55 protein-coding genes (2 of these 55 only partly in view) are annotated in these 55,812 nt (G+C 61.6%); 31 read left to right on the forward strand and 24 right to left on the reverse strand.

Annotated features, from left to right (window positions below; genetic code table 11):
• Both OEZ71_RS18700 and OEZ71_RS18705 read left to right on the forward strand, forming a co-directional pair.
• Positions 1-564 carry the 3' portion of a FadR/GntR family transcriptional regulator gene (locus OEZ71_RS18700; RefSeq protein ID WP_263741601.1) on the forward strand. 207 nt of this gene lie to the left of the window's left edge, so only the last 564 of its 771 coding nucleotides appear in the window; the start codon falls outside the window, past its left edge; its stop codon occupies positions 562-564.
• Positions 565-567: 3 nt separating this feature from the next.
• Positions 568-1,083: a protein-tyrosine phosphatase family protein gene (locus OEZ71_RS18705; RefSeq protein WP_263741602.1), complete on the forward strand. Its 516-nt coding sequence runs from the start codon at positions 568-570 to the stop codon at positions 1,081-1,083.
• Here OEZ71_RS18705 and OEZ71_RS18710 read toward each other — a convergent pair.
• On the reverse strand, positions 1,080-1,829 hold the full coding sequence (locus OEZ71_RS18710; protein WP_263741603.1) for a GNAT family N-acetyltransferase: 750 nt from the start codon (positions 1,827-1,829) through the stop codon (positions 1,080-1,082). The genes OEZ71_RS18705 and OEZ71_RS18710 overlap by 4 nt on opposite strands.
• 105 nt (positions 1,830-1,934) lie before the next feature.
• Between OEZ71_RS18710 and msrB the strand changes: the two genes are divergently transcribed.
• The gene (msrB, locus tag OEZ71_RS18715; protein WP_263741604.1) at positions 1,935-2,330 is read left to right on the forward strand and encodes a peptide-methionine (R)-S-oxide reductase MsrB; all 396 of its coding nucleotides are present in this window, start codon (positions 1,935-1,937) and stop codon (positions 2,328-2,330) included.
• Positions 2,331-2,387: 57 nt separating this feature from the next.
• On the opposite strand, the gene OEZ71_RS18720 is transcribed toward msrB, so the two are convergent.
• A complete protein-coding gene (locus OEZ71_RS18720; RefSeq protein ID WP_263741605.1) occupies positions 2,388-4,067 on the reverse strand; it encodes a BTAD domain-containing putative transcriptional regulator in 1,680 nt (559 codons plus the stop codon).
• A 195-nt stretch (positions 4,068-4,262) separates the two neighbouring features.
• On the opposite strand from OEZ71_RS18720, the gene OEZ71_RS18725 reads away from it, so the two are divergent.
• The gene (locus OEZ71_RS18725) at positions 4,263-4,538 is read left to right on the forward strand and encodes a DUF4242 domain-containing protein (RefSeq protein ID WP_263741606.1); all 276 of its coding nucleotides are present in this window, start codon (positions 4,263-4,265) and stop codon (positions 4,536-4,538) included.
• A 562-nt stretch (positions 4,539-5,100) separates the two neighbouring features.
• Here OEZ71_RS18725 and OEZ71_RS18730 read toward each other — a convergent pair.
• Both OEZ71_RS18730 and OEZ71_RS18735 read right to left on the reverse strand, forming a co-directional pair.
• The gene (locus tag OEZ71_RS18730) at positions 5,101-5,511 is read right to left on the reverse strand and encodes a DUF3052 domain-containing protein (RefSeq protein ID WP_263741607.1); all 411 of its coding nucleotides are present in this window, start codon (positions 5,509-5,511) and stop codon (positions 5,101-5,103) included.
• A 1-nt stretch (position 5,512) separates the two neighbouring features.
• A complete protein-coding gene (locus tag OEZ71_RS18735; protein ID WP_263741608.1) occupies positions 5,513-6,331 on the reverse strand; it encodes a sulfotransferase family protein in 819 nt (272 codons plus the stop codon).
• A gap of 151 nt (positions 6,332-6,482) precedes the next feature.
• Here OEZ71_RS18735 and OEZ71_RS18740 point away from each other — a divergent pair, with 151 nt between their 5' ends.
• The 6 genes from OEZ71_RS18740 to OEZ71_RS18765 all read left to right on the forward strand — a co-directional run bounded on the left by OEZ71_RS18740 (position 6,483) and on the right by OEZ71_RS18765 (position 12,132).
• On the forward strand, positions 6,483-8,060 hold the full coding sequence (locus OEZ71_RS18740; RefSeq protein WP_263741609.1) for a beta-1,6-N-acetylglucosaminyltransferase: 1,578 nt from the start codon (positions 6,483-6,485) through the stop codon (positions 8,058-8,060).
• Between the two features lie 8 nt (positions 8,061-8,068).
• The gene (locus OEZ71_RS18745) at positions 8,069-8,452 is read left to right on the forward strand and encodes an HIT domain-containing protein (RefSeq protein ID WP_263741610.1); all 384 of its coding nucleotides are present in this window, start codon (positions 8,069-8,071) and stop codon (positions 8,450-8,452) included.
• 71 nt (positions 8,453-8,523) lie between these two features.
• Positions 8,524-8,709, forward strand: coding sequence for a zinc-finger domain-containing protein (locus OEZ71_RS18750; protein ID WP_263741611.1), 186 nt, complete (start codon positions 8,524-8,526; stop codon positions 8,707-8,709).
• 121 nt (positions 8,710-8,830) lie between these two features.
• Positions 8,831-10,132 carry a c-type cytochrome gene (locus OEZ71_RS18755; RefSeq protein WP_263741612.1) on the forward strand — a complete coding sequence of 434 codons (1,302 nt, stop codon included), beginning with the start codon at positions 8,831-8,833 and terminating at the stop codon, positions 10,130-10,132.
• 149 nt (positions 10,133-10,281) lie between these two features.
• A complete protein-coding gene (locus tag OEZ71_RS18760) occupies positions 10,282-11,736 on the forward strand; it encodes a GMC oxidoreductase (protein WP_263741613.1) in 1,455 nt (484 codons plus the stop codon).
• A gap of 3 nt (positions 11,737-11,739) precedes the next feature.
• Complete coding sequence (locus OEZ71_RS18765; RefSeq protein WP_263741614.1) at positions 11,740-12,132, forward strand: hypothetical protein; 393 nt, start codon at positions 11,740-11,742, stop codon at positions 12,130-12,132.
• Positions 12,133-12,656: 524 nt separating this feature from the next.
• On the opposite strand, the gene OEZ71_RS18770 is transcribed toward OEZ71_RS18765, so the two are convergent.
• The 5 genes from OEZ71_RS18770 to OEZ71_RS18790 are packed head-to-tail and all read right to left on the reverse strand — an operon-like array spanning position 12,657 to position 18,161.
• A complete protein-coding gene (locus tag OEZ71_RS18770) occupies positions 12,657-13,670 on the reverse strand; it encodes an oligopeptide/dipeptide ABC transporter ATP-binding protein (protein WP_263741615.1) in 1,014 nt (337 codons plus the stop codon).
• Positions 13,667-14,635 carry an oligopeptide/dipeptide ABC transporter ATP-binding protein gene (locus OEZ71_RS18775; RefSeq protein WP_263741616.1) on the reverse strand — a complete coding sequence of 323 codons (969 nt, stop codon included), beginning with the start codon at positions 14,633-14,635 and terminating at the stop codon, positions 13,667-13,669. The genes OEZ71_RS18770 and OEZ71_RS18775 overlap by 4 nt, the downstream gene beginning before the upstream one ends.
• A gap of 1 nt (position 14,636) precedes the next feature.
• Complete coding sequence (locus OEZ71_RS18780; RefSeq protein WP_263741617.1) at positions 14,637-15,563, reverse strand: ABC transporter permease subunit; 927 nt, start codon at positions 15,561-15,563, stop codon at positions 14,637-14,639.
• Between the two features lie 3 nt (positions 15,564-15,566).
• A complete protein-coding gene (gene oppB / locus OEZ71_RS18785; protein WP_263741618.1) occupies positions 15,567-16,490 on the reverse strand; it encodes an oligopeptide ABC transporter permease OppB in 924 nt (307 codons plus the stop codon).
• 60 nt (positions 16,491-16,550) lie between these two features.
• Positions 16,551-18,161, reverse strand: coding sequence for a peptide ABC transporter substrate-binding protein (locus tag OEZ71_RS18790; RefSeq protein WP_263741619.1), 1,611 nt, complete (start codon positions 18,159-18,161; stop codon positions 16,551-16,553).
• Between the two features lie 344 nt (positions 18,162-18,505).
• On the opposite strand from OEZ71_RS18790, the gene OEZ71_RS18795 reads away from it, so the two are divergent.
• From OEZ71_RS18795 to OEZ71_RS18850, 12 genes are all read left to right on the forward strand, one after another.
• Positions 18,506-19,372 (forward strand): urea carboxylase-associated family protein, encoded by an 867-nt coding sequence (locus OEZ71_RS18795; RefSeq protein WP_263741620.1) that lies wholly within the window; start codon positions 18,506-18,508, stop codon positions 19,370-19,372.
• A gap of 410 nt (positions 19,373-19,782) precedes the next feature.
• Positions 19,783-22,167, forward strand: coding sequence for a serine/threonine-protein kinase (locus OEZ71_RS18800; protein WP_263741621.1), 2,385 nt, complete (start codon positions 19,783-19,785; stop codon positions 22,165-22,167).
• Between the two features lie 357 nt (positions 22,168-22,524).
• Positions 22,525-23,601 (forward strand): transporter substrate-binding domain-containing protein, encoded by a 1,077-nt coding sequence (locus tag OEZ71_RS18805; protein WP_263741622.1) that lies wholly within the window; start codon positions 22,525-22,527, stop codon positions 23,599-23,601.
• Between the two features lie 111 nt (positions 23,602-23,712).
• Entirely contained in the window at positions 23,713-24,789 is a 1,077-nt protein-coding gene (locus OEZ71_RS18810) for a LysM peptidoglycan-binding domain-containing protein (RefSeq protein ID WP_263741623.1), read from the forward strand.
• Between the two features lie 165 nt (positions 24,790-24,954).
• Complete coding sequence (locus OEZ71_RS18815; protein ID WP_263741624.1) at positions 24,955-26,049, forward strand: LysM peptidoglycan-binding domain-containing protein; 1,095 nt, start codon at positions 24,955-24,957, stop codon at positions 26,047-26,049.
• A 338-nt stretch (positions 26,050-26,387) separates the two neighbouring features.
• Complete coding sequence (locus tag OEZ71_RS18820) at positions 26,388-27,185, forward strand: FHA domain-containing protein (protein WP_263741625.1); 798 nt, start codon at positions 26,388-26,390, stop codon at positions 27,183-27,185.
• On the forward strand, positions 27,169-28,143 hold the full coding sequence (locus OEZ71_RS18825) for a PP2C family protein-serine/threonine phosphatase (RefSeq protein WP_263741626.1): 975 nt from the start codon (positions 27,169-27,171) through the stop codon (positions 28,141-28,143). The genes OEZ71_RS18820 and OEZ71_RS18825 overlap by 17 nt, the downstream gene beginning before the upstream one ends.
• Before the next feature lie 110 nt (positions 28,144-28,253).
• A complete protein-coding gene (locus OEZ71_RS18830) occupies positions 28,254-29,633 on the forward strand; it encodes a P-loop NTPase family protein (RefSeq protein ID WP_263741627.1) in 1,380 nt (459 codons plus the stop codon).
• A gap of 236 nt (positions 29,634-29,869) precedes the next feature.
• The gene (locus OEZ71_RS18835) at positions 29,870-31,975 is read left to right on the forward strand and encodes a dynamin family protein (RefSeq protein ID WP_263741628.1); all 2,106 of its coding nucleotides are present in this window, start codon (positions 29,870-29,872) and stop codon (positions 31,973-31,975) included.
• A complete protein-coding gene (locus tag OEZ71_RS18840) occupies positions 31,972-32,922 on the forward strand; it encodes a GTPase (RefSeq protein ID WP_263741629.1) in 951 nt (316 codons plus the stop codon). The genes OEZ71_RS18835 and OEZ71_RS18840 overlap by 4 nt, the downstream gene beginning before the upstream one ends.
• A 106-nt stretch (positions 32,923-33,028) precedes the next feature.
• Complete coding sequence (locus tag OEZ71_RS18845; protein ID WP_263741630.1) at positions 33,029-33,391, forward strand: hypothetical protein; 363 nt, start codon at positions 33,029-33,031, stop codon at positions 33,389-33,391.
• A gap of 39 nt (positions 33,392-33,430) precedes the next feature.
• Positions 33,431-34,219 carry a hypothetical protein gene (locus OEZ71_RS18850; protein ID WP_263741631.1) on the forward strand — a complete coding sequence of 263 codons (789 nt, stop codon included), beginning with the start codon at positions 33,431-33,433 and terminating at the stop codon, positions 34,217-34,219.
• A gap of 18 nt (positions 34,220-34,237) precedes the next feature.
• Here OEZ71_RS18850 and OEZ71_RS18855 read toward each other — a convergent pair whose 3' ends face one another.
• Entirely contained in the window at positions 34,238-35,557 is a 1,320-nt protein-coding gene (locus OEZ71_RS18855) for a serine hydroxymethyltransferase (RefSeq protein WP_263741632.1), read from the reverse strand.
• Between the two features lie 95 nt (positions 35,558-35,652).
• On the opposite strand from OEZ71_RS18855, the gene OEZ71_RS18860 reads away from it, so the two are divergent.
• On the forward strand, positions 35,653-36,522 hold the full coding sequence (locus OEZ71_RS18860; protein ID WP_263741633.1) for a LysR substrate-binding domain-containing protein: 870 nt from the start codon (positions 35,653-35,655) through the stop codon (positions 36,520-36,522).
• A gap of 31 nt (positions 36,523-36,553) precedes the next feature.
• Here OEZ71_RS18860 and OEZ71_RS18865 read toward each other — a convergent pair whose 3' ends face one another.
• The 8 genes from OEZ71_RS18865 to OEZ71_RS18900 all read right to left on the reverse strand — a co-directional run bounded on the left by OEZ71_RS18865 (position 36,554) and on the right by OEZ71_RS18900 (position 43,473).
• A complete protein-coding gene (locus tag OEZ71_RS18865) occupies positions 36,554-37,252 on the reverse strand; it encodes a hydroxypyruvate isomerase family protein (RefSeq protein ID WP_318527859.1) in 699 nt (232 codons plus the stop codon).
• A gap of 92 nt (positions 37,253-37,344) precedes the next feature.
• Complete coding sequence (locus OEZ71_RS18870) at positions 37,345-38,397, reverse strand: threonine aldolase family protein (protein WP_263741635.1); 1,053 nt, start codon at positions 38,395-38,397, stop codon at positions 37,345-37,347.
• Positions 38,397-38,861 (reverse strand): YcgN family cysteine cluster protein, encoded by a 465-nt coding sequence (locus tag OEZ71_RS18875; protein WP_263741636.1) that lies wholly within the window; start codon positions 38,859-38,861, stop codon positions 38,397-38,399. The genes OEZ71_RS18870 and OEZ71_RS18875 overlap by 1 nt, the downstream gene beginning before the upstream one ends.
• A 41-nt stretch (positions 38,862-38,902) precedes the next feature.
• A complete protein-coding gene (locus tag OEZ71_RS18880) occupies positions 38,903-39,829 on the reverse strand; it encodes a bifunctional riboflavin kinase/FAD synthetase (protein ID WP_263741637.1) in 927 nt (308 codons plus the stop codon).
• A gap of 33 nt (positions 39,830-39,862) precedes the next feature.
• The gene (locus OEZ71_RS18885; RefSeq protein ID WP_263741638.1) at positions 39,863-40,306 is read right to left on the reverse strand and encodes a MaoC family dehydratase; all 444 of its coding nucleotides are present in this window, start codon (positions 40,304-40,306) and stop codon (positions 39,863-39,865) included.
• A gap of 129 nt (positions 40,307-40,435) precedes the next feature.
• Positions 40,436-41,317: a TIGR01459 family HAD-type hydrolase gene (locus OEZ71_RS18890; protein ID WP_263741639.1), complete on the reverse strand. Its 882-nt coding sequence runs from the start codon at positions 41,315-41,317 to the stop codon at positions 40,436-40,438.
• Positions 41,318-41,409: 92 nt separating this feature from the next.
• A complete protein-coding gene (locus OEZ71_RS18895) occupies positions 41,410-42,327 on the reverse strand; it encodes a manganese-dependent inorganic pyrophosphatase (protein ID WP_412175655.1) in 918 nt (305 codons plus the stop codon).
• A 153-nt stretch (positions 42,328-42,480) separates the two neighbouring features.
• Positions 42,481-43,473: a TraB/GumN family protein gene (locus OEZ71_RS18900; RefSeq protein WP_263741641.1), complete on the reverse strand. Its 993-nt coding sequence runs from the start codon at positions 43,471-43,473 to the stop codon at positions 42,481-42,483.
• A 206-nt stretch (positions 43,474-43,679) separates the two neighbouring features.
• Between OEZ71_RS18900 and groES the strand changes: the two genes are divergently transcribed.
• From groES to OEZ71_RS18920, 4 genes are all read left to right on the forward strand, one after another.
• Entirely contained in the window at positions 43,680-43,967 is a 288-nt protein-coding gene (groES, locus tag OEZ71_RS18905) for a co-chaperone GroES (protein WP_263741642.1), read from the forward strand.
• A 48-nt stretch (positions 43,968-44,015) separates the two neighbouring features.
• On the forward strand, positions 44,016-45,662 hold the full coding sequence (groL, locus tag OEZ71_RS18910) for a chaperonin GroEL (protein ID WP_263741643.1): 1,647 nt from the start codon (positions 44,016-44,018) through the stop codon (positions 45,660-45,662).
• Between the two features lie 376 nt (positions 45,663-46,038).
• Entirely contained in the window at positions 46,039-47,430 is a 1,392-nt protein-coding gene (locus OEZ71_RS18915) for an FAD-binding oxidoreductase (RefSeq protein WP_263741644.1), read from the forward strand.
• 50 nt (positions 47,431-47,480) lie between these two features.
• Positions 47,481-48,329 (forward strand): DMT family transporter, encoded by an 849-nt coding sequence (locus OEZ71_RS18920; RefSeq protein WP_263741645.1) that lies wholly within the window; start codon positions 47,481-47,483, stop codon positions 48,327-48,329.
• 61 nt (positions 48,330-48,390) lie between these two features.
• Here OEZ71_RS18920 and OEZ71_RS18925 read toward each other — a convergent pair whose 3' ends face one another.
• A complete protein-coding gene (locus tag OEZ71_RS18925; protein WP_263741646.1) occupies positions 48,391-48,843 on the reverse strand; it encodes an NUDIX domain-containing protein in 453 nt (150 codons plus the stop codon).
• A gap of 77 nt (positions 48,844-48,920) precedes the next feature.
• Here OEZ71_RS18925 and OEZ71_RS18930 point away from each other — a divergent pair, with 77 nt between their 5' ends.
• On the forward strand, positions 48,921-49,646 hold the full coding sequence (locus OEZ71_RS18930) for an alpha/beta fold hydrolase (protein ID WP_263741647.1): 726 nt from the start codon (positions 48,921-48,923) through the stop codon (positions 49,644-49,646).
• A 12-nt stretch (positions 49,647-49,658) separates the two neighbouring features.
• Here OEZ71_RS18930 and OEZ71_RS18935 read toward each other — a convergent pair whose 3' ends face one another.
• The 4 genes from OEZ71_RS18935 to OEZ71_RS18950 all read right to left on the reverse strand — a co-directional run bounded on the left by OEZ71_RS18935 (position 49,659) and on the right by OEZ71_RS18950 (position 52,469).
• Positions 49,659-50,726 (reverse strand): 5-(carboxyamino)imidazole ribonucleotide synthase, encoded by a 1,068-nt coding sequence (locus tag OEZ71_RS18935; RefSeq protein WP_263741648.1) that lies wholly within the window; start codon positions 50,724-50,726, stop codon positions 49,659-49,661.
• The gene (gene purE, locus OEZ71_RS18940; protein ID WP_263741649.1) at positions 50,719-51,204 is read right to left on the reverse strand and encodes a 5-(carboxyamino)imidazole ribonucleotide mutase; all 486 of its coding nucleotides are present in this window, start codon (positions 51,202-51,204) and stop codon (positions 50,719-50,721) included. The genes OEZ71_RS18935 and purE overlap by 8 nt, the downstream gene beginning before the upstream one ends.
• 156 nt (positions 51,205-51,360) lie before the next feature.
• Complete coding sequence (locus tag OEZ71_RS18945) at positions 51,361-52,143, reverse strand: DUF1194 domain-containing protein (protein WP_263741650.1); 783 nt, start codon at positions 52,141-52,143, stop codon at positions 51,361-51,363.
• A gap of 107 nt (positions 52,144-52,250) precedes the next feature.
• Complete coding sequence (locus OEZ71_RS18950; protein ID WP_263741651.1) at positions 52,251-52,469, reverse strand: YdcH family protein; 219 nt, start codon at positions 52,467-52,469, stop codon at positions 52,251-52,253.
• 184 nt (positions 52,470-52,653) lie between these two features.
• On the opposite strand from OEZ71_RS18950, the gene OEZ71_RS18955 reads away from it, so the two are divergent.
• The 3 genes from OEZ71_RS18955 to OEZ71_RS18965 all read left to right on the forward strand — a co-directional run bounded on the left by OEZ71_RS18955 (position 52,654) and on the right by OEZ71_RS18965 (position 53,899).
• Complete coding sequence (locus tag OEZ71_RS18955; protein ID WP_263741652.1) at positions 52,654-53,070, forward strand: Hsp20 family protein; 417 nt, start codon at positions 52,654-52,656, stop codon at positions 53,068-53,070.
• An 11-nt stretch (positions 53,071-53,081) separates the two neighbouring features.
• Complete coding sequence (locus OEZ71_RS18960) at positions 53,082-53,309, forward strand: DUF1150 domain-containing protein (RefSeq protein WP_263741653.1); 228 nt, start codon at positions 53,082-53,084, stop codon at positions 53,307-53,309.
• A gap of 104 nt (positions 53,310-53,413) precedes the next feature.
• Positions 53,414-53,899 carry a cytochrome b gene (locus OEZ71_RS18965; protein ID WP_263741654.1) on the forward strand — a complete coding sequence of 162 codons (486 nt, stop codon included), beginning with the start codon at positions 53,414-53,416 and terminating at the stop codon, positions 53,897-53,899.
• 75 nt (positions 53,900-53,974) lie between these two features.
• Here OEZ71_RS18965 and OEZ71_RS18970 read toward each other — a convergent pair whose 3' ends face one another.
• Positions 53,975-55,812, reverse strand: the 3' portion of a protein-coding gene (locus tag OEZ71_RS18970; protein ID WP_263741655.1) for a bifunctional sulfate adenylyltransferase/adenylylsulfate kinase. 226 nt of this gene lie beyond the right edge of the window; the window shows 1,838 of its 2,064 coding nt (coding positions 227-2,064); the start codon falls outside the window, past its right edge; its stop codon occupies positions 53,975-53,977.

Raw genomic sequence — 55,812 nt, forward strand, 5'->3', positions numbered from 1 at the left:
TCGGGCATCTTTGTCGCCGAGGTCCTCGGTTCAGCCTTCTCGCCCGCCCTCATCGACCTCTTCGCCCGGCACGAGGATGCAGTCTTCGACTATCTCGATTTCCGCCGCGATCTTGAGGGGCTGGCCGCTGAACGAGCCGCCCGCCTTGCCTCGGACACCGACCTCTCGGTTGTCGCCGAGATATTTGCCAAGATGGAAGCCGCGCATCTGAAGCGCGACCCATCGGACGAGGCGCGGCTTGATGCCGAATTCCACATGGCGATCATCGAGGCCAGCCACAACGTCGTCATGCTGCACATGATGCGCTCCATGTTCGACCTTTTGCGGCAAGGGGTCTTCTACAACCGCAAGGTCATGTTCAAGCAGCGCATGACCCGGGGTACCCTGCTCGATCAGCACCGGGCCATCAATGACGCGCTTCAGGCCCGCAATTCCGAAGCGGCCCGGGGCGCCGTCGAGGCGCATCTCAGCTTTGTCCGCCAGGCGCTGGAGGATGATCTGAAGGCCGATCGGAACGAAAGGCTGGCGCAGCTTCGGTTCGAACATGAAAAAGAGCGGGGCTGAGCGGTGTCCGCCAACCGTCCGGCCAACAGGGACTTCGGCATTTTCGAAGTCGAGGCGGGCGGCGGACGGCTTGCGCTCTGCCCGATGCCGGGGCGATACGGCGACTATCCCGGCGACCTTCAAACGATCCTCGGTTGGGGTCCGGGTCTCGTCCTGACCATGGCGACGGGATCGGAGCTAGCGGCATACGGGGCCGCCACCCTGTCCGTGGACCTCGCCAACCGTGGCATCGAATGGCGCCATCTGCCGGTCGAGGATTTCAGCGCCGAAAGTGCGGCTTTGCGCGACGGCTGGGCCGGTGTCTCGCGTGAGGCGCGGACCCTGCTTTCGGATGGCGGTCGCGTGCTCACCCATTGCCTTGGTGGGTGCGGGCGTTCCGGCATGGCAGTCCTGCGGATCATGACCGAACTCGGCGAAGCCGCCGATGCCGCGCTCACTCGCCTCCGCACCATCCGCCCCTGCGCGGTCGAGACCGCGGCGCAAAGGCTCTGGGCCGCAGGCGGCGCCACACAGCGCTAGACCGGCCCGGACTCGGCCACCATCCGCAGGCTGCGGGCGCGGGCGGCGGGCACCTTGTCCACCTCCAGCCCGGTGAAGACATGCAGCGTTCCCAACTCGCGGTCGATCACCGCGTGATCGCCGACCCAGCCACCCATGCCAACATAGGCCCTGAGAAGCGGTGGCAGGGTCCGCAAGGCCATCCCCGGATCGGGCTCGGCCGCCCCCGCCTCCGCAAGCGCCACGGTCTCGGTCGCGCGGCGGCCCGGTCGACGGTCAGGTGGTGCAAGATGACGGTTGGCAAGCCAGCCGAACGCATCGCGATAGATCGCGGCCTCGGTCCCGGCAAAGGACGAACAGCCGAACAAGAGCCCCGCCGACATCGCATCGACCTCTGCCGTGATCGCACCCCAGGCAAGGCGCAGGATATCGGGGTCGCGCTGGCCGGGCGCGAGGCAAAATCGCCCCAGTTCCAGCATCGGCCGGTCAAGCCGTTCCAGTACCGAAAGGTCGTAGACCTGCGCCGAATAGCTCCGGCCAATCTCGCGCCCGGAACCGAGCGGCATCAGCCGGAACGTCGCGACCAGCGCCCCGCTTTCCGCCTCTTCGATCAGGACATGGCGGCAGAGCGGGTCGAACCGGTCCGCGTCGCGCACGCCGACAGTACCGCCAAGGAAGGCCTGACCGCGCAACACCTGCGCCCGTTCGACGTCCCCCCCGCTCCCGGCCAGCCGGGCCAGATACCGACCCCGTCGCATCGGCTGCATTTTTCGGCACTCTCCCGCTTGGCTGACGGCACGGCCTGCCCTACATATCAACCCAGTCGTTGTAACGCGTTTTCGCGGCTTGGTGGAATGGAATGGAGGACGCCGATGGCCGAAAAGATCGAGAAAACTGACGAGGAATGGCGCGCCCAGCTTTCCGACCTTGCCTACAAGGTGACGCGCAAACACGCGACCGAACGCGCCTTCTCGCATGACGACTTCCCCAAGGGGCCCGCGACCTTTCATTGCGTCTGCTGCGGCCAGCCGCTCTTCGACGCCGAGACCAAGTTCGATTCCGGCACCGGCTGGCCCAGCTTCTACAAGCCGATGGACGGCGAGGCGGTCGGCGAAGCGGAAGACCGCAGCTGGTTCATGCGCCGGACCGAGGTCCATTGCGCCGCCTGCGACGCCCATCTCGGCCATGTCTTCCCCGACGGCCCGAAACCGACCGGCCTGCGCTATTGCATCAACGGCGTGGCGCTCGATCACCGCCCGAAGGAATAGCCGGCCTGTATCGCTGACGACACCGACATTGACGGCCCGAACCGATTGCAGCGCCGGCTATGCGGACCGGTGTGACTGGTTCAAAGCCGCCGTCGCGAATTCGAGGTGGCCGTCGGCATGCGTTCTGGCGACAATGGGCAGCAACTGGCGGGCCAGGGCGGCGGCCCCCCGATCATCACCGGCCTTCCTTGCCAAACGCACCTGATCGGAAATTATCTCGACCAACAGCCCCGCATAACGATCGGTGACCGAACAGCACCGCTCGCGCGCGTGAATGAGCCATCTGTCGGCCGCTTTGTATTCGCCGGAATAGACATCGACCAGAGCGAGCGCCCGTGCCGCAGCGGCCTGCCAGCAGGGATCGGCCAGTTGGTTGCTGACCGCCAGCGCTTCTTCGAGATCAGCCCGCGTCGTGTTGCCGATCTCGTGAATGGCCAGTCTGGCTTCGGCAAGGATTGCAACCGGCCATGGCCGGAAGGCCAGCCAGTTGATGTCATCGCACAGCCTCAGGCACCGAAGAAGCCAGTCCCGCGCCGTCTCCGGACGTCCGGCCCGCAACAGACCCCAGGCTCCGATGCCCAGCGCCCAGATCTCGCGTCGCCGGTTCTCCGCCCGACGCGCGAAGTCGAGCGATCGCTCAAAGTGTGAAACCCCCAGCTCCACCCGCCCCCAATCGACGAGATTGAAGCCCATGAAGGCGTGAATGCCTGCCTGGCGCTCGTCATTACCATGTGCATGCGTCAAGGCCTCCGCCAGGTAATCAGCAGCAGACGGGCGCCGGCCCGCAAGGGCGTCACAATATCCCAGTTCGCACAGGGCCTCTGCCGCGACATCCGACGACCCTATCCTGACGGCGATATCGGCGGCCTGCTGCAGTGTCAGCGCACCTTCATCGTCAAATCCGCGACAGGCATGGATGAGCGAGGTGCCAAGCTGTTCCAGCGCGCGCGCCTGAAGATGCTCATCCCCCGCCTTTTCAGCGTCTGCCGCGGCGCGGCGCAGGCAATCAAGCCCTGCATCCACCGCACCGGCCGCGACGGCCGCCTTGCCGGATTTGATCAGGGCGTCGATGATGGCGGTCTTCGAAACCCCGTGCGGCGGGTCGGTTACCGTCTTTCGGGCGGCGGCACGCAGGGCCGGGGTCGGCTTCTCACCGGTCTGCTTCAGAAAACGCGCCTCCGTTGCTTCCGCATGCGCGACCGCCGCAGCAATGTCGCCCGCGGCGGCGAGGCATTTGACCAGAATGATGTGTCCCGACTCGTCCAGCGGGCGGCAGCGCACGCCACGCTCCGCTAGACTGCGCGCACGAACATGGTCTCCCGCCGACAGCGCGCGCATCGATTGCCGCCGCAGACATTCGTAAAGCTGGCTGGCGATATGCTCGCGTTCGATCAGCAGCCATGTATCGAAAGCCGCACTCGCGGCGGGTTCCACGCCTTCGAGAAATGAGGTCGGCCCGGCATCTTCGACCTCACCGGATTTCAGTCTCCAGACATCCACATGGGTGTCGGCCGGAAAATTCAGAACGATCGGGTCGCCCTGAAGCGTCTTCGCACCGGTCGCGCGCCGGAGGGATGCAAGACACCAACGCAATGCCCCAAGCGGGTCTTCGGTTTCCGAGAAAATCTCCGCAGCAAGCTCGCGCCGCCCCAATGGCCGGCCAGAGCAGAGCAATCGCGCAAGAACCGCCCAAGGTTGATGGCCGGGCACACCCGTCTCGCTTCCGTCGTCTGCCATGATCCTTGGCCTGCCGATCAGGAATATCTTCACAGCGCCGCGCTCCGCCCAACGTCCCGCGCCAACCATAGCACGGCAACCGTGTGGGAAACCGTGAGAGTAAAGATTTGGTTTTTTTTGTTTGCATCACACGTCTCGCGAAACGCCGCTGCCGCAGGCTTGGTAACAGGCATCTAACCGAGGAAAGGAAAGAACATGCCGATGTTTCTGGTCGAAAGGAATATTCCGGGCGCCGACACCCTGACGCAGGAAGAACTGCGCGACATCTCGGCGAAGTCGAACAAGGTAGTGGCGGGCCTTGGCGTGCCGTATGTCTGGCACCAGACCTATGCGGCGGGCGACAAGCTTTACTGCATCCATGAGGCGGATAACGCCGAGGCGATCTACGCCCATGCCAAGAACGGCGGATTTCCCGCCGACCTCGTGGCCGAGATCAAGAACATCTTCGGGCCGAAGACAGCAGCGGCCTAAAGGCACCATGAACGACAGGGGCGCCGGCCTTTACCGGCGTCCTCTGCAACCTGGGCCGTGGCGGTCATCGTTACTCATTTCATTCGGATCGGCGTTTGGCCCGAAGCCAACCGGCCTGCGTTGCAGCATCAACGGCGGGGTGCTGGACCACCGCCAGAATGAATGGCGGATCGAGAAGGCGCGTGAGATGGTCGGTTTTGCGGGGCAAACCAGCCTCGGAGATGTCAGGGCTGAACGGCCGCTCTGCGCGCTTTGCTTCGCCGAGGGATCTGCCTCATGCACCAACCCATCTTGAGCCTGGTCCGCATCGCGCTTGCAGTGGTGGCAAGCCGGTGCCGCTGAATTCGGGCGGCGCTTGGACTCGTGTGTAGAAGCCTCGAGGACGGAAACGACCTACCGCGCCAATGCTTGCCTCAGATGGATCATTTTGGACCAAAAAGTCCCTTCCTCCGTGAAGGGATGACGCGGAAGTGAGTGGCGAAATACAACCCGCCCACTTGTTGCTTCCGCCGGAATTTCCCGGCCGGTCGCTTTGTTTCGGCCAGATGACATGAGGCTGCGGCTACCTTAACTCCTTGCGGATGACCAGCTTCAGTCCCGACCAGACCTCGTCCACCGCGCAGACCTTGATGTCGACAAGCCCCATGGGCAGGCAGATTTCACGCACAGTGTCCTCGGTCACTTCCGAATAGCGTTTCGACGCTTTCTTCGGCCAACTCACCCAGACCATGCCATCGGGCGCGATCCGGTGTCGCGCCTCTGGCAGCCGCCGCTGCAACTCGTCTCGGAAGGGGGTGAAGATGTGAAGGAAGGCGAGGTCGCCGGGCAGGGCCGCATCGGTGCCGATTTCTTCCGGTGCGGCGTCGATCCCCAGCGTTTCGGCATAGGGCCAGGGCGGGTTCACGACCGCCGCTTTCATCCCGGGCTTGATGCCGAGTTTCTTTGCAAGAGGCGTGCCGGAATAACCTGCCATCTCAGTTCGCGAGTTTGACATGGACCTCGTTGAGGTCGATCTCGCCCACCGGCATCTTGTTGGCCGGGTTATCGAAATCGTAGCGGAACAGCTGGAAGTCCTTGTGGTAGATCTCCCACATCAGGTGCATCGAGAGGTCGTCGAAATAATCCTCCACCGGATGCGCCCGCTTCGGCCCGTGGCCTTCGCTTTCGTTGAACTTCGGAATGTCTTTCAGGATCACGGCCTGCTTCGTCTCAATGTTGTCGAGCACGCTTTGCATGCCGTCATTGAACTTCTCGGTGAAGACGATGTTGTCGTAGCGCCCGCCGCTGGAAATGAAGGTGCCGATATGTCCCGACATGGCGGACCAGTGGATGTCGGGTTCCATCGGCTTGCGCCAGCGGATCGTGTCGCGGGCAAATAGAAGGAAACGGCGGAAGGACTTGATCTGGTCAAACTCAAAGCCGTTTTCCGGGTCGCCGACCTCGATCCCGTATTTCTGGATCAGAAGTGGCACGAGGTTGCCGCGATAGCGTTTGCCGTTGCGCTGAATGCCGCAGATCTTGTCGAAGAAGGACGACAGGATGCGGGTATAGGGATTGCGCACGCAGGTGAAGGCATAGCTCTTATGGGCGGCCACATTCGCCTCGATCAGCCGCTGGCTCTGTTCCTGCGCCCATTTGTGCAGACCCGCGGTCGAATCGTGGATATCGCCATCGAAAAAGGTGCCGTGATCGGAATAGAACATGATCTGGCCAATCGTGGAGCAGGCGCATTTCGGCACCACGCGATAGACCACGCTTTCACTTTCCGTCATCCAGGTGCCGGGAAAACCCATGTAACGCTTACCTCCAACGTGCCCGCACGCAACCGGGCACTATCCTGCACGACAATTACGGCCTAAAGAGCAAAGAAACACTGTCTTTTCAACGGCAGATAAAGCTATCTGGGGCAACAAAAACGGCAAGAAGGGCCTCATCGTTTCGAAAATGGCAAAAATCGCCTTCATTCTCCTGTGCCACAAGGACCCCGAAGGGATCATCCGGCAAGCCGAGCGGCTGACAGCGGTGGGCGATTGCATGTCGATCCATTTCGATGCGAGCGCGCCGAAATCGGAGTATGACCGCATCCGCAAGGCCCTTGACGGCAACCCCAATGTCACCTTCGCGCGGCGGCGGGTCCGATGCGGCTGGGGGGAATGGAGCCTTGTTCAGGCAACTTTGCACGCGGTCGAAGCGGCGGTATCGGCCTTTCCGGGTGCGACGCATTTCTACATGCTCTCGGGCGATTGCATGGCCATCAAGTCGGCCGAATATGCCCATGATTTCCTCGACAGCGCCGATATCGATTACATCGAGAGCTTTGATTTCTTCGGCTCGGACTGGATCAAGACCGGGATCAAGGAAGAGCGGCTGATCTATCGCCACCTGTTCAACGAACGCAGCAACAAGCGGCTGTTCTACGGCGCGATGGAGCTGCAGAAGCGGCTTGGCTGGCGGCGCAAGATTCCGGCCGACCTGCAGGTCATGATCGGAAGCCAGTGGTGGTGCCTCAGGCGACGGACGATCGAATGGGTGCTGGACTTTACCCGCAAGCGCAAGGACGTGATGCGGTTCTTCCGCACGACATGGATCCCGGATGAGACCTTCTTTCAGACCATCGTCCGCCATGTCGTGCCGGATGCCGAGATCCGCAGCCGGACGCTGACCTTCCTGATGTTTTCCGACTACGGCATGCCGGTCACGTTCTACAACGATCACTATGATCTGCTGCTGGCCCAGGATTTCCTCTTTGCCCGCAAGGTCAGCCCCGAGGCGCGCGAACTGAAGCGGCGGCTTGGGGTTCTCTATGCCTCGGAGGGGACGGAGTTCCGGATTTCGAACGAGGGGCAGCGACTTTACCGCTTCGTGACCGACCGGGGCCGCGAGGGGCGCCGCTATGCGCCGCGGTTCTGGGAGGCCGAGGCGAGCCTCGGGCGCGAGCGCGAGCTTCTGATCGTGATCTGCAAGAAATGGCATGTGGCACGACGGCTGGCCGGGATTGTGCGGCAGGAACTGGACCTTCCTGTCATCGAATATCTGTTCGATGAGGGCAAAACAGAGCTTCCCGATCTCGGGGGCATTCAGTCGACCATTGAAAAACGCACACGGCACCGGCGGGCGCTGATGCGGATGCTGTTTGACTATCACAAGACCGATCGGCTGCTGGTCTGCATGGACCCGAGGAATTTCGAGCTTTTGCAGGATTTCTGCGCCGACCGGGCGACGACGCGGCTGCTGGAGATTCAGTGCCGGTTCTGCGACGACTACCTGACCGGCCATGCGAAGCGGATCGGGCTTGCGGGCGAGCAGGCGGGACCCGAGGCAATGGCGCGGCTCTTGCCGACGATCCGCAACGATCTGCGCCATGAAAGCGACCGGATCGCGGATGCCGGATTTGCCCATCTAAACCGGATGCGCGAAACCGCCGGGCCGGACGAAAACGCCGTGCCTTTGGCGGCGTTTTTGTCTATCCCGGAAGACAAGGCGCGCGCGATCGCGGCAATGGAAAACCTGTTTTCGGACTGAGGACGACTATGGCCTACGCTTACGACGACACCAACATCTTCGCCCGTATCCTGCGCGGCGAAATTCCCAACAAGACGGTGCTGGAGACCGAGCATACGCTGGCCTTCCACGATATCGGCCCGCAGGCGCCGGTGCATGTGCTGGTGATCCCGAAGGGGCCCTATGTGAACTTCGATCATTTCGCGGCCGCGGCCAGCGCCGAGGAGATCGCCGATTTCACCCGCGCGGCGGGCGAGGTCTGCCGGATGATGAAGATTGCACCTGGCGAAGGCGACAATGGCTATCGCACGATCTCGAATGCCGGGACGCATGGTGTGCAGGAGGTGCCGCACTATCACATGCACATCCTTGGCGGCCGGGTTCTCGGCTCGATGCTGAAACGGGTGGATTGACAGGCGGGGCCCGCTTGTCCATCCCCCCGCAATCGCTATCATGCAGCAAATCTTCTGACGGAGTAACGACGATGACCATCCCCGCCCCCGAAACCGAGGTTGTGACCACCTGGAAAGTGGCCTGCGACGGCGGCGAGGGCGCCCTGGGCCATCCGCGCGTCTGGCTGACGATCCCGCACGATACAGGCTTTGTCGAATGCGGCTACTGCGACAAACGCTATGAGATCGACCGCGCCCACGCGCATGACGATCACTGAGGCAGTGTCTCAGAACTCGCGGGCCAGGAACAAAGTACCACTTCCCGGACGAACTGATTGACCGGACCGGCGGAGGAGTCGTTATACTCGCCGCGCGGAAAAGCTGAGGGACGGTCCGGCCATGTGGCGAAGGGGTGAAACCTGCGGCGTATTGGCGGCGGTCCTGTGGATCGCCTCGGTCGGCTTTGGACTGGCGCAGGATTTCTTCACACTCAAAGGCCATGGCGGGCCGGTCAAGGGGATCGCCGTGGGCGCGGACGGTACCATCGTAACCGCGAGTTTTGACAATTCAGTGGGAGTCTGGCGTGATGGCATACCGCAATGGCTGGAAGGCCACGACGCGGCGGTCAATGCCGTAATCTATCCCGGCGAGGGGCGGATCGTGTCGGCCGGCGATGATTTTTCATTGCGACTCTGGGATGACGACGGGGGGCACGTCCTTGGCCGCCATCTTGGCAAGGTGGTGCGGCTTGCGTTGTCGCCCGACGGCACAAGGGTTGCCTCCGCCAGCTGGGACGGGACGGCGCGGATCTGGCCATTGGCAGGCGATGCCCCGCCGGTGGTGATCGAGGGCCATGGGGGGAGCGTCAACGACGCGGTTTTCTCGCCCGATGGAGCGCGGCTTTACACCGCTTCTGCGGATGGGACGATCCGGGTCTGGAATGCGGATACGGGCGAGGCCCTTGGTCAGCTCGTTCATCATGGTTTCGGCGTCAATGCATTGGCCATGGCGGCGGACGGGGCATGGCTCGCCTATGGTGCGGTCGACGGCGGCACGAGGGTTCTGGCCTTGCCGGGGGGCAAGGTGATCGGGGATTTCACGCTCGACCGCCGCCCGATCCTGGCGTTGGCCCATCATCCGGGCAGACAGCGGATCGCGGTGGGCGATGCCGAGGGCTATATCATGATGCTCGACACCGTCGAATGGCGGATCGCGGATGATTTTCGGGCTACATTGAAAGGACCGGTCTGGGCTTTGGTCTTTTCGTTCGACGGCGCGAATATCCATGCCGGCGGGCTCGACAACGCGATGTATAGCTGGCCGGTCGACGATCTCGACGGGGTGAGGATCGAGGATGCCGGTCAGAGTTACCTGACCCCGCCCGAAGAGATGTCGAATGGCGAGAGGCAGTTCCAGCGCAAATGCTCGATCTGCCACACGCTCGGACCCGATGGAGGTCGGCGGGCCGGACCGACGCTGCACGGGCTCTTCGGGCGCAAGGCGGGATCGATGACGGGATATCCTTATTCCGAGCGGCTGGTTCGGGGGGATATCGTCTGGAGTGAAGAGACGGTAGACCAGTTGTTCGATCTTGGACCGGATCACTTCATTCCCGGATCGAAGATGCCGATGCAGCGGATTACAGGGGAAGGGGACCGCGCCGACCTGATTGCGTTTCTGAAAACGGCGACGGCGCAGTAGTGCCGATAGTGGCGACAAGCCGTAGGATCAGGGGTCATATGGGCTCGCTGTGCTGACAAACCGGACGCACGCGAATAACAACCTGGTAGACGGAAACCACGTCATTGTGTACGAATTTCCGAAGTAATTCATCAATATAGGTGCTCCCAGTGCTGGTTGCGTTTTCTGATTTTTCTGAATCTCCGGCGTTAGAGACCGATGTTTGTATCACAGGAGGTGGTCCGGCTGGCATCACACTTGCAATTGAATTGGCGCGTTCTGGCCGAGAGGTGATACTCGTTGAAAGTGGCGGTCTCGAACCGGACGACGACAGTCAGGAATTGGCCGCCGGAGAAATCTCGGGAGTACCCTACACGGACTTAGACAGCGTTCGCCTGAGGTATCTTGGTGGCAGCACTAATCACTGGGCAGGTCAGTCAACACCGCTTCAGCCAATTGACTTCTCGGTTCGGGATTGGGTTGCGGACAGCGGATGGCCGATTGATTACAACGACTTCGCAGGCTACCTGCCACGCGCAGCCGACTTGTGCCGAGTGTCGCACGAGGAATGGGTGCTTCCAAACAATGCCCCCACGAACCATCTGGAGGACGCCGGTTTCCGGCCGGTACTCTTTCGGTTTCCCGAACCCATCTTCGGTTTCGGCGAGGCCTATCGAAGGGATTTGGAAAAGACAACCGGACTTACAGTGATCCTGGGCGGGCATGTTCTCGGCTTCAACTCAAATGAAACCGGGTCGGAAGTAATGTCGGTAACGGTAGGGAACCGCGCAGGAAAACGCCAGGAGATACGTGCCCGCACATATGTTCTGGCAACCGGTGGAATTGAAAACGCGCGTCAGCTTCTGCTTTCAGGACCCACGGAGAGCCGTCCGGATCGCTGGCCGGGACTTGGCAACAATCATGACGGCGTGGGACGCTACTTCATGGAGCACCCGGCCTATGACTTGGGGCAGGTTTCCCTCACCGAAAGTGACGACTTTCTTTCCGAGGCCTATACGTGGATCGGCGACGATAAGGTAAGGTTGGATCTACAACTGGATGCATCCGTGCAACGCGAGGCTCGCATACTGAATCACAGCATGTTTCTGTTGGGGTCCGGAAGTCGTCGCAAGTCATTTAGCGAAAGAATGTTGAGCTGGATAAAACCACCAGACTTGGAGTTTCGTATACGTGTTCGGCTTGAACACGCACCCTATGCGGACAGCCGCGTAACTTTGTCTGACGAACTTGACGCGTTCGGCCTGCGACGCACAAAGCTTGAGATGCGCGTTGGCGATCTGGAGCTTGCCACGATCAGACACGTCGTCGAATCCTGTGGACGGGGCGTAGGCATGGCCGATTTGGGGCGGTTGAAGTTTGATGGGAATAGTTTGAGCGAAGCCTGGATTGATGACGCATTCTGGCAGATTCATCATGCTGGTGGGACAAGGATGAGCGCGGACCCGGCCAAAGGTGTCGTCGATGCAAATTGCAAAGTTCACGGCGTGGCAAACCTTTATGTGGCGGGCAGCTCGGTATTTCCAACCTCAGGCCAGGCCAACCCGACGATGAATTTTATCGCCCTTGCACTGCGGCTGGCGGATCACCTTGAGAAAGGAACGTGAACTATGGGGCTGGCAAGACGCAGTGTATTTACGGGTGCTATCGGATGCCTGGTTTCGCCTGCTTTTGCACGCGAAACACCCTTGAAAATCGTTGAAATCTGCTTGGAAGCAACGCATCACCCGGTGAAAACACAAATCGGTTTAGCATGTCTCGCAACAATTGGCGTGGACAATGCCGTTGAACTTGCAAAAGCGCAGATGTCAGGTTGTGGGTCTTTATCGAGTTTGCGCCAAAAGTGGCGAGAAGATTTCAAAAAGGGACAGATCCAAGCTGTTGACGAATGGCAATTGGCACGAACCGAGATTGCGGTTTTGGCTGTCGGCGCGGCGCTTCGATCCGGCCTTCTGAACAGTGAAATGGTCGCCAACGGATGGCGACTGAATAGATCCTCCTGATATCTGGTCAAGCAAAGGTCCGCTGACCAACATTCATTTCATGCGTGTCTGGATCAGGATTTAGCGGCGCAATGGGAACAAGCAGTCGATTGTACCTTTGGTGCAACATGCAAGTATTCCAGATCGGGCTTATCCTTGCACCAAATGGTGCAGAACCCCAGCAATTCTTCAGCCGTGTCGTTCTTTTCGGCAACAACGGCGATGTCTGAAGGACTTGGTTCTTACGACCGTCAGAGCCTTAAAAGCTCCTGCTTAATATCCCTTGCAATCGTTCGCGGGAGAACGCCCGATCATATGTCGATCATCAACTTTGAATGCGCAGGTCAGCAATGCGCGACAAGTCTGTCGAGCGCGCCAGTCATGTGGACATCGTGTTTGAACAACTCTCCATCCCTGCAACGGCATACCGTCATGTTTTCAAGATGCAATGGTCGTGTCAGGAACTTGAGCAGTTCGCTTTAACCAGACAGTCAGGCGGGTGAGTTCCATTTGCCGTCCGCTTGATCGAAACAACCATCGACTATTCAGGCCCGTTCCACCGCCTTCTTCGCGCCGATCAGCGGGCCCGGGAAATGGCAGGCAACGCCGTGTGCGCCATGTGTGAATTCCGGGACCTTTTCGGCGCAGCGCGCCTCGGCCCGGGGGCAGCGGGTGCGGAAGACGCAACCCGAGGGAGGCGCGAGCGGTGAGGGAAGATCGCCGTCCAAGGGGATCATCACTTTTTGGCGTTCCGCCGCCGGATCGGGGATCGGCACGGCAGACAGGAGCGCCTGCGTATAGGGGTGCTGCGGGTCGGCATAGAGGTCGCGGCTTGTCGCCATCTCCATTTCGCGCCCGAGATAGAGCACCATGACGCGGTCGGAGATATGCTTCACCACGGAAAGGTCATGGGCGATGAAGATCATCGCAAGGCCGAGGTCGCGCTGCAATTCGGCGAGAAGGTTGATCACCTGCGCCTGAATCGAGACGTCCAAGGCCGAGACGGGTTCATCGCAGATCAATAGCTTCGGTTCCACGATCAGCGCGCGGGCGATGCCGATGCGCTGGCACTGGCCGCCGGAAAACTCGTGCGGATACCGGTTGATCTGGTTCGGCAGAAGGCCCACCCGGTCCATCATCTTCTTGACGCGGGTCTTGACCTCTTCGCCCGAAAGGTCGGGTTTGTGTGTCTTCAGCGGCTCGGCGATGATCTGGCCGACGGTCATACGGGGATTGAGGCTGGCCAGCGGGTCCTGAAACACCATCTGGATATCGGCGCGGTATTTCAGCATCTCACGCCGAGACAGCGCCAGAAGATCGGTCTTGCCCTGCCAGATCGCCTTGCCGGTGCCGGGCACCATCTGGATGAGCGCGCGGGCCAGCGTGGACTTACCACAGCCGGATTCGCCGACAATGCCAAGGGTTTCGCCGGGGAACAGTTCGAAATTCACGCCCGAGACGGCGTGGAGAAGACGCGGCTTGGTCCAGGGCATGTCGCCCGCGCGCTTCAGTTCAAAGGTGACGCGAAGGTCTTCGACGCGGAGCAGCGGTTCGGTCATGCCAGTTCCTCCAGCGTGCGGTTGCAGGCCCGCCAACGGTCGGGCGCGAACTGGGCAAGCGGCGCGAGATGATCAAGGCAATCCTCGCGCGCGAAATCGCAGCGCGGCGCAAAGGGGCAGCCTGTCTGTGCCTGGGTCATGTTGGGCGGGCTGCCGGGGATGGAGTCCAGTTCCTCGCCTTCCTGATCGACGCGCGGGATCGCGCGCAGAAGGCCACGGGAATAGGGGTGGGCGGGGGTGGTGAACAGGGGATCGACCGGGCTTTGTTCCATCACCTGTCCGCCGTAGAGGACCAGTACATCCTCGCAGAACCCCGCAACCACGCCGAGGTCATGGGTGATGAGGATCGTTGCCATGCCGAAGTCGCGCTGAAGCTCGGACAGAAGCGCCATGATCTGTGCCTGCACGGTGACGTCGAGCGCGGTCGTGGGCTCATCAGCGATCAGCAGTTCGGGGCGGCACAGCAGCGACATGGCGATCATCACCCGCTGGCGCATGCCGCCGGAAAACTCGTGCGGATAAAGCCCGACGCGCCCCTTCGCGTCGGGAATCTTCACTGCGTCGAGCATCCGGATGCTTTCGGCGACGGCCTCGGCCTTGCCCATGCCCTTGTGGTGGGTCAGCACCTCGGCCATCTGGTCGGCCACGCGCATATAGGGGTTGAGCGAGGTCATCGGGTCCTGAAAGACCATCGCGATCTGGTTGGCGCGGATCGGGTTGATGACATGCGGGGGTGCATTCAGGATCTCTTTCCCGCTGAACTTCACCGACCCGGTCGCCGTCCCATTCTTAGCCAGAAGCCCCATGATCGCGAAGGAAAGCTGGCTTTTTCCCGACCCGCTTTCGCCCACGATGCCAAGGGTTTCGCCCTTCTCAAGGGTGAAGTTCACCCCGTTCACGGCGTTTACCGTTCCGTCCGGCGTAGCGAAGCTGACCCCCAGGTCCCTGACTTCAAGCAGTGCCATATCAGCGGTCCTTCGGATCGAGCGCGTCGCGCAGGCCGTCGCCGACGAAGAAGAAGGCAAAGAGCGTGAGGACGAAGAAAAGAAGCGGGAAGCAGAGCTGCCAGAGCGTGCCGTAATAGATCGTCTTCGCCCCTTCCGAGATCAGCGCGCCGAGCGATGTCAGGGGTTCCTGCACGCCGAGGCCGAGGAAGGAGATGAAGCTTTCGGTCAGGATCATTTCGGGCACCAGAAGCGTGGCATAGACCGCGACGATGCCCAGAAGGTTCGGCACGATATGACGCAGGATGATTGTAAAGGTGGACACGCCCGTCGCCTGCGCCGCCTCGACATATTCGCGGTGCTTGAGGCTCAGAGTCTGGCCGCGCACGATCCGCGCCATGTTGAGCCAACTCAGCAGCCCGATGCCGATGAAGAGCATGACGATCGAGCGGCCGAACATCACCAGCAGGAGGATGATGACGAACATGAAGGGGATCGCCAGAAGGATATCGACGATCCGCATCATGATCTGGTCAGTGCGCCCACCGATATAGCCCGATACTGCCCCGTAAAGTGTGCCGACGATGACGGCGACGGCCGCACCGAGAATGCCGACCATGAGCGAAATCCGCGTGCCTTGAAGCGTGCGGGAAAAGAGATCGCGCCCCAGATCGTCGGTGCCGAAATAATGGCCATTCTCAAGCGAAGGCCCGCCAAGCTGGGCGATCTGCCCCATGACATTGAAATCAAGCTCTTCGTTCGTCCAGGTCGTCAGCGCGTCGCCGAAGAGCGCCAGAAGCGTGATGGTGATCAGCGTGATCAGCCCCGCGACGGCGGCCTTGTTGCGGAAGAAGCGGCGGCGCGCATCGGCCCAGAGCGAGCGGCCCTTGACCTCTTCGGCCGCGAACCGGTCGCCGAGGCTCTTCATGCCTATTGAATCGATGACCATGGCTCAGTACCGGATTTTCGGGTCGATCCACGCGTAGAGGATATCGACCACGAGGTTGAAAAGGATGGTGAGCGCCCCCACGAGGATGGTGACGCCAAGCATGACCGCGTAGTCGCGGTTGAGCGCGCTGTCGACAAAGCTTCTGCCGATGCCGCCGGTGGAGAAGTAGAAATCCACCACGACCGAACCGGTGATCATCGTCACGAAGGCAGGCCCGAGGTAGGAAAGAACCGGCAGCAGCGCGGGTTTCAACGCGTGACGCAGGATCACCTTGCGTTCCGGCAAGCCCTTGGCGCGGGCAGTGCGGATGTGGTTGGAGGTCAGAACCTCCAGCATCGAGGCCCGCGTGATCCGCGCGATCGAGGCCATAAAAGAGGTCGAAAGCGCGATGACCGGCATGACCATGTATTCCCACTGGCCGCCTTCCCAGCCGCCGCCGGGCAGCCAGCGCAGCCAGTAGGTGAAGGTCAAAAGCAGGATCGGTGCCATCACGAAGTTCGGTAGCACTTGCGCGCCGATGGAGACGCCGACGGCAAGATAGTCGAGGAAGGTATTGTGTCGGATCGCCGCCGCGATGCCGAGCGATACGCCAACGGCGACTGCGACAAGGAACGAGATAAAGCCATAGGTCAGCGTGACCGGAAAGCCCTGTGCGATGATCTCGTTCACCGTCCGGTCCTTGTAGATGAAGGACGGGCCGAAATCGAAATGCGCGATGATGCCCCAGACATAGGAGAAAAGCTGACGCCAGAGCGGCTGATCGAGACCGTATTTCGCCTCAAGATTGGCCAGCACCTGCGGCGGCAGCGCGCGTTCCTGCGTGAACGGGCCGCCGGGGGCCGCGTGCATCAGGAGGAACGAGATGATGATGAGCAGAAGAAGCGTCGGCACCGCGACGGCCAGACGCTTGATGACATAGGAGAGCATGAGGAAACCCTACCGCAAGGAAGCGGGGCGCGCCGGTCAGGCGCGCCCCTCAAAGCCGCCTTAGTTGGCGACGCGATACATGTCCTTGAGGTACCAGTTCTGCATCAGGTTGTTCACGCTCATGCCCCTCATGTCGGGCTTGATCATCTCAACCTTCGTGTACTGATAGATCGGCGCGAAGGGCATGTTCTCCGCGAGGATCTGTTCGGCTTCCTTGTAGAGCGGCGCCGGGTCAGCGGCCGTCTTCGATTCCTTCATCAACTCGTCGTAACGGTCGTTGAAGAACTTGCCGTTGTTGTGGCCGGAATAGGAGGTGAAGAGGTCCAGATAGGTCGAGGCTTCGTTGTAGTCGCCGCACCATGCATAGCGGGCTACTTCGAAGTCCTGGTTCTGCATCTTGTCGGTATGAACCTTCCATTCCATGTTGTTCGGCGTCATTTCGACACCGACGGATTTCCAGAACTGCTGAATCGCGATGGCGATCTTCTTGTGGTTTTCCGAGGTGTTGTAGTTCAGCGTCAGCTTCAGCGGGTTGTCCGGGCCGTAGCCTGCCTCTGCCAGCAGCTCCTTCGCTTTGGCGAACTTTTCTTCCTGCGGCCAGCTCGCATAGTCGATTTCCGGCATTTCGAAACCGGCGGTTGCCGCATGGGTCCAGTTATAGGACGGCGCCTGTCCACCCTGAAGGATCTTGTCGACGATCGTGTCGCGGTCGATGGCATAGGACAAAGCCTTGCGCACGCGCACATCCTTGAGTGCCGCCGGTCCCTTCGCCTCGTCGAGGTTGAACATGTAGATATAAGAGCAGGACTGCGGCACCGAGACTGCCTGATCAGGATACTGTTCTTTCAGGCTGGGATATTGTCCCGCCGGGATGTCAACGCGGTCAAGCTCGCCCGCAAGGTAACGGGTCAGCGCGGCGTTGTTGTCGTTGATCGTCAGCGCGGTCGCCTTGGTGATGATCGTCTTGGCGTCATCCCAGTACATCGGGTTGCGCTCCATCACGACCTTTTCGCCGAGGATATGTTCTTTCAGCACATAGGCGCCGTTGCCGACGAGGTTGCCCGGTTCGGTCCACTTGTCGCCACCTGCTTCCACCACGGCCTTGTTGACCGGGAAGACCGAGGCATGGGTGGTCATAGACGGGAAGTAGGGCAGGGGTGCGGTGATCTTCACCTCGAATGTGTGATCGTCCACGGCCTTGACGCCCAGCTCATCGACCGGCTTTTCGCCCGCGATGATTTCAGAGGCGTTCACGATCTGCATCAGCTCGATATACCAAGCATATTCCGAGGCGGTCGCCGGATCGGCCAGACGCTTCCACGCATAGACGAAGTCGTTCGCCGTCACCGGATCGCCGTTCGACCACTTGGCGTTGTCGCGCAGGTGGAAGGTGTAGGTCGTCTTGTCATCCGAAAGTTCGTAGGACGTCGCGACGCCCGGAACGAGGTTGCCGACCTGATCTTCGTTGTAGAGACCTTCGAAGAGCGAGCGCATGATGCCCGAGCCTTCGACGTCGGTGTTGATCTGCGGGTCCATCGACTTGATCGCGTCCAGGAGCCAGTAGGTGTATTCCTGATTTTCCGCGAGCGTATCGCCCGCCGCAACTTCGGCCGCAACGGCCGGCAGGGCGAGGCTGGCGCTGAGGATGGTGGAAAGGAGCAGTTTGTTCATCATCGGATGACCTCCCAGTGGTTGTGTTGTTGTTTTCATTGTTGCCTAGAATGCGCCTGAATAGACGAATGCGCAAAGCCTAGTGCGCGGGTCGTTCCGCACAAGATCAATGCGCCGGTACGAAACGGGTACGTTGCGTCAAGATGCCGGGTAGAACCGGCAGATCGCCGGAAGGGCCTAAAAATCTGCACCGCCGCTCCGGTATTCTGCCGGAGGCGCCGGAACGAAAGTGACGGGTTGCAATGCGGCCGCGTTACTTTCTTGCGCGGGCAATCCCCTCCGAATCGTTGTGGGCGATTGACCCCGCCCACGGGCGTCGCCAGACTTGCGCGAGGAGGTGCCGTATGAAGCCCGATCATCCAATGAATTCCGCGCCCGAAGATGCCGAGGCCCGGCGTTCCATACGCCCGGTTGTCTGTTATCCGCCCGAGACGCTTCCGGCGCCAGACATGACGCTCTACCGTACCGCGCGCGAGGGGATGGAGCTGATCAGCAGCGTGACCGTGCCGCCGCGCGAGGCGCGCTGTTTTCGTGTCCCTGCGGGGCACTTCTTTCGTATCCGGTCGGTCGAGGGGCCGCAGGTCGGCGACCTCAATCTCTGGAACGCGGGCAACCTGAAGGAACGGTTCTATTCCGGAAAGACGCGCGCCCTGCATGGGACCCATCTGTCGACAGGCGACCGGATGTGGTCAAGCTTTCCCTACATGCGGCCCATGGCCACGATCACGCATGACACACTCGACTGGTACGGGTTCGACGCATTCGGCGGAAGTGTGCATGATGTGATCGGCACCCGCTGTGATCCGTATACGCACAACCTGCTCAGCCATGGCGGGCAGTACCACCATTGCTGTCACTCCAACCTGACCCGCGCGCTGGCGGCGGAAACCGGGCAGCCGGTTGCAAGCATTGAGGGCGAAGTCCACGATGTTCTCAATGTCTTTATGTGCACGGGCTTCACCCGCGATACCGGCCAGTATTTCATGAAAGCGTCCCCGGTTCGGCCGGGCGACTACCTGGAATTTTTTGCCGAGATCGATCTGCTCGGCGCCCTGTCAGCCTGTCCCGGCGGCGATTGCTCGGCGGAACATTCCTCAGACACGGCCGCCTGCTATCCGCTTGTGGTGGATGTGTGCCGACCAGACCGCCGCCTGCTCGGCGGCTGGCAGTCCCCCGCGGTGAACGGATATGAGGGTGGTCACGGCCTGTGAAGCGACCGGATCGGCGCGGACTGTTTCCGCCTCCGAATCGGGAGCGGATGCGCCTTATCCGCGCCGCAAATCCCTACAAACGCAAAGTAAATAACCCGAAAGCGCCATTGAGGTGAACAAATCCCTCATTCACCCGCAATGATTGCGCCGTGGTGGCATTTGCCGGGATAAGCCGCGGAATATCCTTATTTTATAAGGCCTGTGCGATTCGTCGTGGTTTCGAAACAACAATCGCCAGAATGGAAACTGTCTCGGGTTCGTCAATATTCCCAGTTTGCGCCCTATTGTTGCCGGGTTCTCGGCCGATCAGACGGTGCGGCTCTTAACAGTGGGTTAATGGGAGTCGCAAAAGATAACGACCGAGATGCTACCGCCGTGACGGCTGCAATCTGGTGGAATTGGAGCGCGAAATGTCAGTGAACGACCTTGTTGAAAAGTCGGAACTCGACGGACAGCTGGATGAACTCCAGCCCGGCACGACTCTGCTGCACGGCCAGTACACAATCACCCGCTTCCTGAACAACGGGGGCTTTGGGATTACCTATCTGGCCAAGGACAGCCTGGATCGGGACGTGGTGATCAAGGAATGCTTCGCCGATGCCTTCTGCCGCCGCACAAAGACGATCGTGTCCGCGCGGTCGCGTGCGCATCAGAATGAGCTGAAGTCGATCATCCGCCACTTCATTCAGGAAGCCCGCAGCCTTTCCAAGCTCAGGCACCCCAACATTGTCGGCGTGCATCAGGTCTTTGAGGACAACGACACCGCTTACATGGCGATCGACTTCGTCGACGGTCGCGACCTCATGGACGTGGTCGAGGACGCCAACAGCAAGTTGGCGCCGGAACAGATCGTCGACATGACCCGTAAATTGCTTTCGGCCATAGGCTATGTGCATGAACACGGGATGCTGCATCGCGATATTTCGCCCGACAACATTCTCGTTAACCAGCAGGGCGAGCCGATCCTCATCGATTTCGGTGCCGCCCGCGAAAGCGAAACCACCACCGGTCGCAAGCATTCCGCCCTGCGTGTGGTCAAGGACGGTTATTCGCCGCAGGAATTCTATATCGCAGGCAGCGAACAGGGGCCGTGGAGCGACCTCTACGCTCTGGCCGCGTCGCTCTATCACACGATCAGCGGTGAAGCCCCGGTCAACGGTCAGGCCCGTCTTGCGGCCATCGCCGAACAGCGCCCCGATCCCTACGTTCCGCTTGCGGGCCGGATCGAGGGATACCCGAAAGGGTTTCTCGAAGCGATCGACAAGGCGATGATCACCAAGCCGGCGTTGCGCGTGCAAAGCGCTGACGAATGGCTGGCGATGCTCGACGGCAAGGTTGCCGTCGACGGCAATCCCGACGAGGCGATCTCGCGGTTGTTAACCGAAACGGTCGCCCGCGCCGAGGACGAGACCGAGAGCGATGACGGCGCGCGCGATCAGTCCCTGCCTGATGCGAAGTCGACAGAATTCGCGCCGTTCTCAATGGATGAAACCGCCCCTGCGACGGGTCGCGCCGCACCGAAAAGCCGTGGGATGCTCATGGCGGTTTCGGGACTGGCACTACTCGCCGTTCTGGGTGTGGCAGGCTATAGCATGGTTGGCGACGAAGCGCCCGCGACCGGTGAACAAACGGCTGAGGTTGCAGCAATGGCGCCCGCCACCGGCACGTCGGATTCCGATGGCACGAGCGTCGCCTCGACCGTAGGTGCCGGCGCCGCAGCGGACGAGAAGGCCGCAGCCGAAGAAGCTGCTGCCGAACAGGCCGCTGCAGAGCAAGCTGCTGCCGAACAGGCCGCCGCTGAGAAGGCCGCCGCGGAGCAAGCTGCTGCAGAGCAGGCCGCTGCAGAGCAGGCCGCTGCAGAGCAAGCTGCTGCCGAACAGGCCGCCGCTGAGAAGGCCGCTGCAGAGCAGGCCGCTGCTGAACAGGCCGCCGCGGAGCAAGCTGCTGCAGAGCAGGCCGCTGCTGAACAGGCCGCCGCAGAGCAAGCTGCTGCAGAGCAGGCCGCCGCTGAGAAGGCCGCTGCGGAGCAAGCCGCTGCTGAACAGGCCGCTGCTGAGAAGGCCGCCGCGGAGCAAGCCGCTGCTGAACAGGCCGCTGCAGAGCAGGCCGCTGCAGATCAAGCTGCTGCCGAACAGGCCGCCGCCGAACTGGCCGCCGCGGAAGCCGCTGCCAAGCCCGATCTGAGCCTGCCGCTGGTTGAGGCGCAGGTCTCCTTCGCGCTGTGGGATATCGCGATCCCGTTCGAATTCTCGCAAAACACGGTTCGCAACGCGGAAGTCGCGCTGATCACGAACGTGCCGTCCGAAATCAATCACGCGGTCTCGGGCGACTGGATTGCAGAGGGGACCGAGATTTACACCGTTAACGACCGGCCGCTGTCGAAGGAGCTGCCGTTTGAGACCCAGATCCTGAATGCTCTGGTCGTCGATCCGGACGGGTACACCCGTGCAACCGTGCGGTTCAAGAACCCCGTAAACCAGCGTTTCGAGCGTGGACTTATTGCAGTTCCGGTCGTGCGCCGGATGGGTCTGGCCGACGGTACTTTGCTTGACATGCAAATGATCGATGATGTCTGGACCGCGACAATAACCGAAATTCCGACAGCACGCGAAGGCGGATTGCAGGTCGGCGACGTCCTGGTGTCCGAAGCTACAACCGGCCAGTCGATCGATAGCGTCGATGCACTCGGGTCGGTTATGGCAGAACTGGTGAAATCTGATGCCGCAATGGCAAAGTTCGAAGTGCTGCGAGGCGGCAATTCCACGACCGCCGAGGTTTACCTGACACGACAGTAACGACAACCGGATCGTCGCCCTAAGGCACGGCGATCCGTCAATTTAGCCGGGTCTCACCCGAATTCCAGCGCGAGGAACGCGCCACGAGAGAGGAAATTTGTAATCGCACCGCGGAGACCGCTCGGATGAAGCTGGAATCCAGGTTGCAATACCGCCGGTTCAACAGGGTTTGAAGCGGCACATGGACGAGTAACGACGGGCCGGGTTGTTCATTTTCCGGTGCCGACGTCCCTGAGTAAAAATTTCGATCTTAAACCAGGAACTATCGAAACCAGCCCGGGGAAACACCCGCGCGGCCGGCCAGGAGAACTGTTGCCTGTCGTCGCTGCCGGTCGTCTCGGAACGAAAGGAAAGTAAATGCAGTCACATCTCAAGATTCTGGGTACATCCGCCATTGCCCTGACCCTTTGCGCCGGGGCTGGCATGGCTCAGGAAGCCTGCAAATCCTACCGCGTCACGACGGGCGACACGCTGCTCAAGATCGCCGAGAAAGCCTACGGTTCGGGCAAGTACCGCATGATCTATGACGCCAACGTGGATACGATCGGCGGGGACCCCAACCGGATTGAAATCGGTATGATGCTTCGTCTGCCGTGCGCCGACGGGTCAATGCCGGCTGCCGTTACCGCTGCGCCGGTCGAACCGTCGGCCGCAGCCGTCGCCGCCGCCGCCGAAGAAACCGGGCCGATCGTCCTGATTACCGGCAACGATTTTCCGCCCTTCACCGATGAAAGCCTGCCGGGCCGCGGCATGTTCACCGAACTTGTCGAGACGGCCGCCTACCGCGCCGATCCCGAAAAGAAGTTCGAGATTCAGTTCGTCAACGACTGGGACGCGCATCTTGATCTGCTGCTTCCGGCTTTGGCCTTTGACGGCTCCTTCCCCTGGTCGAAGCCGAATTGCGATCAGGCGGAATCGCTTTCGGTGCATGATCAGAACCGCTGCGCGAACTACGACTTCTCCGAGCCGTTCTACGAAGTTGTCGATGGGTTCTTTGCCCGCAAGGACAGCGAATACGCGGTCGCTTTGAAGCACGAAGACCTGTTCGGCAGCCGTATCTGCCGTCCTGAGGGTTATTCGACCGCGCATCTCGATGCAGCCGGTCTGTCTGAGCCGATCATCAAGCTCTATCGCCCGGCACAGGTTTCGGACTGCTTCCAGGCATTGATGACGTCTTCTGTCGACGTGATCTCACTCGACTCGCTGGTTGCCGCTGACAACATCGCTTCGCTCGGTCTTGGCGACGAAATCGTTGAAAATCAGAATCTTGGAGAAGTGAACGAGCTTTACGTCGTCGTTAACAAGAAGCATCCGCGCGCGGAAGAAACGCTGAATCTGCTGAATGCGGGTCTGCGCGAAATGGTCAGTTCGGGCGAATGGTACGAGATCGTTTCGACTGCTCTCAAGCGGCAGATGGTCGGTGCGACGAACTGATCGCGAAGGCAACGAAAACCTAGTGGCGCAAACCGCTCGATGAAGGTGGTTAAGGGCCAGACACAAATAGAAGAATTCAAAAGGAATAGCGAAATGAAGTCTCCGACAAACATGAAAACGCTTCTGCTGGCCAGCGCCGCCGTGACGGTGATGTCAGGTGCGGCGTTCGCCCAGGAGGCCTGCGCGTCCTACACGGTCAAGGACGGTGACAGCCTCGGTTCGATCGCACAGACGGCCTACGGCACGTTCGACTACCAGATGATCTTCAACGCCAACCGCAGCGCGATCGAGAATCCGAACAGCCTTGATCCGGGAACCGTGCTTCAGCTTCCCTGTGAGGACGGCAGCCTGTCCGAAGGCACCAAGGTAACCGACATCATTGAGCAGGAAGAAGAAAAGCAGGCAAAGAAGGCGAAATCGAACGTCTACGAGCCGCCGATCAAGCTTGTTTCGGGCAATGGCTGGGCGCCCTTTACCGGCGAAGACCTGAAGGGCGGCGGTATGCTTGTCCGTCTGGCGACGACGGCCCTGAACCGTGGCGGCAACGACCGCGAACATAATCTCAGCTTCGTTGACGACTGGGCGGCGCATTTCGAAACGCTCCTGCCCTTGGGTGCCTTCGACGTGTCGATTGCCTGGGTTGTTCCGTCGGATTGTTCGAAGCCCGACGAACTCGATGACAACTCTCGCATGCGCTGCACCGAGCTGGATGCAACGCTGCCGATCTACGAAACCGTGACGGCCTACTGGTCACGTTCGGACAACGAATATGCCGCCGTCAAATCGTTCGCCGACTATGCCGGCGCGACGATCTGTCGGCCTGAAGGCTGGTCGATCCTCGACCTGACCAGCGAAGGTCTGGTCGAGCCGGTGGTCACCTATATCGCTCCGCCGACCGCGCGTGACTGTGTTGAGGCCGTTCTGAGCGGCAAGGCCGACATGACCTCGCTCGATCTGGAAACGGGCGGTGCATCGGTCAACGAAGTCGCCGAAGCCGCCGGTGTGATCCAGCCGAACCCGAACCTGTCAAAACTGGAATCGCTTCACTTCGTCACGCACAAGACCAACCCGCGTGGCCGCGTCTATATCGCGATGCTCAACAAGGGCCTGAACGAGATGCGTGAAAGCGGCGAATGGTACGCAATCATCGCCGACAGCCTGGCCGAATTCAACAAGGCCGGGCTCTGAACCAACGACCGCTCCGGCCATTCTTGCCGGAGCGGTGACCACCGAATGTCAGCCCGTCCGATGTCCACCTTCTGTGTGACGCTATAGGTGCGGGCAGTGTGAAAAACGAGTGCGAGTAATCCGTTTGAAAATCAACCGCAGAGAATTCAAGGACGGGACCAAAACATGCGTAACATCATGCACTCCAGGAAATATCTGGCTTCCGCCAGCGTCGCGCTCATCGCGCTGACATCCGCCGCAGCGGCGCAGGAAGCTTGTTCCAGCTACACGATCAAGGACGGCGACAGCCTCGGCTCGATCGCGCAATCCGCTTACGGATCGTTCGACTATCAGATGATCTTCAACGCCAACCGCAACCTGATCGACAACCCGAACAGCCTCGAAACGGGTGTTGTTCTGCAGATCCCGTGTGAGGACGGTCAGCTTTCTGCTGAGAGCGATGTCACCGAGATCATCGCCCAGGAAGAAGAGAAGCAGTCCAAGAAGGCGAAGTCGAACATCTACGAACCGCCGATCAAGCTTCTGTCCGGCAATGGCTGGGAACCCTATACGGGTGAGAACATGAAGGGCGGTGGTATGCTCGTTCGTCTGGCGACGACGGCCCTGAACCGTGGTGGCAATGACCGCGAGTTCAACCTCAGCTTCGTGGACGACTGGCAGGCGCATTTCGACACGCTGCTGCCGCTTGGCGCGTTCGACGTGTCGGTCGCCTGGTACAAACCGGCCGATTGTTCGAACCTCGATTCACTCGACGACAACACCAAGTATCGCTGTACGCAGCTTGACTGGTCGCTGCCGATCTATGAATCGGTGTCCGCATACTGGACCATGCCGGACAACCAGTACGCCGAGGTGAAGGCCTATTCGGACTATGCCGGCGCCCGCGTCTGCCGTCCGGATGGCTGGTCGCTTGCCGAACTGTCCAGCGAAGGCCTGGTCGAGCCGGTGATCACACTTGTGCAGCCGGCCGGTCCGGAGGAGTGCATCGAGAAGCTCGTCAAGGGTGAAGTGGACATGGCGCTTCTGGATCTTGAGGGCGGCGACGCGGCGATCAAGAAAGTTCCCGAAGCTGTCGGCGTCGTGCAGCCGAACTCGAGCCTGTCGAAACTGCAGACGATCCATTTCGTGTCGCACAAGACCAACCCGCGCGGACGCGTATATCTGGCCCTTATGAACAAGGGTCTGAACGAAATGCGTGAAAGCGGCGAGTGGTACGCTGTCATCGCCGACAGCCTTGCCGACTTCAACAAGCTCAACTGAACCTGACCTGCCGCCTCGCATGGAACGATGCGGGGCGGCAAAACCTGCTGAACGGGGTAGAACGGCAGGCTTCGGATGGTGTTTCCGGGGCACCTGGCCGGGCAGAACACCGGAACGGACGATAACGGCGGTTCAAGACCGTTTCGACCCGCACGGGACCGATGATGGAACGGAAACGATCACTCAATTTCTGACCGTTCCGGCACGTAATGGAAACAACACTGTCGCGTCATCTTTTGGCCAAATTGAAATGGTCACTGGAGGACGGAGGGTGAGGCCCGGGACCATAAATCTGTGTTCCGGCGTCGCATTAAAGATCGCAGCGAAAGGCGAGGGAAATGGGAATACTTGGTAGATTGCTGGGGCGGAAGAGTTCTGGGCCAAAAGTCGAGGACGACTCGTTTGATATTTCAGAATTCAAAATCCCCCCGACCGCGGAAAACGAGGCGGATCCGGCAGATGATCAGTCGGACCTGATCAACAGCCTGTCGGGCATCACCGCCGAAGCGGAGAGCGCCCAGGTCAATATCTGGGATCTCGACGGTGACAGTGCTGCCCCTGCGGACACCAATGCACCCGCTCAGAATGCGGGCGAAGCCGCCGCACCGATGAACTCTCAGATCGACATCTCGGCGCGCATTGGCGATGCGCCTGCGCGCAAGCGTCGGACCAAGACTCGTCTTCTGGGCTTCGACAAGTCGGACGGGCAGGTTGTTGATCTCTTCAACAATCCGGTTCCGACCCCGACCCGCGGCACGCGGTTCCCGGTTGGCTGGGTTATCGTGGTCAAGGGGCCGGGCCGTGGTGAGTCCTTCACGCTACAGGCTGGCATGTCGCAGATCGGACGCGGCGAGGATCAGACTGTGTCGCTCGATTTCGGCGATACCGCAATTTCCCGCACCAATCATGCGGCCATCGTCTACGATCCGGAAAGCTTCCAGTTCTTCCTCGGTCACGGCGGCAAGAGCAACATCGTTCGGCTGAACGACAAGCCGGTTATCAGCAATGAAACGCTGAAGACCGGAGATATGATCCGGCTGGGCGAGACAACGCTGAAATTCGTTGCTCTGTGCTCCGACGAGTTCAACTGGGGCAATGAATCGGGCGAGGAGTCGGATGATGTGGAGATCGCCTGAACCCCGCTTTGACGTCGCCGCATGCATCTGCCAGGGCGGACGGGACTATCAGGAAGACGCGATCGTCACTGACTTTCCGACCGGAACGGATATTGGCGTTGCGGTACTTGCCGACGGCATGGGGGGGCATGCCGCAGGCGATGTGGCCTCCAAGATCGTCGTGACGGAAGTCTTCAGCGAGTTGAAATTCGAAAGTGCGAATTTCGCTGAATTCGAGGCAGAGGTCCCGAACTACCTGACCGCCGCCGCATCGAGTGCGAATGCCTGCGTGCGTGACTACGTCATGGAAAACCCGAAAGTCCGGGGCATGGGGGCGACGCTTGTCGCGCTCGTCATGGTCGAAAACCGCATGTACTGGATGTCGATCGGCGACTCTCCGCTCTATCATCTGCGCAGCGGCAAGCTGCGACAGCTCAACGAGGATCACTCGATGGCGCCGCAGATCGACATGATGGTCAAGTCGGGGATGATGGATGCCGAAACCGGCAAGAACCATCCTGACCGGAACTGCTTGACCTCCGTTATCCTCGGTGACAGGGTCGCGCGGTCGGACTGCCCGAAAACCCCTTTCAAGCTCGAAGTGGGCGATATCGTGGTGGTTTCCAGCGACGGCCTGCAATATCTCGAAGAACCGAAGATCGAGAGAATTCTGCAGAAATACCGCCGCCGCAAGAGCGCCGAGATTGCAGAGCATTTGCTCGCGGCGATCAACGATCTGGCCGATCCCGAGCAGGACAACGTATCCTTCGCGGTGATCAAGCTGAACCACAACAAGCCGACGATGCAGAAGGTCCGGCAGAAGCCGGTCGATCTGGTCGAAACCGCGACTTCGCGCACGACGCGAGTGGTGTCCCTCGACAGCGGCGGTTATGATGCTGCCGCATCAGCCGCGAATGCCGCGGGCGACGGTAAGGCTGACAAACTCGCGCCCTTCAAGCTGGTAGCCGGAGGAAAATAAGAGTGTCGGCAGACGCACATGCTGAGACAGCAAGAAAACTGATCGGGGTCCTGTCGGAAGGCAGGATCCCAAACCATCTTCGTCAACGGGCCGAGGCGCTTGTTGACCGTATGACCAAGCCGGTCCGCGTGACGATTTTCGGCTTTCCCGGTTCGGGCAAGTCCACTCTGGCGAACCTGTTGCTGGGCAGTTCCGTTCTGAATCCGAAGGACCGGTTGCCAACCGTGCAGATCACCGGGGGCGAAACGGTAAAGAGCAGTTGTACGCTGCCCGACGGCAGCACCGTCGATTTCCCGCATTTCAACACTGCAGAGATCGCGGCCAAGTCGCCGATCTTCGTCAACGCAGAAATGCCGCTGCCTGCGCTGGGCAAGATCAGCGTCATGGAGGTCGTCGCCAATGGTGGCCCGGCAGAATTGAGCCGTGCTCTGGCCTGGGCGGCAGAGCGGACCGATATCTCGATCTGGTGTACGCAGACTTTCGGCCCGGCGGAACAATCGGTCTGGAAGGCCGCCACCGAGGATATGAAGGATCATGGCTTCATGGTTCTGACCAAGGCCGATGCGCTAGCGCGAGACGGCACGCTGAACAGCGTCGTGGCAAACCTCCAGCAGCAAGGCGCGGAAGAGTTCAACCGCATCCTGCCGGTCGCCACGCTCGACGCCATCGCGGCGCGCAAGGCGGATGGCACGATCGACCGCGACCAGCTGACCCGCAGCGGCGGCCGCGCCCTGATCGCCGAGATCCTGCGCGAGGTCGACCTTGGGCTTCAGGCCGCGGTCGATCAGGCCGAGATCCTGTTGCAGCGGTTCCCGCCCAAGGCATCGCCCGCACCTGCGGCGAAGGTCGAGGCGGCGCCGAAGCCTGCACCTGCCGCGCCCGCCACCGTTACGCCTGTGGCCTCCGAGCCGGAAGTCGCATCCGAACCGAAACCGGCAGTGGAACCGGTGGCAGAGACCGCACCGACTGAAGCGCCAAGGGTGTCGGCCCGAGTCCGATCGCGGCCCGCACCGGAAATGCCGCCACGGCCTGCAGTGATGCCGGTCAATATCCTCGCCGCGGCGCGCAACGTACAGCAGGCCGCCGAGACAGAGCCTGAAACAGCGGATGCGGAGGAAGAGACCGAAGTCGCCGAGGCAACGCCGCCTATTGCTGCGCTTAGCCCGGCGACCCGTGAGGCGTTCGAACATGCGATCGAGAGGCTCACGCAGCACGGACAAAAGTTTGCAGGCGACGCCGCAAAGGGCGGCGCATTGGAAGCAGACCTGCTGATGCGGGAAACCGCCAATTCGGTGCAGTGGCTTAGCGACTATCTCAGCGAGAACGGCGAGAGCCGCGACCCGGCTTTGTCCCAACTGCGTGCAGCGGCTTTTGATGCTGCCGATCTTTTGCAACTGATGCAGATTGAGAACGATGCGGGCTCGGTCGGCGAGTTTGTGAGCGTCGCGATACAGTTGCGGCGCGAGATAGAATCGGCTCTGGCCGCCTGACGAGGGCGGCCAGGTCCGGAACGGCTCACGAAGCCGTTTTTGTTCAAAGACTTGATAGAGATACCGCTTATGGTTGAGAGAACCGGGACTGCGGACAAACTAAATTCAAACCACTGCCCCAATTTCGCCTCTCAATCTTGATTGTTCTTAATTTGGAACCGGGGCACGACATCTGACTGCGAAAAACCTCGACCTAACGCCGTCTCCGGCCCTGCAATAGGACGAAGTGATCCACGATGAGTGAACAATCAAAGACCCATGATGAAGACGGCAAGGCCGTCTCCTACGATTTTATGCGCATCGGGATGGACAAGCTTCTGACGCTGCGGGGCGAGCTTGACGAGTTGAGCGACGCCCTGATGGATGTCGAAGCCTTGTGCGATGCCGAGGGCGCCAAGCAGATGGCCCGGCTGATCCGCGAGCTTGAGCAGTTCGAGCCGAGCATCACCATGGTCGGTCAGATCAAGTCTGGCAAGACATCGCTTGTGAACGCCATGGTCGGTCGGCCCGGTCTGTTGCCCGCCGATGTGAACCCCTGGACCTCGGTCGTTACCTCGCTGCATCTGAACGTGCCGCAGGAGGCCAACGCGCCGGTCGCGTCATTCCAGTTCTTTGATGCCGATGAATGGGACCATCTGGTCAGCAGCGGCGGTCGCATCGGCGAACTGTCGATGCGCGCGGGTGCCGATGACGAATTGCAGAAGGTTCATCAGCAAATCGCCGAGATGCGCGAAAAGACCAAGACGCGGCTGGGCCGCCGGTTCGAACTTCTTCTCGGCCAGCGCCACGACTACCGCGAGTTCGACGATGACCTGATGCAGCGCTACGTCTGTCTCGGTGATGACTTCGACGATATCTCGCCGGACGAACAGCAGGGCCGCTTTGCCGATATCACCAAATCGGCCGATCTTTATCTTAGTGCACCCGCGCTGCCGGTGCCGCTCTGTATCCGCGACACGCCGGGCGTGAACGACACCTTCATGATGCGCGAGCAGATCACGATCAAGTCGCTCCGCGACAGCCGCCTCTGCGTGGTGGTTCTCTCCGCCTCGCAGGCGCTGAGCTCGGTCGATATGGGCTTGATCCGGATGATTTCCAACGTGAAGTCGGAAGGGATCGTGATCTTCGTCAACCGGATCGACGAGTTGTCGGACCCGGTCAACCAGCTTCCCGACATCCGCGACAGCATCCTCTCCACGCTGAGCAAGCTCAACGGGCCGCAGGACCCGGTGATCGTGTTCGGCAGCGCCTATTGGGCGAATATGGCGATCTCCGAGTCGATGGACGATTTCGTCGAGGACAGTGCTGACGCCCTGCGCAGATGCGCCCAGGCGGTCTTTGGTAGCGAAGATATCGATTTTACCCAGCGTGATCTGATCTGGCAGCTGTCGGGTGTTCCGCATCTCTTTGACACGCTCTCTGACCGTATCGCGGCGGGTCCGGGCGCGCGACTTCTGGCCCATCTGCGCAAGCGAGCCTGCAACTTCATCGCGGGTCTGCGGGCAGCCTCGTCCGTGGCGTCGATCCGGATCGATGGCGGTGAGATCGAGATGATGCAGCCGCAGGCCTTGTCGGCGCTTCTCGATCAGGTCGAGACTTCTGCCAAGCAGCGTTTGGACGCGGCCCTGAACGAAGTGTTCGGTGCGTTTGCGGGCAGGGTTGATCAGTCCCATGCGCGCTTCCTCGACCGGGCGCTGGAATCGCTGCTTCAGCATCTGGAACAGAACGGCGAGAACGAGGTCTGGCAGTACAGCCCGGACGGCCTGCGAATGCTGTTGCGCACGAGCTACCAGGTGCTGCGCAAGAACCTGATCGCGGCGTGCAGCGCTACCTATGGCGATGCGGCGAACGATATATCCGAGGCGTACCACAAAGCCGTAGCGGCCGGGGTCGATGGTTTCGCCGTCACGCCGCCAAGCCCGCCAGAGGTTCCGGCGCCGGTCTCGCTCGGCGCGACGATCGCGCTTGATCTGCAGACATCGTGGTGGAACGGCTGGTGGAAACGCCGCCGCGGCTACCGCGCTTACGCCAGCGGGTTCCAAAGCCTGATCGAGGCCGAGACCACGCCGCTTATCTCGGAGTTGAAAGACCGTCAGGCGGCAGAGATCCGGCAGGCCGCAACGGACCGGCTTACGACCTTCCTCGCCGAACAACGCTCCATTCTGATGGGGATCGCCGAAAAGGCCCATATCAACATGGGCGATCTTCAGGATCTCTTCGGCATCAAGACTCAGACCGAACGCGCCGAACTGCTTGAGATGATCTATGACGAGTTGAGTGGCGCCGAGGAGCCAGCGGAGGATGCCGGCGAAGCCACTGCACGTAAGGGAGCTGCTGCATGACGGATGCAACTACGGAAACCCGCAAACCCCGCATCGCGATCATGGGCGAGTTCAGCGCTGGCAAGAGCACGCTGTCCAACCTTCTGCTCGGCACCCGCGCGCTTCCCGAAAAGGTCACCGCCACACGGTTGCCGCCGGTATGGATCACCAGTGGCGTCGATGAACCGTTCAGGATTGGCATGGACGGTGAGGAATACCCCGTGTCGCTCGACCGGCTGGAGGACGTGCCGCTCGACGATACCCGCTTTGTCATGCTGAACTTCGTCGTCGACATCCTCGATCGCTGCGACCTAATCGATTTTCCGGGCATTTCGGACCCGAACATGGCGTCCGAGGTGTGGGAACGGATGCTGGACGAAGTGGATGCCGTGCTATGGTGCACCCATGCGACGCAGGCCTGGCGGCAATCCGAATCCGCAGTCTGGGCCATGATCCCGGAACACGTGCGCAGCAACAGCCTGCTTCTCATCACCCGGTTCGACAAGCTGACGAACGACAATGACCGCATGCGCGTCAGAACCCGCGTTGCGCGCGAAACCAAGGGGCTCTTCGCGGCGATCTGCCCGATTTCGCTGACGCAGGCGCTGAAGGCCGAAGAGGGCGACGAGCTTTGGGACCGGTCCGGTGCCAAGGGGCTTTACGCCGCGATCGACGTGATCATTGACCGGATCGAGCAGGGCGTAGGCGCCACGCCTGAGCCCGAGGCGCAGGGGCAGAGTTCGGCCGAAGTGCGTGAACTCCACGTCGAGGCCGAACCGGCCGAGCCGGTGCACATACTGCCGCGCCGGGTCAAGCCCGGCGGCACGGCGCGCACGCCCCGCCCGAGCGCAGGCAGCGAGAATGTCGTCGATTATTCCCGGATGATGGATCAGCCCCCGACCGGCAACCAGCTGGAGCGGCTGCGGGCGGATTTACGTCAGGCTGAGGAAAACACCCAGACCGGCTGAATGTGGTGCAGCATTGCCCCAACGCAGCGCCGGAATGGCCCGGGCGGCTTTTCCTGACGAGCGATCTGAGCTAACTCATACCTTATGAGCGCAAGGTATGGTCGCAATGGTATCTGACGAGCTGGACGCGTTGCAGGCACGCTTTCCTGCCTGCGAAACACTGGCCTATGCGGACCTGACGACCGGAATGATTCTGGTGACCAACAGCAATACGCCGTTGGAGCGCAATGCCCTGAATCGCCTCTGCGCGGAAGCTTCGGCTGTGTTGGGTGTGGCAACGGCACCCTCACTCGGCAATGTTGCCGCCGAATCTGCCGTGGTCAGCGGTCAGGACGGGGTGCGTCTGTTTGTCAGAGCGCCCGTACTTCCAAACGACGTGCTGCTTTGTGTCAGTACGGCCGGGCTAGACCTCGTGGCGTTTGCGCCCGAAGCGCAGGCCTGCCTGCAAAGGATCAGTGAAGATGGCTAACCGGCGCGCGACGCGTCTTTTCTCAGCAAGGGCTCCCCTGTGATCGACGAAGGTACAATAGCGCGGAAACTGGCAACCCTCGGTTCCGAGAAGCCCATATTTCGTGACGGTGCGCGCGTTATTTCGAACGGTATTCTGCCGTCGCCGATCAACGCCATTCTGGATGAGATCGACAATACGATCCTCCGGCGCAAACTGACCTTTCGCGTCGGTGCGAGCTTCATGTCGTTCATCGTCGCGGGGCGCAGGCTTTTGAGCCTCGTCGCGATCAGCGACGATCTGACCGAGGCCAATCCTCCGGTCGGTGAGGCTCTGTCGCATGAAGAATCCGAGGCCTTCGAAGCTGTCGGCGCGGCACTGACCCTGCTTGTGCGCGAGGATCATCCCGTTCTTGTCGAAAGCACGCCGTCGGACGAAGGCGGTGCGCGCAGCGATATCGGCATTCCCGTCGACCGTCTCGCCGATCTTCTGGAGGTCGTACCGTCCGCGCCGATCAAGCCGATGCAGATATTTGTCGAAGCCTGTGAAGGGTTCTACACCGCCTGCCTCTTCTGGTCGGACGGGCTCTGGGTCGGTCATGCTGAGGACGACGATGTTCTGGCAGAACTCCGCAAGGTCGCCGACGATCAATGGGAACGCTTTCGCAGCGCCTATGGCAAGAGCGGCCAGTCGCTCGACGCGCCGCGCCTCTTCATGCTTGAGCGGGCATTGGGCGAGTCCGGTTCGGTCGCCGGAACATGGGCGCAGGGTGAATTCGCGCTCTTTGTCTATGAACCGGGCAATCTCGCCGATATCCACGCGATCTGGCGCAAGATTTTCACCACCTGACCTCGGGTCCGCACCGGGTTATGCCCGGATATAGTGATAGCCGTCAAAGCCCCGCCGCAGTGCCGCGACCTCAGAGGCGAGCGATGCGGGGTCGTTCGACCGGAGGGCTGCCGCGATCAGCCGGGCAAGCTCGGGCACATGCGCCTCGGTCACGCCCCGGCGCACCAGCTCTGGCGTTCCGATCCTGAGACCGTTCAGGTCGCCGGGTACCTCTGCCAGAGGCAGGCCGATGCCGCAGGCGAGAAACCCTGCCTTGCGCAGCGTCTTCGAGGCCGCCTGACCGCCGCCGTAAGCCGCCGCTTCGACGGCAAACTGATGCGAGCGGGTAAAACCCTGTCCGGCGGCGAAGACCGGCAACCCCTCATTGGCAAGCGCCTGTGCCAGTGCCTGAGAAACGGCGATCATCTTGGCTGCGTAGGCTGCACCATGGTCGCGCCAGTCGAGCAGGCTCAGCGCCAGCGCTGCCGCCCTACCGGCATCGAAATTCGCGGTCATGCCCGGAAAGGCGATGTGGTCGAGCGCTTCGGCGATCCCGGCATCATTGGTCACGATCAGACCACCCGCCGGTCCGCCGAGGCTCTTGTAGGTCGACATCGTCATCAGATGCGCGCCTTCCGCCAACGGGTTCTTCCATGCCCGCCCGGCGATGATGCCGCATTGATGGGCAGCGTCGAACAGGACCTTCGCGCCCACCTCGTCGGCAATGGCCCGGACCTCGGCCACCGGATGTTCAAAGAGGTTGAGCGAACCGCCCACAGTGATCAGTTTCGGGCGCACCTCGTGCGCAAGGGCGGCAAGGCCGTCGAAGTCGACCGTGTAACCATCGGTATTGACCGGCGCGGGATGGGTGACAAGACCGTAAAGCCCGGCACAGCCGGCGTTGTGATGCGTGACATGGCCGCCGATCGTGGCCGGCGGGGCGATGATGGTATCGCCCGGCTTGGTCAGCGCCATGAAGCCATAGAGATTGGCCATCGCGCCGGAAAACACCCGGATCTCGGCATGACGGGCGTCAAAGATTTCGGCCGCGAGTTCGGCGGTGATGACCTCGATCTCCTCGATCGCCTCCAGCCCCATCTCGTATTTGTCGCCGGGATAGCCGAGCGAGGGGCGAGACCCGAGCCCGCGGGACAACGCCGCCTCGGCCACGGGGTTCATGACATTGGTCGCGGGGTTGAGATTGAAACAGTCGCGGTCATGGATTTCCGCGTTCCGGTCGATCAACCGGTCGATGCGGGCCGCGACAGCATCCGAGGGTGCAGCGGTTTCCGCCGCCTGTCTCTGGATCAGCTCTTCACATTGGGCCGGAACCCAGGGGCGGGGGGCGAGATGGGGCATGGCATCCTCCTTTGGTTGGTGCAAGGAAACCAGACGAGGCTTGCACCTTCAAATCAGATTTGCGAAATTTTAGGCGTAGAAAATCTGAGGCTCGAATGTCGGTCGCACCGCCGCCGCTGAAAGGATTGCCGCTGAACGCGCTGCGTGCCTTCGAAGCTGCAGCCCGTCTGGGCGGCTTCGCGGCGGCAGGGGTTGAACTCGGTGTCACCGCCGGGTCGGTGGCGGCGCATGTGAAGGCGCTTGAGGAAACGCTCGGCGCGGCTTTGTTCGAGCGTCATGCGAAAGGCGTGCGGCTGAGCGCGCTTGGACAACGGGTACTGCCCGCCTTTACCGATGCCTTCGACCAACTCGGCCTCGCGGTTCAGACCCTGCGCGTCGAGGCCGCGCCCCGCACGGTTCATATCGCGACGCTTCCTTCAATCGCCCAGCTCTGGCTCTCGCCACGTCTGCCAGCTCTGCGCCGCGCGGCGCCTGAAATCACGGTGTCGATCACCGCAATGGAACACCCGCCCGATCTGAAGCGAAGCCCCTTTGATCTCAATCTCTTCTTTCTGCCGAAGGGCGAAGGACGCGTGCTGGAGCAGGATGAGATTTTTCCGGTCTGCGCACCGGCTCTGGCCGGGCACCTGAAAACGCCTGGCGATCTGGCCGCTTTGCCCTGCCTGATCGACAGCACGTGGTCGGATGACTGGCGGCTCTGGACCGAGGCGGCGGGGCTTTCAGGTTTCGTGCCGAAAGGGCCGGTCTTTTCCCTTTACGCGTTGGCGGTCGAAGAGGCGGTGAACGGTGCTGGGGTGCTGATCGGTCACCGCGCGCTTGTGAGGTCGCAGCTTGAAAGCGGTGCGCTCGTCGCGCCCTTCGGCAAGCGCCTGCCGTTGGACCGTGTGCTGTCCCTCTGGTCGGCGCGCGCCTTCCGCCCGGGCGGTCCGGCATCGCGTGTTGTGGAGTGGCTGGCAAAGGTGTGACGGGCAGGGCAGGGGCAACTCGGCTTCGACCCTACCGCATCCAGTCAAGACCCGCTTCGGTGGAGGTGGCAGGCGCATATTCGCCGCTGACCCAGCCGCCATAACCCTCCGCGTCGAGCCGCGCGAAGAAGATGGTATAGTCGATTTCTCCCCCAGCTGGTTCATGGCGGCCGGGAAACCCCGCGACCTGAACGTGAACCGCGCGGTCGCCGTAGGCCGCCCAGCTTCCCACTACGTCGCCGGTGATCCGATGCGCGTGATAGGCGTCGAATTGCAGCGAAAGGTTCGGGGCGGCCACGGCATCCAGCACGCGCGCGGCGGTGTCGTAATCCGCAAGGAAATAGCCCGGCATGTCGTGGCGGTTGATGGGTTCGATGGTCAGGCTTTGTTTGGGTGCATGGGCGGCGGCCCACTTCAGGTTCTGGACGAAGGTCGCCTCGGCCTCCGCCCCCTCCGCCACGCCCGCCATGACATGGATATGGCGCGGCTTCAGGACCTGCGCGAACCGCAAGGTCCGGTCGAAATCGCGGCGAAACCGATCCTCCAGCCCCGGTATCGCGGCAAAGCCCTGCGGGCCGCCTGTTGCATTTGGCGGCGGGCAGTTCATCAGGACGAAGGTCAGCCCGTTCCAGATCATCTGGTCGCGCATGTCCTGCGCCGGTGCGTCATAGGGAAAAAGCACTTCGACCGCCTCAAACCCAGCTTCGGCAGCGGCGCGAAATCGGTCCATCAAGGGTCGTTCCCGAAACAGCCAGGTCAGATTGGCGCAGAATTTCGGCATCAGGCTGGGCCCCGCAATTTTCCAAACTGCCTTGCTGTATCCTATCCTCGGATCAGTTTCGTAAAGGCCTCGATCTCCGCCTCTGTGGTGCACCACGAGGCGACGAACCGGGCAGACAGCGCCTGATCCCCGGGTCCTTCGATCGACTGATCGAAGGGCCAGAGATAGTAATGCGCGCCAGCCTCCATCGCGCGCCGATGCGTGCTGCGCGGCAGGTAAGCGAAGAGGATATTCGCCTCGCGCGGATGCATCAGGCGGGCACCGGGGACCGCCAGAACCGCCTGTTCCAGCGCCGCCGCGCGATCGTTCGCCGTTTGCGCGAGCTTCAGCCACAGCCCGTCCGTCAGATAGGCCTCCATCTGCGCCGAGAGGTAGCGATGCTTGGAGAAGAGATGACCGCCCCGCTTGCGGCGCAGTTCAAACTCCCAGGCCTTGGCGGGATCGAAGATCACTACCGCCTCGACCCCGAGACAGCCATTCTTGGTGCCGCCGAAAGACAGGATATCGATGCCCGCCTTCCACGTCATCTCTGCCGGGGTAGCCCCGGTCGCAACGACTGCATTGGCAAAGCGCGCACCGTCAAGGTGGGTGGGCAGATGGTATTCTTTCGCCACCGCGGTCAGGGCGACGATCTCGGCGGGTGTGTAGACGGTGCCAGCCTCGGTCGTATTGGTCAGCGTCAGCGCGCCGCGCTGAACTGAATGGACGAAACCCTGCGGCGTCTTCTCGATCGCGCGGCGCAGGTCGGCCGGGGCAAGCTTTCCATCCCTGCCACCGATGCGGACGATCTTGCCGCCACCGATATAGAATTCCGGCGCGCCGCATTCGTCCATCTCCACATGCGCCTCGGCATGAGCATAGACGGCACCCCAAGGCGGGCAGAGACAGGCGAGCGACAGCGCGTTTGCCGTGGTGCCGGTGGCGACCAGATAGACGGCGGCGTCAGGCGCTTCGAAGGTCTCACGGATCAGCCCGCGCACGCGCTCCATCGCCGGATCGGCGCCATAGGACGGCGCATAGCCAGCGTTGATCCGGCTCACGGCTTCGATGATCTCGGGCGCAGCACCCGAGGCGTTGTCAGAGGCGAATTCCATCACAGATCCTCGATGATATGGTCTTCCCAGTCCTCTTCGGGGACTTCGAATTCCGGCAGGGTCCAGCCCCGGATCGACTGGCCGGCCTCATGCACGCTTTCGGCGTCGCCGGAAATCAGCGGATGCCAGTCGGGCAGGTCCTTGCCCTCGTAAAGCAGCCGGTATGCGCAGGTCGATGGCATCCAGTAGGAAACCGTGCCGATCGTTTTGGGGGTCAGTACGACACATTCCGGGACGAATGTCTTGCGGTTCTCGTACTGGCCGCAGCGGCAGGTCTGGTCGTCAAGCAGGCGGCACGAAATTCGGGTGAAATAGACATCGCCCGTATCGGCATCCTCCAGCTTGTTAAGGCAGCATTTGCCGCAACCATCACACAAGGCTTCCCACTCCCTCGGAGTCAGCGAGGAAAGCGGGCGCTTCCAGAAATTCGGGCGCAGGCCGTCGCGTGGGATGTCGTGTTTCATGGCGCGCGACTTTGACTGACGTGGCAGAGAAAGGGAAGAGGTCAGAGATCGCCCAGAACGGCACGCGCCCGGTCGCAGTCCGTGCGCATCTGCGTGACCAGCGCGTCCAAGTCCTCGAACTTCATCTCGGGTCGCAGGTAATCGACCAGCGCGACTGACAGGTGCTCGCCATAGAGGTTGCCCCCGAAATCGAAGAGAAAGCTTTCGAGATTGGGCGTGTTCTCTCCGAACATCGGGCGGACGCCGAGGCTCGCCGCGCCGTCATAGGTGCCCTGATGCAGACCGGTCAGGACATCGACCTTGACCGCGTAGACGCCGAGTTTCGGCAGATGGAGCCCGGCAACACCCATATTCGCGGTCGGAAAGCCCAGATCGCGGCCGCGTTTGTCGCCGTGCAGAATCTCGCCCTCGATCCGGTGCCAGTGACCGAGCATACGTGCCGCGTCGCGCGGGCGGCCCTCGGCCAAGGCCGTGCGGATCGCGGTGGAGGATATCTCCTCACCTTCGAAGCTGACCAGTTCGGCGATGGTGACGCCGAAACCATGCTCCTCACCGGCGCGGCGGAGCGTGTCCACATTGCCCTTGCGGCCCTTGCCGAAGCAGAAATCAGCGCCAACGGTCACATGGCTGACGCCTAACCCGGCCACCAGGACTTCGGAGACAAATTCCTCTGCCGTCATGCCTGACAACACCGCATCGAACGGCAGTTCATAGAGCTGATCGACACCAAGCTTTTCCAGCCGGTGGGTCCGCGCCTCAGCATTCATCAGCCGGAAGGCGGGGGCTTGAGGCGCGAAGAACTGGCGGGGATGCGGTTCGAAGGTGACGATGCCAAGGGGGGCGCCGGGGCGGCGTGCCTGCGCGATCACCGCCTGATGGCCGAGATGCACGCCATCAAAATTGCCCATCGCGACCGAGGCGCCCCTGTCGGCATCCGGCAATCCGGTCCAGTGGAAATGCGTCCGCATCGGCCCCCGTCGGGCGGGAGCGTCCCGCCGCTATCAGTCGAACTTGCGGCTTGGTGCCAGTACCAGCGCCTCACCCTTCAGAACGACCGTATCGCCCACCGCGCAGTGGGTTTCAAGGGTGACGCGCCGACGGGAGTGGTCAATGGCCGTGACCTTGACCTCGGCATAGACGGTGTCGCCGGGTCGAACCGGCGCCATGAACTTCAGGCTCTGGCCCAGATAGACCGTTCCGTGGCCGGGAAGCTGTTCTCCGATCACCGCCGAAATAAGCCCCGCCGTCAGCATGCCATGGGCGATGCGACCCTCAAAGATCGTGTCGCGGGCATAATCGTCGTCGAGATGGACCGGATTGTGGTCGGTCGAGACCTCGGCGAACATCTCGATATCGCGGTCGGTGATCGTCTTCTGAAGATAGCGGGTCATGCCGATCTCCAGATCCTCGATACAGATCGTTCCGCGCGGTTGGTTGTCCAGCATCATCCCGAATCCCGAATGCTCATGTTGCAGTGCAGCATAAGCGAAGCGCGGCTGTAGTGCAATGTGGGCTGGTAATTATTTGACCGAATATGGCCCTGGATCGAAAGATTGTTGCTTTCTGGTCATAATCTATCGCAGGCGACCGATATTGTAGGTCGGTGTCATCTCGACACCCTTCAGCCAGTCATCGAGCATCGCCGGATCGGGATTGTCCACGTCCGGTCCGAAGCGCGCGGCTTCAAGTCCGCCGGTGATGAAGAGCGTGTCGATGCCTTCGCCCATGCCCCCCCGGATATCGGTGCCGATCCCGTCACCGACCGCAAGGATGCGGCTGTCCTCCACAACTCGCCCATCAAGCGCCGTCAGCCGCCGCCGGGCGAGGTCGTAGATCGGCGGATGGGGCTTGCCGAAATAAAGACTTTCGCCGCCCATCTCGGTGTAAAGCTGCGCCAGTGCCCCGGCGCACCATTCCCGGCGTTCGCCCCGGTCAACCACGATATCGGGATTGGCGCAAAGGAGTTTCAGCCCTTTCGTCTTGGCGTACAGAAAGTCCGGCCGGTAGACGGACGGATCGGCCAGCGGGTCGCGCGGGCCGGTGCAGACGATGCCCTCGGCCTCTTGCAGCGGTACGATTTCGATCGTTTCGGGGTTATCGAGGATTTTCAGCGGTTCAAAAAAGCCGCTGTCGGTCTCGGGGTTGCCGATGAAATGGACCTTGTGACCGACGACGCCCCGGAACATCGCCGACCGCGCGCTGTCGCCGGATGTGGCGATCGTGTCCCAGGCGTCGCGCGGCACACCGATCTGGTCGAGCTGTGCGGCAACACCAGCCCGGGGACGGGGCGAATTGGTGACCAGCACCACTTTGCCCCCTTGCGCCCTGTAGGCCTGAAGCGCCGCGACGGCGGCGGGGAAGGGTTTCAGACCGTCATGCACACAGCCCCAGAGATCGCAAAACAGCGCGTCATACTGGGCACCGATTTCGGAAAGGGATTGGACGATGCGGGCCATGGGCGTCTCCTCTGCTTTGGGTCTTGTTACAGACCGGGGTCGGAAAAAGTAAGGGCGCCCGGAGGCGCCCCAAAACAACGTTTGCCGGTCACTTAAAGTTTCAGCGCCGGGATGATCTGTTTCTTGCGGCTCATGATGCCGGGCAGGACGACCGTGTCACCGCTGACGCTCGCGCCGAAGGAGGCTTCGGCCATCTGCTTCACCAAATCGTTCGGCACCAGAAGTGTCGCCTCTTCCTTGAGGATATCGACGACGAAGAGCAGAACCTGATCGGCGCCATCCTCCTTCGCAACATCGACCATCGAGGCCATCAGGCTGTCCTTGCGGTCAAGGACGACCTTGGGCGCTGTGGTCTCAAGCACCGAAACGCGCAGTTCCTTGCCGGCGACGTTGTATTCCTTCGAATCCATCCGCAGGAGTTCGGCGTCCGAGAAGGCGGAGACATCCGACTTGGCGGCGAAAAGCTCGGCGGCATAATCCGCTATCGAGACACCAAGCTCACCCGCCAACTTTTCGGCCACCGCGCGGTCATGCGGCGTGGTGGTAGGCGAGCGGAATTCGAGCGTGTCGGAGAGGATGCAGGAGAGCATTGCGCCCTTGATCTTCTCCGGCATCTTCGCCGCATCCGCGCCCATCAGGTCGAACATGATCGTCGCGGTGCAGGCCAAGGGGCGGATGGTGACGTCGATCGGCCCCTTTGTCTTCAGGCCCCCGGCCAGAAGGTGGTGGTCGATGATCTGGATGACATTGGCGTCATTGATCGAGGACGGAAGCTCGGCCGGGTTGTTGGTATCGACCACAACGCAATCCTCGCCCGCCGCGACATCGGCGATGATCGCGGGCTTCGGCAGGTCCCAGTGCTTCAGCACGAAGGCGGCTTCGGTGTTCGGTTCGCCCAGCAGGACCGGCGTTGCGGGCGTGCCCTTCACCTCGGTCAGGTACCACGCCCAGATGATGGGCGAGCCGGTGGAATCGGTGTCGGGGGATTTGTGGCCGAAAACCTTGATCATGTGCGTCATCCGTCAGGGAAATTGAAATCGCGCGCGTTATAGGCGCAGTTTCCGGGCTTGTCACGGGGACGCGCCAGAGGCATCGGGTCGCGGGCCGGGTTCGGTCAAAAGCGGCGCGGTCAGCTTGCCGCGACCTGACGGGCTGCTGGGAGTTCAGAACGGCTGCCGTTCGATGGTAAAGCCTTCCCGCTCCAGAAGCGCCAGAACGCCGTCCTCGCCCGACAGGTGCAGCGCGCCGAAGGCAGCGAAGACAGGTCCCTCGGCCGCGGCGGCCTCGATCACCGGGATCCAGGCGCGGTTGCGGCTGAACATCAGCGCCTCTTCCATTTCGGCCATGTCGGCATCGACCTCTTCCGGGGTCTGGCCCGGCAGTTTGTACGAGGCGAGTCGCCCAAGTTCCCAGGTCAGTCGGGCATTCTCGGCGAAATAGGCGTCGGCGAGGGTTGCACCGTAATCCTCGGCCTGTTTGTCCATGGCAAGACCGGCCCGGATCATCTCCAGTTTGGCATCTTCGCTCATCCCACTGAACAGACTAAAGATCGTGTCATAGGGTTCGAGCGCCCGGATCGGAATGCCCTTTCCCTCAGCGCGATCAATGATGCGCGCATCTAGTCCCTTTTCGCCGGAATTGACCTCTTCTATCGCGCAGGGCGGGATGCCGAGCATCATGGATACATACCAGGGCTGCATCTTTGCCACGAGGAAACCCGGAATTCCGCGGGCGTTCATCGCGACGTTGAGTGCCTGCCAATCCGCCTCGGGCAATTGTTCGGGCAGGGTCGGGCCCTCGGTCCGGAACAGCAGTGCCGGATTGCTCGTCATGTCGGATTTGAGGCGAGTCTCTTCTTCCGGCCCTGCCTCAACCAGAACGACTGACGCCCCGTCGATATCAGCGGCCATCCGTTCGAAGACCGCGTCATGGCGCGGGTCGTCGAGGTGGTAGGTGCCGACAAGCCGGACACTCTCTTCGCCACGGCTGGCAAGCCAGGAATTGCCACGCGCGTAGGGCAGGTCGGCCACGCGTGCCTCGATCGCCGCCCGGTCTTCCGGCGGCATGGTTGGCAAGAGGCTGGTGCCAGCGCATTCGGCATGGATGGCGGAGCCTGAAAAGATCAGCAGGAAGCAGAGAATGGCGATTATTGTCATGTGTTTGTCGCTTTGCTCGGATCAATGGCCTGTGTTCGGGCATCTTTGCACGGCGCCTGCGGCAAAGCCATGTCGATGGGGTGGAAATTTTACGCAAGGCAGGAGTTGACTCGGGGGCGGGCGGGTCCTAACTACGCTCCGTTAGCACTCACGTGAGGCGAGTGCTAATCCTGTTCAAACCTGGAACCCATAGGGAGAGTTACCAGATGGCATTCAAACCGCTTCATGACCGCGTGCTGGTCAAGCGCGTGGAGAGCGACGAGAAGACCAAGGGCGGTCTGATCATCCCCGACAGCGCGAAAGAAAAACCGGCCGAGGGCGAAGTTGTCGCCGTTGGCGAAGGCGCGCGCAAGGATTCGGGCGAACTGATCGCACCGTCGGTGAAGGCCGGCGACCGCATCCTTTTCGGCAAGTGGTCGGGCACGGAAGTGACCATCGACGGCGCCGAAATGCTGATCATGAAGGAAAGCGACATCCTCGGCGTCATCGCCTGAGATCGTCCCTGACCTCAACTTCCATTCAGACAACCAGGAGCAAGCAAAATGGCTGCTAAGGACGTCAAGTTCAACACCGATGCCCGCGACCGTATGCTCAAAGGCGTCAACATCCTCGCCGACGCGGTGAAGGTGACGCTGGGCCCGAAAGGCCGCAACGTCGTGATCGACAAATCCTTCGGTGCGCCCCGCATCACCAAGGACGGCGTGACCGTCGCCAAGGAAATCGAGCTTTCCGACAAGTTCGAGAATATGGGCGCCCAGATGGTGAAGGAAGTCGCTTCCCGCACCAATGACGAAGCCGGTGACGGCACCACCACCGCCACGGTTCTGGCCCAGGCCATCGTCAAGGAAGGCATGAAATCGGTTGCCGCAGGTATGAACCCGATGGATCTCAAGCGCGGTATCGACCTGGCCACCGCCAAGGTCGTCGAGGCGATCAAGGCTGCGGCCCGTCCGGTTTCGGACTCGGCTGAAGTCGCGCAGGTCGGCACCATCTCGGCCAACGGCGAAGCCGAAATCGGCCGCCAGATCGCCGACGCGATGCAGAAGGTCGGCAACGAGGGTGTCATCACCGTCGAAGAGAACAAGGGCCTTGAGACCGACACCGAAGTCGTCGAAGGCATGCAGTTCGACCGCGGCTACCTCTCGCCCTATTTCGTGACCAACCCGGACAAGATGATTGCAGACCTCGAAGACTGCATGATCCTTCTCCACGAAAAGAAGCTGTCCTCGCTCCAGCCGATGGTTCCGCTTCTGGAATCGGTCATCCAGTCGCAGAAGCCGCTGCTGATCATCGCCGAAGACGTCGAAGGAGAGGCTCTGGCAACGCTCGTCGTCAACAAGCTGCGCGGTGGCCTGAAGATCGCTGCCGTCAAGGCGCCGGGCTTCGGCGACCGCCGCAAGGCCATGCTGCAGGACATCGCGATCCTGACCGGCGGTCAGGTGATTTCGGAAGACCTCGGCATGAAGCTTGAAAATGTCGGCATCGACATGCTCGGCACCGCCAAGAAGGTCTCGATCTCGAAGGACAACACCACCATCGTCGATGGCGCTGGTGAAAAGGCCGAGATCGAAGCGCGCGTCGCCCAGATCCGCACTCAGATCGAGGAAACCACCTCTGACTACGACCGCGAAAAGCTGCAGGAACGTGTTGCCAAGCTCGCCGGTGGCGTCGCTGTCATCCGCGTCGGCGGCATGACCGAGGTCGAAGTGAAAGAGCGCAAGGACCGCGTCGATGACGCGCTGAACGCGACCCGTGCCGCGGTTCAGGAAGGCGTGATCGTCGGTGGCGGCGTGGCGCTCGTTCAGGCGGCGAAATCGCTCGACGGCCTCAAGGGTGCCAACTCCGACCAGGAAGCCGGTATCGCGATCATCCGCCGCGCGCTCGAAGCGCCGCTGCGTCAGATCGCCGAGAATGCCGGTGTGGACGGCGCGGTTGTCGCGGGCAAGATCCGCGAGTCGAAGGACAAGAACTTCGGCTTCAACGCCCAGACCGAAGAATATGGCGACATGTTCAAGTTCGGCGTGATCGACCCGGCCAAGGTGACCCGGACCGCGCTTGAGGATGCCTCCTCGATCGCCGGCCTCCTGATCACCACCGAAGCCATGGTCGCCGACAAGCCGGAGCCGAAAGGCGCTGGTGGCGGCATGCCCGACATGGGCGGCATGGGCGGCATGGGCGGCATGATGTAATCATCGCCCCAAGGCGAGTACACGGAAAGGGCCGCGCGAGCGGCCCTTTCTTTTTGGGCACGGGCCGTAAGCAGCTACAGCAGCCAAGCAGGCCCGGTCGGGCATAGGTCGATTCGTTCATTCCCAAGGTGAATCCACACCGATAGCGCGAATGCACCAAGAAACGCGCCAACGCCCAAGGCTTGCCGAATGGCCGGGTTGCGCAGCAGAACTTCCGCCCATGGCAGAAGCGCCCAACACGCATAGCGCGAGCCATGTCCGCACTGCGACTTTTCACACGATTTCCGCTAGACTTGGGCGGCTTGCGGCGCCCGCCCGTGGGACGCCGCTGAACTCACCGAAATGGTCAAGCGCCGTATCAAGGGGGGTAAGCCAAATGACCAAGACATCACTGAAAAACCGCGCCGGAGACAGGATTGCTCAGGACAAGATCGACGCCTTTGCCGGGCAGGTGCGCGGCGCTCTGGTTCAGCCCGGCGACGATACCTACGACAAGGACCGGAAAATCTGGAACGCGCTGATTGATCGCCACCCGGGCGCGATCTTGCGCTGTGTCGGAGCGGCCGACGTCATTGCCGCCGTGAATTTCGCGCGTGAGAACGACATCCTCGTTTCCGTCAGGGGCGGGGGGCATAATGTCGGTGGTCGTGCGCTGTGCGACGATGGTCTGGTGATTGACCTATCAGGCATGCGGGGCGTTCATGTCGATCCAGAAAGCAGGCGGGTGCGCGTTCAGGGGGGTGCGACGCTCGGGGATGTTGACCGCGAAACACATCTCCACGGGCTCGCAGTGCCGCTTGGCATCGTCTCGCAGACCGGTGTCGGCGGGCTGACCACCGGGGGCGGTTTCGGCTGGCTCGCGCGCAAGTACGGAACCGCAGGCGATAACGTGGTCGAGGCTGACGTTGTCACCGCCGATGGTGCGTTTCACCGCGTGAGCGCGGCGAAAGACCCGGATCTCTTCTGGGCCATTCGGGGCGGCGGCGGAAACTTCGGCGTGGTGACGTCCTTCCTATATCAGGCCCATCCCGTGTCGATGATCTATGGCGGCCTGATCGCCTATCCACGCGACGACGCGGCCCGAGTCCTGCGCGGTTATCGCGACTTCCTTAAGACGGCACCCGAGGAACTGACCATTTACGCCGCGCTTCTTTGGGGGCCCGATGGCACACCGCTGACGGCGATGGTACCCGGCTGGATCGGAAAGAACCCGGAAGATGGCGAGCGCGCGGTCAAGCCCTTGACGGAACTTGGCGGAATGCTCCTTGCCGACCTGCACGTCATGCCCTTCCCGGCGCTTCAGTCCATGCTCGATGCGGCCTACGTGCCGGGGTCCCGCAACTACTGGAAATCGGCCTATCTGAATGACCTCACCGACGACGCGATCGACACCATCGTGAAGCAGTCCAAAGGTATGACAGTGCCGGGGTCGGCCATGCTGATCGAGCGTTTCGGCGGCGAGGTGAAGCGCAAACCGGCGGACGCCACGGCCTTTGCGCAACGCGGGTCCGATTACCTGCTTGCGATCCTGCCGATGTGGCCTGACGCCGAACAGGACGCTGAGCAGATTGCCTGGGCGCGCAAGGCTGCCGATGCGATGGCGCCTTACGCTTCGGGTGGTGCCTATCTGAACTATATCCCCGAAGGCGACGAGGATGTGGTGCAGAACTCGTTCGGCGCCAACCTGCCGCGATTGCGCGAACTGAAGAAGAAATACGATCCGGCAAACTTCTTCCGCCTCAATCCCAATATCGCTCCCGCGGCATAGCAAGGAAGATAAGGCTGGCGCCGGGCGGCCCGGGCGCTTAGCCATAGGCCATGCGCCTCTTCCTGCTGACCGCCCTGACGATGATTGCCTTCGCGGCGAATTCGGTCCTGAACCGGATGGCGGTGGGGCCGGGCCTGATCGACCCGATCTGGTTCGCCGTCATCCGGCTCCTGGCTGGGGCGGTGATGCTTGCGGTGTTGATCGTGGCGCGTCGGGTTGCCGGCGGCCGGGCGCTCTGGCCGGAGCGGAGCGGTCGTGTAGCCGGGGCCTTGTCGCTTCTCCTTTATCTCTTCGGCTTCTCGCTGGCCTATGGCGCGCTCGATGCCGGGACCGGGGCGCTGATCCTTTTCGGGATGGTGCAGGTGACGATGTTCGTCGGCGCGCTGGTCGCACGGGAAAGAGTTCCGCTGCGGCGTTGGATCGGTGCCGGGCTGGCTTTTCTCGGCCTGCTTTATCTTCTCGCCCCCGGATCGGGTGCCAATGCCAGCCTAGTACATTCGGGGCTGATGGCGGCTGCGGGGATAGGCTGGGGGCTCTATTCGCTCTCGGCGCGTGGATCAAACGATCCGCTGGGCGCGACGGCGTGGAATTTTCTTCTCGCGGTGCCGGTGGCCCTTGCCCTGATGCCGGTCCTGGCTGTCGGCACCGCCGCGACCAGCTTCAATGGTATCGTCCTGGCGATCATCTCCGGCGCGATTACGTCAGGGCTCGGTTATGCGCTCTGGTATCGCGTACTGCCCTTACTTGGTGCCACGCGCGGGGCGGTGGCGCAACTGACCGTGCCCGTGATCGCGCTACTGGGCGGCATCGTTTTTCTGGATGAGGTTCTGACCCTGCGTTTCGCGATCTCAGCGATGATGGTGCTGGGTGGGGTCGCCATTGCAGCGCGTAAGGCATAGCGCAGTTTCGACGAATGCAGCCGACCAGACATGGCGCTGTCACACGTTGCGATAACGCAGCCTATGCCACGATCACTTCCAGCGGATCGTATTCTGCAGGACCAACCGGACCAAAGGCGATGCGCGGCAGGCTGTCGGGTTTCAACCGGATCGAGGCTATTTCGGCGGGGGCGAAGAAGCGGCGGGTATGGACGACGCGCGACGGATCGGACCAGCCCGGGTCGATCTGACCGCTGATCACATTGCACCGGAAAAAGAGGTCAACCTGGTGGAAGCCGGTGCGCGGATCGTGGAATTCATTGACCAGCGCAAGAGGGCCGACAGCAACCGTCAGTCCGCATTCCTCATGAACCTCGCGGACCAGATTCTCGGGCAGCGAACTGCCCGGTTCCACCCCGCCGCCCGGTGCGCACCACAGGTCGGAGCGCCGCCCGGCATAGGCGTTGACGAGCAGAAGTCGGCCCTCATGCAGAATGATGGCGCGGGTGGCGAGGCGGGGCGAACGAGGTTTCATCCGGCGGAGAGTGACGCCACGTCGGCTTTGGGGCAAGGCCTCTCGCATCAGGCGCGGCGATTTCCTATGTCTGGGGCATGTGGAGATACCTCATTCTCGCCTGTCTGACCCTCGTCCCGCATGTCGCGCGGGCCGATTGCGTGGTTCTGTTGCATGGGCTTGCCCGCAGCGATACCTCGCTTGCGGTGATGGAGGGTGCGTTGGGCCGGGCCGGATATCGGGTGATCAATGTCGATTACCCCTCGACCGAGGCGCCGATCGAAACACTTGTAGAGGCTTATGTCGGCCCGGCGGTGGCGGAATGCGGCTCTGGGCGGATTCATTTTGTGACCCATTCGATGGGCGGCATTCTGGTCCGGGCCTGGCTGGCGGACCACCGGCCCGGCGATATGGGACGCGTGGTAATGATGGCGCCGCCCAATCACGGGTCCGAACTGGTTGACACGTTCGGTGATCTCGGCCCCTTCCAATGGATCAACGGGCCGGCGGGGCTGGAACTGGGCACCGGGCCTGCAAGCGTACCCAATGCGCTTCCGGCGGTTCAGTTCGACCTGGGAGTGATTGCCGGGAACACTTCGCTGAACCCGATCTATTCGGCGCTGATCGCGGGGGAGGATGATGGCAAGGTCAGCGTCGACAGCACGCGCATCGGCGGCATGAACGACCATATTGTCCTGCCGGTCACACATACGTTCATGATGAACAATCCGATGGTGATCGCCGAGGTTCTGGAATTTCTGGCGAACGGCCGATTCGATCACGACCTGACCTATCTGGAAGCGGCGGAACGGCTGATCGAATAGAGCGTTTCGGGCTCAGCCAGCGATCCGGTTCACATGGCCCATCTTGCGGCCCGGTCGCGCCTCGGCCTTGCCGTAGAGATGGATTGCGGCGTTCCGCTCCTGCGCGATGTCTGGGATGCGGTCGATGTCGTTCCCAATCAGGTTTTCCATAACGACGTCCGAATGCCGCGACCCGTCGCCGAGCGGCCAGCCTGCGATCGCCCGGATGTGTTGTTCGAACTGATCGACAGCGCAGCCGTTCTGCGTCCAGTGCCCGGAATTGTGCACACGGGGCGCGATCTCGTTCACGATCAGGCCCTTCGGGGTGACGAAAAGCTCAACCCCCATCACGCCGACATAGTTGAGCGCGTTGAGGATTTTCGCGGAGAGCAGCACCGCATCGGTGCGCTGGGCCTCAGTTAGGCGGGCAGGCACCGTGGTTGTCCTGAGGATGCCGCCCTCATGCACGTTCTCGCCCGGATCGAAGGCCGCGACCTCACCCGACAAGTTGCGGGCAGCGATGACCGAAACTTCATGCGAGAACGCGACGAAGCCTTCGAGGATCGCAGAGGCACCCTGCATGTCTGCCAGGGCCGTATCGGCATCGGCGACCGATTTCAGCCGCGCTTGCCCTTTGCCGTCATAGCCGAGCCGCCGTGTCTTCAGGATTGCGGGCGCACCGATTTCGTCGAGCGCCTCGGCAAGATCGGTGGCGTCATCGACGGCGGCATAGGGCGCGGTGGCCAGACCGAGGTCGCGCAGGAAGCTCTTTTCGATCAGCCGGTCCTGACTGACCGACAGCGCACGGCGGTTCGGGTGGATCGGGCAGACCGCCTCGATCGCGTCGAGCGCCGTGGTCGGGATATTCTCGAACTCGTAGGTGACAATGGCGACCGACTTGGCGAAAGCTTCAAGCGCAGTGAGGTCTTCATAAGGCGCGGTCGTCACCGCATGGGCCACATCGGCCGCGGGCGGGTTGGCCATCGGCTCGTAGATATGGGTCTTGTAGCCAAGCCGCGCGGCCGCGACCGACAACATGCGGCCCAGCTGACCGCCGCCAAGAATGCCGATGACGGAACCGGCGGGAAGCGTCTTAGTCATCTTTGGGCTCGTCCGGGATGGAGGCGGAAAGGGCGTCGCGCCACGCGTCAAGGCGCTGCGCAAGGCCGGGATCGTTCAGCGCGAGGATGCCCGCAGCCATGAGCCCGGCATTCGCCGCGCCCGACGCTCCGATGGCCATGGTGGCCACCGGATAGCCTTTTGGCATCTGGACGATGGAATAAAGACTATCGACGCCCGAAAGCGCCTTGGTCTGAACCGGCACGCCGATCACCGGCACGCGGGTCTTCGACGCCATCATGCCGGGAAGATGCGCGGCCCCGCCTGCGCCTGCGATGATCACCTGCAGCCCACGCTCGACGGCTGATTTGCCGTAGGCCCAGAGCCGGTCGGGCGTACGGTGGGCCGAGACGATCTTCGTCTCGTAGGTGACACCGAGTTCATCAAGAACCGATGCTGCCTCCTTCATCGTGGGCCAGTCGGACTGCGACCCCATGATGATGCCGACCTTCACACTCATGCCACGTCCCTCACCCCGGAATGGAGCGCGCAATATAACGGCGGGTGAAGGCGGGGCAAGGCCGTGCGCCGCGCTATCCAAAAAAACCCGGCGATGTTGCGGACGGCAAAAGCATTTATGCCCGTCGCGCAGCTCATTGCAGCGCTGAGATCCTTGTCAGTCGGATGTGGCGGCCAGTGCCGGCGGCCTGATTTCCCGCAAAAGTTTTTCCGCCATCGCTTGCTGGTAGTCCTCGAAATCCTGCGTCGCCATCGCGAAGGCCCCGGGGCCGTAAATGACGTCACTTCTGAAATATCGCCAGAGCAGGGGCCGCTTCTTGCCGCCGACCACGAGCGCGTTCACGGTGACCGGGCCGGGAGGGGCGGTCGACAGGAACTCGCGCGGTGTCATGCCGTCATTGCTGTAACCGTCGCTGGAGATGTCGATGACGGAGCGGGCGCAGCCGGGACCATCGGCGAGCAGTTCATACGCGAATTCGAGCGCGGAACCGGTTCCGGTATGCTTTCCGCGCCCCCCCCGGTCGTGCAGCTCGAGTGTCGCGGCGAAGGTGTCGATATCTTTGCGCTCCCTAAGGACCGACCACTCGGCGACCATCGCCTGATGGCTCTGTCCGCTCCATTCGAACGCGGTGATCACAACGCGGTTCCGGTCCTCGAGAATGGCCGATTGAACGGCAGGATGCCGCAACGCGTTGGCCGTACCTTCGAATTCGAGGGTAAATTCCGTGGTATCCATACTTTTCGAGACGTCGAGTGCAATAACCAGCGCTAGATCGCAGCCGTCGTCGAACCCGCTGGCAAGGCCCGGGCCCGCAAGCAGGACCACGACACTGAGGGCAAGGCTTGGACGTTGGAAGTTCATGGCTTTCCCCCCTTCCACGACGAAGGAAAAGACGTGCCACAATCCTTGCACGGTACACGCATCAGGTAATCGCGACATCGTCTCTGTTCGCGGATACCGGGCAGTATACCATGATTAAGCAAAATTGCGGATGCCAGGCAGCGCGGATGCCACCGCGCCCTGCATCTCGACACAGTGTCAGCGGGTCACGCGATGATGTCGGGCGTCAGGATATCTTCGATCCGCGCGATCTGGTCCTTGAGCGCGAGCTTCTGTTTTTTGAGCCGTTTCAACGTAAGCTGGTCAGCGCGGCCAGAGGTCTCCATCACATGGATCGCCTCATCGAGGTCACGGTGTTCGCGGCGGAGAACCTCGAGCTTGACGCGCAGAACCTCCGTATTGTCCATCTCCATCCGGGCGTTCATCAGGTCCCTGTTGTTATGAGTCGTGGTGCTGCACGCCGCGAAGATAGCAATTCCCCGTGATGGCGGGAAGCTTTTCACGCCTGACCGCCTTGCCGCTGCCCGATTCCATATCCATATTCCTTCCAAGGGTTGCCGCTGGCCGGGGCCCTCATGATGTGTCGCTTAATCCAAGGACATGCCCGAGATGACGAAACTGACCTTTGCCGCGCACCCCTTCCTTCTGGGCTTCGACGAATTGGAGCGTCTGGTGGAGCGGACTGCCAAATCCGGCAATGACGGCTATCCTCCGTTCAATATCGAGCAATCCTCGGAAAACGGGTTCCGCATCACGCTGGCCGTGGCCGGGTTCCGCGAGGCCGATATCGCGATCACCGTCGAGGACCGGCAACTGATGATCCGCGGCCGTCAGGCCGATGAGGTGGATGAGGGGCGTGTGTTCCTTCATCGCGGCATTGCCGCCCGCGCCTTCCAGCGCAGTTTCGTGCTGGCCGATGGCGTGGAAGTGGCCGGTGCGGTGCTGGAAAACGGACTTCTGCATGTCGATCTGACCCGGGCTGTGCCGGAAAAGATCGTCCAGACGATCCGGATCACGAAAGGGTAAGGAGAACGGGCATGGATACTAAATATGATTTCGGGCCGGAGGCAGGTGAACGCATCGTCTATGTGCGCGAGGTGACAGTAGCTGACCTGCCGGAGGACATTCGTGCGCAGGCTGCGGGGCTGGAAACGCTCTATGCCGTCCACGACGCGGATGGCGAGCGGCTGGCGCTCGTCAAGGACCGCAAGATGGCCTTCATCCTGGCAAGGCAGAATGACATGGCCCCTGTCAGCGTTCACTAGGCATCCGCAACCGGGGTTGCATTTATCTGCGACGGAAAATCTTCCCTGATCCGTGAAGTAAGGGCTGCCGCACTGGCGGTGGATTCGGAATGGATGAGGGCAAGATGAGCAAGGTTACAGGCTACAGCCGAACACAGATCGCACTTCACTGGGGCGTTCTGGCATTGATGATCGTCAGCTATGTCAGCGAGGACGCAATGAGCGCGGCCTGGCGCGCGTTCAATCGCGGGCAGGAGGTAACGCCGGGCGCACACACCGTACATGTCATCGCCGGGGGTCTGATTCTGGTTCTGGCGGTCATGCGGCTTCTCACCAGATGGCGCCGTGGCGCACCGGCGGCACCGGAGGCCGGTTATCCGCTGATGAAGCCCGCCGCTGCGGTGACGCATTGGGCGCTCTATGCGTTGATGCTTGTGATACCCCTGACGGGCATTGCCGCATGGTTCGGCGGCATCCGCGATGCGGGTGAGGTGCACGAGGTGCTTTTCAACGTGCTCCTCTTGCTCGTGGGGCTGCATGTTGTGGGTGCGCTTTACCACCAGTTCGTGCTGAAGGACGGCCTGATGGAGCGAATGCGCAAGCCGCTCTGACGTCCTTCGCCAGATCCCCAAACGAAAGGGCCCCGGATTTCCGGGGCCCTTTTTTGATTTCTGGAAGATCGAGGATCAGGCCCGGATCAGCCCCATGCTTTCCAGCTTCAGGATCACCTGATGCGCGCAGTTGTCGACATCTACATTCTCGGTTTCGACCTTAAGCTCAGGATTCTTCGGTTCCTCGTAAGGGTCCGAGATGCCGGTGAACTCCTTGATCTTGCCTTCGCGCGCGAGCTTGTAGAGCCCCTTGCGGTCGCGCCGTTCGCATTCCTCAAGGCTCGTCGCGACATGAACCTCGACGAACGCGCCGTAGGCCTCGATCATCTCGCGCACCGCGCGGCGGGTGGCCGTGTAGGGCGCGATCGGGGCGCAGATGGCGATGCCGCCGTTCTTGGTGATCTCGGACGCGACATAGCCGATGCGCTTGATGTTGATGTCGCGGTGTTCCTTGCTGAAGCCCAGTTCTGACGACAGGTGTTTGCGCACCACATCGCCATCGAGAAGCGTTGTCGGGCGGCCGCCCATCTCCATCAATTTGACCATCAGCGCGTTGGCGATGGTCGACTTGCCCGAGCCCGAAAGCCCGGTGAAGAAGACGGTGAAGCCCTGCTTGGCGCGGGGCGGCGAGGTGCGGCGCAGTTCCTGTACAACCTCGGGGAAGGAGAACCATTCGGGGATCTCCAGCCCCTCGCGCAGACGACGCCGCAGTTCGGTTCCCGAGATGTCCAGAACGGTCGAACCTTCCGGAACTTCGTCGACGGGGAAATACTGCGCCTTTTCCTGCACATAGACCATTTGTTTGAAATCGACCATTTCGATGCCGATCTCTTCCTGATGCTGGCGCACCAGTTCCTGCGCGGCATAGGGATCGTAGAAATCCTTGCCTTCGGAGTTCTTGCCCGGCCCCGCATGGTCGCGGCCGATGATCATATGTGTCAGGCCGTGGTTCTTGCGGATGATCGCGTGCCAAAGCGCCTCGCGCGGGCCGCCCATGCGCATGGCGAGGTTCAGAAGCGAGAGATGCGTGGTCGAGGTCGGATACTGGTCCAGCACCGCTTCATAGCAGCGCACGCGGGTGAAGTGATCCACGTCGCCCGGCTTCGTCATGCCGACGACGGGATGGATCAGAAGGTTCGCCTGCGCTTCCTTGGCGGCGCGGAAGGTCAGTTCCTGGTGCGCGCGGTGCAGGGGGTTACGGGTCTGGAACGCGACGATCTTGCGCCAGCCGAGTTTGCGGAAATGGGCGCGAAGCTCGTTCGGCGTGTCGCGACGGGCTTTGAAATCGTAGTGCACGGGCTGCTGGATGCCGGTCACCGGGCCGCCGAGATAGACCTTGCCGGCGGTGTTGTGCAGGTAGTTGACCGCAGGATGGGCGATGTCGTCAGCGCCAAAGACCTTTTCGGCCTCGACGCTCTTGTTCGGCACCCATTTGTCGGTGACCGACAGAATGGCGAGGATGACGCCCTCCGCATCGCGTAGCGCGATGTCCTGACCCGGCTCCACCTTGGCCGCGAAGTCCTCGGAGACGTCGAGCGTGACCGGCATCGGCCAGAGCGAACCGTCGGACAGGCGCATATTGTTCAGAACGCCGTCATAGTCGGCTTCGGTCATGAAGCCCTTGAGCGGGTAGAAGCCGCCGTTCATCAGCAGTTCCAGATCGCAGACCTGGCGCTGGGTGAGGTCCCACGAGGGCAGGGCGCCCGCTTCGTGCTTCAGCTTCTGGGCGCTGTCGTAGGAGACATAAAGCTCCGGGATCGGGGCAAGATTGGATTGCATCAAAGGGGTCCTTTTCTTGAGATGGAGAAGGCCGCTCTCCGTGCCGGTCAGTTCGGCATGAAGCGCGTCATATTCGGCGAGTTTGCGGGCGAGGAACCGGTCGGTCAGGCGGGCCTTGGTCGCGGCGCCCTTCG

Source organism: Albidovulum litorale (assembly GCF_025751495.1).
Lineage (GTDB): Bacteria > Pseudomonadota > Alphaproteobacteria > Rhodobacterales > Rhodobacteraceae > Albidovulum > Albidovulum litorale.

What these genes read in the sequence shown, in the direction of transcription:
- OEZ71_RS18895 (WP_412175655.1), bottom strand. Translation starts at nt 42,327, where the DNA reads ATGATCAAGGTTTTCGGCCACAAATCCCCCGACACCGATTCCACCGGC.
- OEZ71_RS18865 (WP_318527859.1), bottom strand. Translation starts at nt 37,252, where the DNA reads ATGGACCGATTTCGCGCCGCTGCCGAAGCTGGGTTTGAGGCGGTCGAA.
- OEZ71_RS18870 (WP_263741635.1), bottom strand. Translation starts at nt 38,397, where the DNA reads ATGGAATTCGCCTCTGACAACGCCTCGGGTGCTGCGCCCGAGATCATC.
- OEZ71_RS18915 (WP_263741644.1), top strand. Translation starts at nt 46,039, where the DNA reads ATGACCAAGACATCACTGAAAAACCGCGCCGGAGACAGGATTGCTCAG.
- OEZ71_RS18855 (WP_263741632.1), bottom strand. Translation starts at nt 35,557, where the DNA reads ATGCCCCATCTCGCCCCCCGCCCCTGGGTTCCGGCCCAATGTGAAGAG.
- OEZ71_RS18765 (WP_263741614.1), top strand. Translation starts at nt 11,740, where the DNA reads ATGGGGCTGGCAAGACGCAGTGTATTTACGGGTGCTATCGGATGCCTG.
- groL (WP_263741643.1), top strand. Translation starts at nt 44,016, where the DNA reads ATGGCTGCTAAGGACGTCAAGTTCAACACCGATGCCCGCGACCGTATG.
- OEZ71_RS18965 (WP_263741654.1), top strand. Translation starts at nt 53,414, where the DNA reads ATGAGCAAGGTTACAGGCTACAGCCGAACACAGATCGCACTTCACTGG.
- msrB (WP_263741604.1), top strand. Translation starts at nt 1,935, where the DNA reads ATGGCCGAAAAGATCGAGAAAACTGACGAGGAATGGCGCGCCCAGCTT.
- OEZ71_RS18730 (WP_263741607.1), bottom strand. Translation starts at nt 5,511, where the DNA reads ATGGCAGGTTATTCCGGCACGCCTCTTGCAAAGAAACTCGGCATCAAG.
- OEZ71_RS18710 (WP_263741603.1), bottom strand. Translation starts at nt 1,829, where the DNA reads ATGCAGCCGATGCGACGGGGTCGGTATCTGGCCCGGCTGGCCGGGAGC.
- OEZ71_RS18725 (WP_263741606.1), top strand. Translation starts at nt 4,263, where the DNA reads ATGCCGATGTTTCTGGTCGAAAGGAATATTCCGGGCGCCGACACCCTG.
- OEZ71_RS18740 (WP_263741609.1), top strand. Translation starts at nt 6,483, where the DNA reads ATGGCAAAAATCGCCTTCATTCTCCTGTGCCACAAGGACCCCGAAGGG.
- OEZ71_RS18885 (WP_263741638.1), bottom strand. Translation starts at nt 40,306, where the DNA reads ATGCTGGACAACCAACCGCGCGGAACGATCTGTATCGAGGATCTGGAG.
- OEZ71_RS18845 (WP_263741630.1), top strand. Translation starts at nt 33,029, where the DNA reads ATGGTATCTGACGAGCTGGACGCGTTGCAGGCACGCTTTCCTGCCTGC.
- OEZ71_RS18805 (WP_263741622.1), top strand. Translation starts at nt 22,525, where the DNA reads ATGCAGTCACATCTCAAGATTCTGGGTACATCCGCCATTGCCCTGACC.
- OEZ71_RS18790 (WP_263741619.1), bottom strand. Translation starts at nt 18,161, where the DNA reads ATGAACAAACTGCTCCTTTCCACCATCCTCAGCGCCAGCCTCGCCCTG.
- OEZ71_RS18780 (WP_263741617.1), bottom strand. Translation starts at nt 15,563, where the DNA reads ATGGTCATCGATTCAATAGGCATGAAGAGCCTCGGCGACCGGTTCGCG.
- OEZ71_RS18795 (WP_263741620.1), top strand. Translation starts at nt 18,506, where the DNA reads ATGAAGCCCGATCATCCAATGAATTCCGCGCCCGAAGATGCCGAGGCC.
- OEZ71_RS18820 (WP_263741625.1), top strand. Translation starts at nt 26,388, where the DNA reads ATGGGAATACTTGGTAGATTGCTGGGGCGGAAGAGTTCTGGGCCAAAA.
- OEZ71_RS18955 (WP_263741652.1), top strand. Translation starts at nt 52,654, where the DNA reads ATGACGAAACTGACCTTTGCCGCGCACCCCTTCCTTCTGGGCTTCGAC.
- OEZ71_RS18735 (WP_263741608.1), bottom strand. Translation starts at nt 6,331, where the DNA reads ATGGGTTTTCCCGGCACCTGGATGACGGAAAGTGAAAGCGTGGTCTAT.
- purE (WP_263741649.1), bottom strand. Translation starts at nt 51,204, where the DNA reads ATGAGTGTGAAGGTCGGCATCATCATGGGGTCGCAGTCCGACTGGCCC.
- OEZ71_RS18890 (WP_263741639.1), bottom strand. Translation starts at nt 41,317, where the DNA reads ATGGCCCGCATCGTCCAATCCCTTTCCGAAATCGGTGCCCAGTATGAC.
- OEZ71_RS18835 (WP_263741628.1), top strand. Translation starts at nt 29,870, where the DNA reads ATGAGTGAACAATCAAAGACCCATGATGAAGACGGCAAGGCCGTCTCC.
- OEZ71_RS18770 (WP_263741615.1), bottom strand. Translation starts at nt 13,670, where the DNA reads ATGACCGAACCGCTGCTCCGCGTCGAAGACCTTCGCGTCACCTTTGAA.
- groES (WP_263741642.1), top strand. Translation starts at nt 43,680, where the DNA reads ATGGCATTCAAACCGCTTCATGACCGCGTGCTGGTCAAGCGCGTGGAG.
- OEZ71_RS18925 (WP_263741646.1), bottom strand. Translation starts at nt 48,843, where the DNA reads ATGAAACCTCGTTCGCCCCGCCTCGCCACCCGCGCCATCATTCTGCAT.
- OEZ71_RS18810 (WP_263741623.1), top strand. Translation starts at nt 23,713, where the DNA reads ATGAAAACGCTTCTGCTGGCCAGCGCCGCCGTGACGGTGATGTCAGGT.
- OEZ71_RS18875 (WP_263741636.1), bottom strand. Translation starts at nt 38,861, where the DNA reads ATGAAACACGACATCCCACGCGACGGCCTGCGCCCGAATTTCTGGAAG.
- OEZ71_RS18775 (WP_263741616.1), bottom strand. Translation starts at nt 14,635, where the DNA reads ATGGCACTGCTTGAAGTCAGGGACCTGGGGGTCAGCTTCGCTACGCCG.
- OEZ71_RS18840 (WP_263741629.1), top strand. Translation starts at nt 31,972, where the DNA reads ATGACGGATGCAACTACGGAAACCCGCAAACCCCGCATCGCGATCATG.
- OEZ71_RS18745 (WP_263741610.1), top strand. Translation starts at nt 8,069, where the DNA reads ATGGCCTACGCTTACGACGACACCAACATCTTCGCCCGTATCCTGCGC.
- OEZ71_RS18945 (WP_263741650.1), bottom strand. Translation starts at nt 52,143, where the DNA reads ATGTCGCGATTACCTGATGCGTGTACCGTGCAAGGATTGTGGCACGTC.
- OEZ71_RS18950 (WP_263741651.1), bottom strand. Translation starts at nt 52,469, where the DNA reads ATGAACGCCCGGATGGAGATGGACAATACGGAGGTTCTGCGCGTCAAG.
- OEZ71_RS18935 (WP_263741648.1), bottom strand. Translation starts at nt 50,726, where the DNA reads ATGACTAAGACGCTTCCCGCCGGTTCCGTCATCGGCATTCTTGGCGGC.
- OEZ71_RS18755 (WP_263741612.1), top strand. Translation starts at nt 8,831, where the DNA reads ATGTGGCGAAGGGGTGAAACCTGCGGCGTATTGGCGGCGGTCCTGTGG.
- OEZ71_RS18825 (WP_263741626.1), top strand. Translation starts at nt 27,169, where the DNA reads ATGTGGAGATCGCCTGAACCCCGCTTTGACGTCGCCGCATGCATCTGC.
- OEZ71_RS18880 (WP_263741637.1), bottom strand. Translation starts at nt 39,829, where the DNA reads ATGCGGACGCATTTCCACTGGACCGGATTGCCGGATGCCGACAGGGGC.
- OEZ71_RS18900 (WP_263741641.1), bottom strand. Translation starts at nt 43,473, where the DNA reads ATGACAATAATCGCCATTCTCTGCTTCCTGCTGATCTTTTCAGGCTCC.
- OEZ71_RS18930 (WP_263741647.1), top strand. Translation starts at nt 48,921, where the DNA reads ATGTGGAGATACCTCATTCTCGCCTGTCTGACCCTCGTCCCGCATGTC.
- OEZ71_RS18920 (WP_263741645.1), top strand. Translation starts at nt 47,481, where the DNA reads ATGCGCCTCTTCCTGCTGACCGCCCTGACGATGATTGCCTTCGCGGCG.
- OEZ71_RS18750 (WP_263741611.1), top strand. Translation starts at nt 8,524, where the DNA reads ATGACCATCCCCGCCCCCGAAACCGAGGTTGTGACCACCTGGAAAGTG.
- OEZ71_RS18815 (WP_263741624.1), top strand. Translation starts at nt 24,955, where the DNA reads ATGCGTAACATCATGCACTCCAGGAAATATCTGGCTTCCGCCAGCGTC.
- OEZ71_RS18960 (WP_263741653.1), top strand. Translation starts at nt 53,082, where the DNA reads ATGGATACTAAATATGATTTCGGGCCGGAGGCAGGTGAACGCATCGTC.
- OEZ71_RS18860 (WP_263741633.1), top strand. Translation starts at nt 35,653, where the DNA reads ATGTCGGTCGCACCGCCGCCGCTGAAAGGATTGCCGCTGAACGCGCTG.
- oppB (WP_263741618.1), bottom strand. Translation starts at nt 16,490, where the DNA reads ATGCTCTCCTATGTCATCAAGCGTCTGGCCGTCGCGGTGCCGACGCTT.
- OEZ71_RS18720 (WP_263741605.1), bottom strand. Translation starts at nt 4,067, where the DNA reads ATGGCAGACGACGGAAGCGAGACGGGTGTGCCCGGCCATCAACCTTGG.
- OEZ71_RS18800 (WP_263741621.1), top strand. Translation starts at nt 19,783, where the DNA reads ATGTCAGTGAACGACCTTGTTGAAAAGTCGGAACTCGACGGACAGCTG.
- OEZ71_RS18830 (WP_263741627.1), top strand. Translation starts at nt 28,254, where the DNA reads ATGACCAAGCCGGTCCGCGTGACGATTTTCGGCTTTCCCGGTTCGGGC.